This is a genomic window from Bradyrhizobium sp. UFLA05-125, assembly GCF_059803515.1.
On record NZ_JBANBJ010000008.1, the window covers coordinates 115,344 to 169,960 of the forward strand.

Below are 54,617 nucleotides of genomic sequence, written 5' to 3' on the forward strand. Positions count from 1 at the left end.
TGGCTGCCGGGATCTCGACGTTGTCGACGCCGATACCGGCGCGGCCGATCACCTTCAGGTTGGTCGCCTTCTCGATGATCTTGGCGGTCGCCTTCGTCGCAGAACGGATCGCAAGGCCGTCATAATTGCCGATGATCTCGGCCAGCTTGTCCTTGTCCTTGCCCAGGTTGGGCTGGAAGTCGACCTCTACGCCGCGGTCTTTGAAGATCTGCACGGCGGCGGGCGAGAGCGCGTCGGAAATGAGAACTTTGGGTTTGGTCATCTGAACGTTTCCTTCACCCTCCCCTGGATGGGGAGGGTCGGCGCTTCAGCGCCGGGGTGGGGTGAAACTGTCGATGCGAATTTTGGTAGCGCGCCGGGTGGAGAGATCACCCCACCCCGACGCACCTAACGGTGCGTCGACCCTCCCCCTCCAGGGGAGGGTCAAAAAACTACGCCGCCTTCGGCAGCGCGGCCTTGGTCTCGGCAAAGGCCCAGTCGATCCACTGGGTCAGGAGCTCGACGTCCTTTGCTTCTACCGTGGCGCCGCACCAGATGCGCAGACCCACGGGCGCGTCGCGATAATACGCGAAATCGAAGCCGGCGCCTTCCTTCTCGACCAGCGCGACGAGCTTCTTGCAGAACTCGGCCTGCGCGTCGGACGAGAGCGAGGTGATCGCCGGATCGGTGAACCTCAGGCACACCGAAGTGTTGGAGCGGATTGCCGCATCCTTCGCCAGGAAGTCGATCCACGGCGTCTTCGCCTTCCAGTCGGCGAGCACCTTGGTGTTGGCATCGGCGCGGGCGATCAGAGCCTTCAGGCCGCCGATCGACTTCGCCCAGTTCAGCGCGTCGAGATAGTCCTCGACGCAGAGCATCGACGGCGTGTTGATGGTCTCGCCGACGAAAATGCCTTCGTTGATCTTGCCGCCCTTGGTCATGCGGAAAATCTTCGGCAACGGCCAGGCCGGCTTGTAGGTCTCGAGGCGTTCCACCGCGCGGGGCGAGAGGATCAGCATGCCGTGCGCGGCCTCGCCGCCGAGCGCCTTCTGCCAGGAGAAGGTGACGACGTCGAGCTTGGGCCAATCGAGAGCTTGCGCGAATGCGGCCGAGGTGGCGTCGCAGATGGTCAGGCCTTCGCGGGTCGCGCTGATCCAGTCGGCGTTCGGCACGCGCACACCAGAGGTGGTGCCGTTCCAGGTGAAGACGACGTCGCTGTTCTGATCGACCTTGGAAAGATCCGGTATTTCACCGTAAGCTGCATTGAGCTTGGTGACGTCTTTGAGCTTCAATTCCTTGACGATGTCGCTGACCCAGCCTTCGCCAAAGGATTCCCAGGCGAGCGTGGTGACGGGGCGTGCACCGAGCAGCGACCACAGCGCCATCTCGACCGCGCCAGTATCGGAGGCCGGAACAATGCCGATGCGATAATCGGCGGGCACTTCGAGCACCTCGCGCGTCAGATCGATCGCAAGTTTGAGCTTGGTCTTGCCGATCTTCGCGCGATGCGAACGGCCGAGAGCTGCGTCCTTGAGATTTTGGGCGGTCCAGCCGGGGCGCTTGGCACAGGGGCCGGAGGAGAAATGCGGCACGAGGGGCCGCGAAGCGGGCTTCGCTGCAGTCATAATCTACCCTTCCAGATAGTAAGCCTCCCGTTGGGGGGAGGTGTCCCGCGGCGGCTAATACGGGAAACGGGCAGAATCGTCAAGGAAGTTTCGGCGTCTCACGGTGGAGTGATGCCGTTTCCGCCGTCTTCTCAGGAGCTTCCACGGCATTCAGCAAGCCCGTCGCCTCGCTGATCAACTGCGCAGCTCGGCGCCGGCTGGCGACCTTCAAAATGCATTTGTCGTCGGCCTGCACAACGTAATCGTTGCCGACCTTGATCAATGAATAGTTTGTCATTGAAATCCCCGAACCGACCGAGCCCGGTGTCCAGACGCAACCTAGCATCGATCGTTCCCCGACGAACATGAACGAACGCCCGGTAGTTTATCAGCCCTTAACCGGAACGGATGCGCAGGCAGATTTTGCAGATGATGCAACGGTCGCGCGGAAGGTGCGTCAAAAGCGGACAGTCATGCCGACATGGCTCGCGGTGAATCCGAGCCGCTTGTAGAAGCGTTGTGCATCGACGCGGCTCTGATGCGTCAGCAACTCGACCAGATTACAGCCCTTCGCGCGAGCTTCCGCGACGGCCCATTGCACGAGCTGCTCGCCGATGCCGCGGCTGCGGCAGTCGGAGGCGACGCGCACGTCCTCCAGGAGACCACGCGAACCGCCTTGCGAGCTCAGGCCCGGCAGGATGGCGAGTTGCAGGCAGCCGACCACCCTGCCCGTGCCGTCCACCGCGACCACGAGCGTCAGAGCGGGATTTTTGTCGACCGCAACGAAAGCCCTGAAATAGGACTCAGGCAGCGACTCCTCCAGGCGCTCGCGTGCGCGGACGAGACGATCGTCGACGAGCATCGCGACAATCGCGGTCACGTCCTCGCGGCGGGCGCGGCGGATCGAGAGGATGTCGGCAGTCATGACGGGCCCCGAGCTCAGCGCGCCGGCGGAAGATCAAGACGGCTCTCGGTCTCCGCGATCCAGCGGCGGATGGCAACGTGGCGGCCGAGATCAAAACCGCCTTCATGGGCCAGACGGGTATAGGCGAGCAGCGAGACGTCTGCGAGCGAGGTGGTCTCGCCGACGAAGCAGCGGCTGGTGGCGAGATGCTGTTCCATACGGTCAAGCGCCGCGTAGCCGCGCTTGACCTTCTCCGGGTCGAGCTCGGAGACGTCCTTGCCGAGATAGACCATCTGGAAACGGCACACCGCGATATAGGGCTCGTGGCTGTACTGCTCCCAGAACAGCCATTCGTCCATCTTGGCCGCGGCAAAGGCATCGCGCGGAATGAGGTCGCTGTCGCGGGCCAGATAGCGGATGATCGCATTGGACTGCGCCAGCGTGCGGCCGTCGTCGAACGCGACGGTCGGCACCTGGCCGGCGCCGTTCATCCCGAGGAATTGCGGCGTGCGCGTTTCGCCCTTGCGCGTGTCGATCTCGACCCACTGATACGGCAGCTTGAGCCTGTCACAGACCCACTTCACCTTCAGGCAATTGCCGGAGTTCGTATCGCCGTAGATCTTCATCGTCGCTGCTCCCATCGCAGCGACAAAAGCATCAGGGCGGCGCGATCCTGTCAACCGGCGTTGAGCGCAGTGCTCAGAACTTGTAGCCGAGACCGGCGCGAACGGTGTTGATGCTGGTGTCGACCTGGCTGGTGAAGCGGATGTATTCCCACTCGGCCCGCATGAAGAGACCGCCCGTGAGGTTCACGTCGACGCCGAGGCCACCCGTGTAGCCGTAGATCAGGTGGTTGTGCACGGCGTCCGTCGCGCTCAGTGGCGTGAGTGCGGTGAACGGCCCCGTCTGTGCCGAGGCGATCGCGTCGTTGACGGTGACCGAGCGCGTGATGTCGGCGTTGCCGAGCGCGAAGCCGCCGAACATGTAGGGCAGGAAACAACCCCAGGCATAGGCGGCGCGGCCGCGGAACGTCGCCATGTCCTTGATCGAGATCGAGGCGGACGACGTCACCGCGACGTCGTGGAAGTTGCCGTCGGAGAGCGCGCTGCCGCTGACGAGCTCCTTGAACGCACTGGACGAGCCACCGAACGAGCCATGAAGGTAGCTGACCTCAAGACCCAGAACGACATCTTCCCACTGTCCGTTGTATCCGAAGAAGGCGCCGTAGCCGCTGGAGCGACTCGAGGTCTTGCCGAGCCCGAGATTCCAGTTGGCGACGTCCATCTCCTGAATGACGTTGTGATCGAGCAGTGCAGCGAGCATGGTGGAGTTCGAGCCGCTGAAATTCTCGTCCGACGAGCCGTAGCCGCCCTGGCCGCCGACGTAGAAGCCCTGCCAGTTGACGCTCGACCGGCTGAGGCCATCGCTCAGGCTGCCGCGCAGGATCGGGAGATCCGGCATATCGGCTGCCTGCGCGGCGGACACCACGCCCCATATCGCCGCCGCCCACAAAAGCCTACGCATTGCAACGCTCCATCGAACTCGAACTTGTCGCTGATGATCATGGCCCGTTAACCTTAACCAATGGTTGCGTTGCGCGATTTCGGCGCAATCAAGCCATGAATTTTGCGCAAAGCAAAACGGCGCGGGATGATCCCGCGCCGTTAAGACGTCTTAACCGATTGGGGCTGCGATCAACCCTTGGTAACCAGCGGCGGCGGCGCGTAGACCGGCGGGCTGTCGAGATTCCAACGCACGCCGAGCGTTAGGTCGTGCGAGGTGAGGTCCTTGACCGTGAACGCGCTGCGGTTCACCACGGTGACGCCGTCGAAGGAGTTGGTCGGACCGGTGACTGCATCGCCCAGGCTGATGTAACGATACGCCAAGTCGAGCGTCACGTTTGACGTAACCTTGTAGGCAAGGCCGGCATGGAGGGCCCAGGCAAGATTCCATTTTCCGGAGTCGGCTGCATAGACGACGCTGCTGCTCTGAAAGCCGCCGGTCGAGGCCAAGCCATCGTCGCGAAAGCCGCTGAGGCGATTGTACGCGCCGCCAATGCCGGCGCCCACATAAGGCGTCACGCACCACCAAGTACCGAGATCGAAATAGGCGTTGGCCATAACGACCCATTCGGATTTGCTTCCCGAGTAGTTGTCGGCAAAGAACTGGTTATTGGCGATCGCGTAGGAAGAAGTCGCCGTGACGTTCTGCGAACCGTGAAGGTTGGCCTTGCCGCGATATTCACCGGTGAGATCCGCGCGGAACCAGTTGTTGAACTGGTAGCCTACGCCGAGCCTGTACAGGGGCGAACTATCGAAGCCAAACCCCTGGTTCTGCAGCGAGCCGGGGAAATTGGTATTGACAGCATCGATGCTCGCGCTGTGCAGGCTCTTCATGCTCTGATTGGTCATGCCGATATCGCCGCGCAGATACCAGCCTCCGAAATCGGCGGGCGGAGCCGGCGGCGCGTACATGGGCGGCGCGGCGATCGGCATGTCGGCGGCGAACGCCATCGACGAGATCAAAGTTGCCGCACCCGCGGCAAGGAGAGACTTAACGCTACGCATTGCTTCGTCCTTTTGGCCGGTGAGGCAAAATACGGAAGCCCCACGTTCTGAAAACTCACGGGCGGACGATGGCACTAAATGCTTAAGCGCCGCTTAACCCTAATTTTTAAGGTTGATTTTTCCCCACCGCACACGCGCACGCAGCGAGAGCGTTGCAAAAGCGCGCCGCCTGCACGGTTCAATTGCTAACGATGTATGAAGGTGCGGCGCAGCCAAACAGAATGCGTTAACGCGCGTGCTGCGGCAGTTTTGGCAGGAACACCGCCAGCAGACCGATCGCCGGCAGATAGGCGCAGATCTGATAGACGAACTCGATCGAGGTGTGGTCGGCAAGCTTGCCGAGCACGGCCGCGCCGAGGCCACCGATGCCGAAGGCCACGCCAAAGAACACGCCCGAGATCATCCCGAAACGATGCGGCACCAGCTCCTGCGCGAACACGATGATCGAGGACGTCGTCGAGGAGATGATCAGCCCGATGAACACCGTGAGTACAGCACTCGCGTGGAGTCCGGCATAGGGCAGCGCCAGGGTGAACGGCAGCGCGCCGACGATCGAGATCCAGATCACGATCTTGCGGCCGAAGCGATCTCCGAGCGGACCGCCGAGGAACGCGCCGACCGCATTCGCTGCGAGGAAGATGAAGAGATAGATTTGCGCTGCCTGCGTCGACACGCCGAAGCGGTCGATCAAATAAAAGATGTAATAGCTCGACAGGCTCGAGACATAGAGCTGCTTGGAGAACAGCAGCGCCACCAGCACCAGAAGCGCGACCGCGACGCGCCGCGAGCTCGGTCCGTCGGGATGAGCATGGATCGGCTGCTCCTTCTTCGTCGTGATCTGCGGCGCGTACCAGCGGCCGATGCGCCAGAGGATGACAATCGCGAGAAACGCGATCGAGGAGAACCAGGCGATGCTGCCCTGCCCGAACGGCACCACGATCAGCGCCGCCAGCACCGGGCCCATCGACGTGCCGAAACTGCCGCCGAGCTGGAACACCGACTGCGCAAAGCCGTAGCGGCCGCCAGAGGCAAGCCGCGCGATGCGTGCCGATTCCGGGTGAAACACCGCCGAGCCGAGCCCAACCAGCGCGGCGGCACCCAGGATGATCAGATACTGATGCGCGGCGCTGAGCAGCAGCAGGCCGAAGAAGGTCGAGGCCATACCGATCGACAGCGAGTAAGGCTGCGCCTTCTTATCCGTGTAGTGCCCGACCACCGGCTGGAGCAGCGAGGCCGTGAACTGGAAGGCCAGCGTGATCATGCCGATCTGCGCGAAATCCAGCGCGTAGGTATCCTTCAGGATCGGATAGACCGACGCGATCAACGACTGCATGGTGTCGTTGAGGAAGTGCGAGAAGCTGATGCCGGCGAGCACGATATAGGCCGGCCCTGCGCCCAGCTTGCGCGACACGGCCGCCATGTCGGCCACGACGACGGGCTCGGTCAGCGTTTCCTCGGGTACGACGACAGGCTTGTTCAAGGGATTGATTCCAGGCAGGCGCGACGAACAGCCGCACTTGCTAGTTACGATGCAAGCAGCGGCCGGACCAGCGCTAATCGCCCATGGCTGGGATGCGCGTCGCGCCCCGTCCAACTTTCCCCAAGTTCGTAGCCCGGATGTAGCGAAGCGAAATCCGGGAGCCCAATTGGCACGGTCCCCGGATTTCGCTGCGCTCCATCCAAGCTACGATGCTTCACGTAACGATGTGCCTCAAGCTGCAGCCTGTCCGAGCGCGGACACGATTGTATCGACGACCTCCTCGACCAGGATGCGGTCCTCGCCCTCGCCCATCACGCGGATCACGGGCTCGGTGCCGGAGGAGCGGATCAGGAGCCGGCCGTGGCCGTTGAGCCGCTTCTCACCGTCGGAGATCGCCAACTTCACGTCGCTGTCGTCGAGCGGCTTGCCGCTCTTGTAGCGAACGTTCTTCAGGATCTGCGGCAGCGGATCGAAGCGATGACAGACTTCGGAGACCGGACGGCGCAGCTTCTGCACCACCGCCAGCACCTGCAATGCGGCAACGAAGCCGTCGCCGGTGGTGGCGTAGTCGGACAGGATGATGTGGCCGGACTGCTCGCCGCCGAGATTGTAGCCGCCGCTCAGCATCTGCTCGAGCACGTAGCGGTCGCCGACAGGCGTGCGCACCAGATCGAGCCCCTGCCCTTTCAGGAAACGCTCGAGCCCGAGATTGGACATCACGGTCGCGACGATGCCGGGCCGCGACAGCCGTCCGTCTTCCTTCCAGCTCTGAGCGATCACCGCGAGCAGCTGGTCACCATCGACGATGTGGCCGCGCTCGTCGACCAGGATGACGCGATCGGCATCACCGTCGAGCGCGATGCCGATGTCGGCGCGCATCTCGCGCACCTTCTTCGACAGCGCCTCCGGCGAGGTCGAGCCGCATTCCTTGTTGATGTTGAAGCCGTCGGGCTCGACGCCGATCGGCACGACGTCGGCGCCCAACTCCCACAGCGCTTCCGGCACCACCTTGTAGGCGGCGCCATTGGCGCAATCGACCACGACGCGCAGCCCGTCGAGCGACAGATCGCGCGGCAGGGTGCGCTTGGCGAATTCGATGTAGCGGTCATGCACGCCGTCGATGCGGCGGGCTCGGCCCAAGCTCGCACTTTGTGCGAGCTTCTTATCGAGGGACTCGTCGAGCAACTGCTCGATCTGCCTCTCGACGTCGTCGGACAACTTGAAGCCCTGCGGGCCGAACAGCTTGATGCCATTGTCCTCGAACAGATTGTGCGAGGCCGAGATCATGACACCGAGATCGGCGCGCATCGACTTGGTCAGCATTGCGACCGCCGGCGTCGGCATCGGGCCGACCAGCAGCACGTCCATGCCGACGGACGTGAAGCCCGCGACCATCGCATATTCGATCATGTAGCCGGACAGGCGCGTGTCCTTGCCGATCACGACCCGATGGCGATGCTCACCGCGCTGAAACGCAAGGCCGGCGGCCTGGCCAACCTTGAGCGCGAGCTCCGGCGTGATCAGTCCGTTGGCACGGCCTCGAATCCCGTCGGTCCCGAAATATTTGCGGCTCATAAGACTCCCCCACGCGGCAACCGGGAATCCCCAATACAACCACCGGATGCCATCGAAGGCACCGCATCCCTGATTGCGCCGGCGTCTTATAATGCCATTGCAGCTAAGTTGGCTTCAAGAAATATGATGAATCATTACGGAACCCGGCACACCAAACGGTCCGGTAACCCTTTGTTAATATTGAAACTCTCGCCAAACGTCCGCGACCCAATGGAACCCTTGCGGCGACTATTCAGAGCGCTTGACATGCCGATCGCCGCGAGTCGGCGCAGGCTGAGTGACGTTGACGGGATCGGAGGCCGGAAAGGTCTCCTCCAGCCCTTCTTCGAGCGCCTGGTCGAGGCGATGCTTCTCGTCGGCATCCGTGGATTTCGGCGCGGGTTGCGGTCTGGTCATGGCGCCCTCCTCGCAAACGATTTGGCTGTGCACCCATCCATGCTAGATGACCCCTAAACCCGTTGACGCAAGGACGGGCCGGGGAACGTCATGAAGCATATCACCTGCATCGAAGATTTACGTGCGCTGCACAAGCAGCGCGTGCCGAAAGCGTTCTTCGACTATTGCGACCGCGGCTCCTATGCCGAGGAAACGCTGCGCGCCAATCGCGACGATCTCCAGCAGATCAAGTTTCGTCAGCGCATCCTGGTCGACGTCTCCAAGCGCGACACCTCGACCACGATCCTCGGCGAGCCATCGACCATGCCGCTGGTTCTCGCGCCGGTCGGGCTGCTCGGCATGCAGCATGGCGACGGCGAGATCCACGCCTGCCGCGCGGCGCAAGCCGCAGGCATCCCGTTCACGCAGTCGACGATGTCGATCTGCTCGATCGAGGACATCGCAGCCAATGTCGAGAAGCCGTTCTGGTTCCAGCTCTACGTGATGAAGGACCGCGGTTTCATCAAGGACCTGATCCAGCGCGCGATTGCCGCCAAGTGCAGCGCGCTGGTGCTCACGGTCGATCTCCAGGTGATCGGGCAGCGCCATGCCGACGTCAAGAACGGCATGACGGTACCGCCCGAGTGGTCGCTATCGAAACTCATCGATTTCGCGACCAAGCCGAGCTGGGTTTCCGGCGTGCTGCGCGGCAAGCGCCGCACCTTCGGCAACATCGCCGGCCACGTGAAGAACACCGAGGATCTCAATCGCCTGGCAGAATGGACCGCCTCGCAGTTTGATACGTCGCTGAACTGGAAGGACGTTGAGTGGGTCCGCAGCATCTGGCCGGGCAAGCTCATCATCAAGGGCATCCTCGACGTCGAGGATGCCGAGGAGGCCGCAAAAACCGGCGCGCAAGCCCTCGTCGTCTCCAACCATGGCGGCCGGCAGCTCGACGGCGCGCCGTCCTCGATCGAGGTACTGCCCGAGATCGCGGATGCGGTCGGCGACAAGATGGAGATCATGTTCGACGGCGGCATCCGCTCCGGCCAGGACGTGATGCGTGCGCTCGCGCTCGGCGCAAAATCCTGCATGATCGGCCGCGCTTATGCGTATGGGCTGGGCGCCGGCGGCCAGGCCGGCGTCGCCAAGGCGATCGACATCATCCAGAAGGAGCTGCTGACGACCATGGGTCTGTGCGGCGTCAACAGGGTGGACGAGATCGACGATCACATCATCGCGGTCTAGAGCGCGACGAAATCAGGCTTTGATGAAGGTGCGCTCCCTCCCCCGCCTGCGGGGGAGGGCTGGGGAGAGGGTGTCTCCTCAGTGAACAATCCCCAAGCGGAGAGAGCCTCACCCGGCGCTACGCCATGGCCGAGGCCTAGCCTCGGCGTTCCTTAGGGAGGACGGCCGCCGAAGGCGGCCTATGCCTCTCCCGCAGGCGGGAGAGGTTGAGCAGGCCCGTACCAATCGATTCAACCAAACCTATCGCGCTCTGGGATCGCGCGCGACGTACCGCGACTTACCACCAGCCTTGTTGCGGCTGCCAGTACTGGTTGCCGCCGCGCCGGCGCGGATTGACGGGTTGCGGGTTCGGGTCACGCGGCTGGAAGAAGAAACCGAAGCCGTTGTTGTCCCAACCGTCGTCGCTCGCAACGGCCATGGGGGCCGTCGGCTTGCGCGTAATAAACCCGCCTTGGGGCTGGTTGTTCAGCACCGCGACGAACTCGGTGCGATAGTTGGTCTCGCTGCTCAGCGGCTCGTCCGAGATGATGATCGAGGATCGCGGCATCGCGGTTGGCGCGATGCGGTCGAGCACATCCTGCGGGATGGTGATGCGGTCGAGCGCGTCCTTGGCGTCATCGCCGCTGTCGATCGTGACCACGCTCCAGCGCAGGCCTGAGTCGCTCTTCGCCATCGCCGTGAAAATATGGGTGCCGAACGGCCTGTCGGGATTGCGGATCGTGACGGGAACCTCGATGCTCGTATCGAACACCTCGCCGCCGCCGTCCGGCGCAGGCTTATGCGTATTGCGCCGCACGTAAAGCTTCTGTGTCGCGCGGCTGACGTAGACCGAGACCGGCTCGAGCGCGAGCCTCGCCTCGGTTGCCGCCTTGACGGCGTCGGCCTTTTTGGTCGCTGCGGCCTTGGCGGCGTCTTTGGCGGCGGCGGCGGCATCGCGCTTGGGCTGCGCGCTGGCCTTTGCGGCGTCGAGTTGGGTCGCCGCGTCGGCGGCCTTGGTGGCGGCTTTTTGCTTCAGCTCCTCGGCCCGGGCCTTGACCTGATCGGTCTTTGCGGCGGCGAGCATCTTGTCCGCGTAAGCGAGCTCGGCATCAGCGCTTTTCTTCTGCTGTTCCAGCTTGCGCAGCGCCGCGGGGAGCGCTGCGGCCTCGCGCGCCGTCGTCGCGGCGGCTTGCTTCGTCTCATCGGCTGCGCGGGTAGCCTCTTCTGCCTCGCGAGAAAGCGCATCGGCCCGCCCCGGGGCCGCAGCAATGGCCTCCTTCTTGGGCACGAACAGCGCCGGATGAGAGAAGTCGACCGGTGCGGCGTCGTTCGGCGAGATGATCACCCGCATCCCGATGTTCGTCTTGTCGAACAGATTCTCCGCAAAGCCGTAGGGCATCCGCACGCAGCCGTGCGAGGCCGCATAGCCGGGCAGCGGACCGCCATGCAGCGCGATGCCGTTCCAGGTGATGCGCTGCATGTTCGGCATCCAGGCATCGTCGTACATGGTCGAGTGGTGGTCCTTGTCCTTCTCGATGACGGCGAAGACGCCGGCCGGCGTCTCGCGTCCTGTGGTGCCGGTCGACACCGGCGCGCGCAGGATCCAGCCGTCGGCGTCGTAGAAGGTGACCTGCTGGCTCTTGATCGACACGATCGCCATGATCGGCTCGCCCGCCGCGCGCGGGGCGACCGCTTCGGCTACGGGGCGCACCTGCTTCGCGGCCGCGTCGGTGGTCAGCGCCACCAGCACGGCCATCGCCGCGATCGTTACAAGGCCGGCAGGCCGCCAACGCCGCATCGCCAGAGTGGATTGCGCCGTCGTCGATCGATTTGCCATGCCGTACCTCGGTTGAAATAGTCGTCTGCGCTCAGCGTCGACTTAAGGCCAGATTGTGATCTTTGGATTAAATAACTGTCGCCATCGCAATTGGCTCCCGAGGATTATCGGCGGGTTCGATGGCAAATTTCTGATATACGACGGCCCGCGCGGGAGGAAGGGCAGCTTTCGGGCAAAAAATGGGCCGGGAGCCCAACAGCGCGCAAGGCTGCTGGCTCGCCCGCAGCCTGGGTTGACCGGGCGTGGATCGGTCCAATGCTTTGACGGCTCCTTGAGGCCCAAACCGGGACGACGAGCCGTGCCGCCCGGAAACGACGCCCGCAGTCACATCGGGGGCGTCACTCCGTCGCGGCCGACATTGACACGGTTGGCTTCGAGCGAACCGTCCTCCTTCTTGGCCGCGCCGAAGATGATAAGCTTCGCGCCCGGCTTCACCTCGGATTTGTCGCTGGCGACGAAGGTGACGATCGGCGTGTCCGGCGGCACCACGATCTTCTTCTCGCCGTCCTTGTATTTGAGCAGGATGTTCTGGCCATCGGTGCCCTTGACCGTCTCGGCCACGGTCGCATTCGTCATGGTCGAGTTGGCGCGCGCATCCCAGGGTCTAAAACCTTCGGCCGCGCCACGCTGGTTCTCCGGGAATATGTGCACGGCAATCGCCCGCTGCGACCCGTCGGGCTCAGGCATGCCCGTGACGCCGATATAGGAGCCCTCCTTGATCTCCGATAGCGCAGTCCTGACGACGGCGAACACCGCCACGTTGTCGGTCATGCGGACCTTCACGTCGCTGCCTTCGCGAGTCTTGATGCCAAGCATGTTGCCATCGACGGTCTCGATGCTCCCGCGGATACGGACCGTCGGTGCCTGCTGCGCCGACGCGATCGAAGACAGAAACGCAGACGACGCAATGGCAATGGTAGCAAGCGAGGCCACGAGCGTGTGTGGCCTCCGGGCGTTCAGTTCCTGCATGGCGTCCCTCCAGGGTGGTTGCGCCGGTCAATCATCGCAACCCCGGACTCGGATGCCTATTCCGCTGTCCTGCGCTTTGTTGCGATCACGAAAATCGACCGGCGCACCGCGAGCGCCTCACATCGGCGGCGTCAGGCCGTCGCGGCCGACGCTGACGCGGCTGGTCTCGAACGATCCGTCCGCCAGCTGCTTGACGAAAGCGATAATCTTGGCGCCCTCTTTCAGGTCCGATTTATCGCCGGGCACGTAGGTGACGACCGGCGTCTCCGAAGAAACGAACACCTTCTTCTCGCCGTCCTTGTATTTGACGAGCAGAGTGTGACCGTCATTGCCGACCACGCTCTCGGCCACCGTCGCATTGGTCATGCTTGAATTCGGCCGCAGATCGTACGGACGCGAACCTTCGCCGGTGCCGCGCATGCTTTCCGGAAAGACATGGACCTCGACGGCGTTCTGGCCGCCGTCCGGTCCCGGCACCGTGGTCGCTCCGATGAAGGAGCCGACCTTGATATCGGAAAGGGCGATCCTGGTGATCCCCGCGACGCGCAGGTCGGGGGCGACATGCAGCCTGACATCCTCGCCGCTGCGTGACTTCACCGACAGCAGATCGCCATCGACTTTTTCGATCGTTCCGCGGACCCGTGTCGGCACAGGCGCCTGCTGCGCGACGGCGTAGAGCGTGGACAGGCCCACCATCGCGACAGCGACGAGCGGACGCGTGAAAGTTGCACGTTGAACAGGCATGAAAAGTCTCCGATTGTCCCACCAGGACAGGACCCCGGAGGCCGCGTCCTATTCTCTCAAGTTTTTGTGAGATCGGCCTCGACCAGCGCGCGCAGCTCTGCCGTCACCTGCGGCCGCCTGCCGAACCACAGCTCGAACCCGCGCACGGCCTGGTGCAGGAGCATGCCGAGCCCGTCGGCGGTCTTGAGCGCGCGTGCCTGCGCGGCCGCGAGCAGTGGCGTGATCAGCGGAACATAGACGAGGTCGGCAACGACCGCCTGCTGCGGCAGGAGCGTGATGTCGAGTTCGAGCGCCGGCTGACCACGCATGCCGAGCGACGTCGTGTTGACGAGCAGTCCTGCGCGCGGCAGCACGTCACCGATCGCGTCCCAGGCCAGGGGTTGCACGCGCGCGCCGAACGCAGTCGCAAGCGTCTCGGCCCGCGCAATGCTGCGGTTAGCGAGACGGACGCGACTGACGCCGCGTTCGAGCAGGCCGAACACGACCGCGCGGGACGAGCCGCCGGCACCCAGCACCAGCGCCTCCTCGGCCGCATCCCAACCCGGTGCGCTGGCGTCGAGATTGTTGATGAAGCCTTCGACGTCGGTGTTGGTCGAATGCAGTTCACTACCCGCAAGCCACAGCGTGTTGGCGGCACCGACCGCCTTGGCGCGCGCATCCGGCGTCGAGAGCGCGAGCACGTCCTCCTTGTGCGGGATCGTGACGTTGCCGCCGACGAAACCGTGCAACGACAGCCGCAGCACGAAGTCGCGCAGATCCTCCGGCGGCACCGCCTCGATCACATAGCCGCCTTCGATACCGAGCGTGCGAAGCCAGTAGCGATGGATCAACGGTGAGCGCGAATGCGCCGCTGGCCATCCGATCAGGCAGGCTACGGGCGTCTTGGACACGGTTTTTCCTCGAAGGCGCAGGTTCGCAACAGTCCCTCCCGGGAGTTTGTCGGCGATCCATTTCGCGTCCGGCCCGCGCTGTCAAGCACGCGAGCGTCGCAGCGCCGTGCAAATCTCGCCCCCGGGAGGCAGGAGGGCGATGCCGCCGACATAGCCAGCGAACGCGCTCAGCACGGCGGCAAGCACGATTTTGCAACGGGAATCGAGCCTGGCTTCACGCACTATCCTCGCGTGCACGGAGGATGGTCACGAAGCTCAATGAATTGAAACGTGAAGCGTCGACGGCCGGCCTAGCGGCCGGCCGTCCAACGAGATGCCACCATCACGCCGCGTCGCGATGCGCGGCGATGATCTGATCGGCGGCGCGCCCCGTCACCTCGGCCATGTGGTCGAACTGGCGGGTGAAGCTGCCGGAGCCTGCGGTTGCGGAGCGCAGCTCGACGATGAGCTCCCCGATCTCGGCCTCCGGCATCATGGCGCGCACGCAGTCCCAGCCGCTCCAGCCGTCGCGGGTGTCGAAGCCGAGGATCTGGCCGCGCCGCGCCGACAGGATCGCGTTGATCTTGGCGGTGGCGTCCGTCGGGCAGACGATCTCGACGACATGGATGGGCTCAAGCAGCACCGGCTGGCATTGCGGCAGGCCTTCGTTGAGCCCGACCCGCGCCGCCGTGCGAAACGCGAGATCGGAGGAGTCGACGCTGTGATAAGAGCCGTCGGTCAGCGTCACCGCGACGTCAGTGACGGGGAAGCCTAGCGGGCCGCGCGTCAAGCCGTCGACGACGCCTTCCTCCACCGCCGGGATGTAGTTGCGAGGCACCGCACCGCCAACCACCTTCTCGGCGAATTTGAACCCTTCTCCACGCGCGAGCGGCTTGATGTCGAGCACGACGTCGCCGAACTGGCCGTGGCCGCCGGACTGCTTCTTGTGCCGGCCGCGCTGGACGATCGGCTTGCGGATGGTCTCCTGGTACCCGATCGCCGGCGGGTGAGACTTGACGTTGACGCCGAAGCGGTCACGCAGCCGCTCGCTGGCGACGCGCAAGTGCATCTCGCCCTGCCCCCACAGCACGGTGTCATGGGTTTGGGCGTTCATCACGATGACGAGCGAGGGATCTTCCTCGTGCAGCCGGGCGAGCGCCTGGCCGAGCTTGACGTCATCCTTGCGATCGGTGGCCGCGACCGAGATCGCAAGCACCGGCGGCGTCGGCTCGACCGCGATCAGCTGAGCCGGCTGGGTCTTGCCGGTCGAGATCGTGTCGCCTGTCTTGATCGGATCGAGCTTGCCGAGCGCGACCGTGTCGCCGACCTCCGCCGACGGGCGCTTGGTATCATAGGCACCGTTCACGGCGAGAATGCCGGAGATGCGCCCTGCGCCACCCGAGGCGGATTGCAGCGTTGCGCCGTCGTCGAGATGGCCGGCAAGCAAGCGCGTCAGCGACAGCTTTCCGCCATGCTGCGAATGCAGCGTCTTGAAGACATAGCCCAGCGCATCCTTGGTATCGGGCGTGCCAAGCCGCTTGGCGGTCTCTGCAATGCCGGGCGCCTCATGGCGCAGCGCTTTCATCAGGCGCAGCACGCCGTTCTCACGTGCCGCCGCTCCCAGCAGCACCGGGCAGATCAAGCCTTCGCGGAGTTCGCGCGAGAGATCGTCGAACACGGCATCGCGCGGCGGCTGGATGTCTTCGAGCAATTGCTCCATCAGCGCGTCGTCGTGATCGGCGAGCTTCTCCAGCATCGAGAAGCGGGCCTCCTTCTCGCGGTCGAGATTGCCGCCTTCGAGCGCGACGACTTCGGAGGCCTTGTGCTCGCGATAGACGAAGGCGCGCTCGAGCGCGAGATCGACGAAGCCCTCGATCAGCTCGCCGCTCCAGATTGGAATCTGACGCAGCACCAGCGGCACGCGGGAGGCCGGTTGCAACGTCTCGAGCGTCTCGCGAATGCGCTTGTTGGCGCGATCGATCTTGTTGAGGAACAGGAAGCGCGGGATCTTCATCTCCTCCAGCTCACGCAGGATGATCTGAAGCTGCGGCAGCTTCTTCTCGTCGGCCTCGCAGACCACGACTGCAGCGTCGACCGCGGGAAGCGCCGCGCGCATGTCGTGAGCGAACTCAACGGAACCCGGACAATCGAGGAAGGTGTAGCTGTCGCCCATGAAACTCGTGGTGGCAGCCGTCAGGCCAACGGTCATCTTGTGATGGCGGGCCTCTGCCGTGGCGTCGCCCACCGAAGTCCCGGCGTCGACGCTGCCGGCACGCGGGATTGCGCCCGTTCGTGCCAAAATCGCTTCGAGAAGAGTGGTTTTACCGCTTTGGAAAGGGCCCACCAGCGCAATGCACCGTGGACCTCGGGGACTTCTGACGTCTTGTCCCATTCGCCGCCTCCTTCATGTGGAGCTCGGCCCGTGATTGGGTCGGCAAAGGTCGATGCTCTGCCCGTCCCTTCGTTTTGGCAAGCGCGAAACGTCGCTGCGGTGCGTCGTCGCCGAAAGCGTGCTTGACGTTATCGACCCGGCCGGAGTTCCAGGCTTTCGAGGCCCGCGGCAACGTTGAGTCCGACCTGGCCCTGCACGCTGAGCGGCTGGAGCGCGATCGAATTGTTGGAGCCGCCGACCAGCACGTTGCCGCCCAAGCCGACGCCGACCGACGCGCTGCCTTGCGCGCCGGCATAGTTGCCCGAGAGGTCGCCAGGCCCGAGGCGGTCGACTGGCGCAAACACGCCCCACGCCAGCGCCGTCTCCTGGGTGATGCCGAGGTCGAGACCAACTTTGCGGATGGTCGCGACGTAACGGTCCTCCGGCAAGCCTTCGGCACGCAGCACGCAGCCGAGATTGGTCACCGATCCAACCACGAAGCCGATGCTGGCGCCGCCGCGGCATTCGAGCACCCCGACCTGCACCATCCGCTGCTGCGCGCTCGCATTTGCGACGGACGCAACGATGCCAGCCGCGGCAAGCCCGGCGAGGAGGAGTGAACGGCGCATGGAAAGTCTCCGGCTATGATGTGATGCGAGCAGAGAGAGAGAGCGCCGCACCCGCGGCGCGCGAAGCGTCTATGCCATAATAATCTTGGTGGTTCCAGATCACCTGCGGTTCAAAAAAAGGCCCGCCTGGAAGCGGGCCTTTTTGTTTCATTGATCCGACGGCCTAGCGCAGGTTGCCGCAGAAGCGCTGGATGCGTTTGCAGGCGTCTTCGAGATCGGAGGTCTTGGTCGCGTATGAGATGCGGAAGGCCGGACCGAGGCCGAAGGCCGAGCCCTGCACGACCGCGACGCCTTCGCTTTCGAGGAGCTCAGTGACGAACGCCTCGTCGTTTCCAATCACCTTGCCCGATGGCGCGGTCTTTCCGATCGTGCCGGCGCAGGACGGATAGACATAGAACGCACCCTCGGGGCGCGGGCACTCGATGCCATTCGCCTGGTTGAGCATGGAGACGACGAGGTCGCGGCGCTCCTTGAACACCTTGTTGTTCGCGGGGATGAAATCCTGCGGACCGTTCAGCGCTTCCACCGAGGCCCACTGCGCGATCGAGCAGGGGTTCGAGGTCGATTGCGACTGGATGGTCGACATCGCCTTGATGAGCTGCGCAGGACCGCCGGCATAGCCGATGCGCCAGCCGGTCATGCAGTAGGCTTTCGAGACGCCGTTCACGGTGAGCGTGCGGTCGTAGAGCTTCGGCTCGACCTGCGCGACGGTGGTGAACTGGAAGTCGTCATAGACGAGGTGCTCGTACATATCGTCCGTCATCACGAAGACATGCGGATGCCTCACCAGGACGTCGGTGAGCGCCTTCAGCTCGGCCTTGGTGTAGGCCGCGCCGGTCGGGTTCGACGGCGAGCAGAGGATGACCCATTTGGTCTTCGGCGTGATGGCACGCTCGAGCGCTTCGGCCTGGAGCTTGAAGCCGGTCGCGGCGGTGCAGACCACCGGAACGGGCTCGCCGCCGGCGAGCGCGACCATCTCAGGATAGCTGACCCAATAGGGCGCCGGGATGATCACCTCGTCGCCCGGATTGATGGTCGCCATCAGCGCGTTGTAGAGCACCTGCTTGCCGCCGGTGCCGACGATCACCTGGTTCGGCTTGTAGCTGAGGCCGTTCTCGCGCTGAAACTTCGCGATGATCGCTTCCTTCAACTCGGGGATGCCGTCGACCGCAGTGTACTTGGTCTTGCCGGCTTCGATGGCATGGATCGCGGCCAGCTTGATGTTGGCGGGCGTATCGAAGTCGGGCTCGCCGGCGCCGAGGCCGATGACGTTGCGGCCTGCCGCTTTCAGCGCGCGTGCTTTATCCGTGACCGCGATGGTCGCGGACGGCTTCACACGGTCGAGCGCAGCGGCAAGGAAGGACATCATCATCTCCTGGCGAGCGTCGTGAGCCCTTGAGCATCACGACTCTGATTGTGGGAATGATGCACCCTAGGACGGGTGGCGCTGCACCGCAAGAAACTTCGGCCTGTTGGGGCAAAAGTTTACGGCTCCGCGCCAACGAGGCCACGGATTTGCGCAATATTCCTAAACTTTGCTGCCGGAATGGTTCATATCCGGCAAGCATTGTCCTCCGAGCAATTTCGCTCCTTGCGGAAGGTGCAAGCCGCGGACCTGCCGTGGCCGTGCAACCTGACGATGCGAAGTGATCGCGCAGATGATACCGCAACCATTCGCCGGCGCGAGATGAGCGCAAGCTGACGCAAGCGTGATGCGAATTGTTCGGTCGTGTTGAAATGATTTTTTGCGGCGTTGCAGTGCAGTAGCGATTTCAAGTTTTTCTAGCGCGCGGCCCTTGCGGCGGATTCGCAACGGCATCATTGTTTAGCCGCGTTGCAGGGCAACAAGCGGCGCCTTCCCATCACCGGATCAGAACCTCTGGAATGTACAAGCTCTATTCGATGCAACGCTCCGGCAACAGCTACAAGGTCCGCCTTGCGCTGGCGCTGTTGAACCTGCCCTACCAGGCAATCGAGATCGACATTCTGCGCGGCGAGAGCCGCACGCCGGATTTTCTTGCGAAGAATCCTTCCGGCCAGGTGCCGTTGCTCGAGGTCGGCGACGACCGCTACCTCGCCGAGTCCAACGCCATCCTCTGGTACGTGGCCGGCGGTACACCGCTCGCGCCCGAGCAACGCATCGACCGCGCCGAGGCGTTGCAATGGATGTTCTTCGAACAGCACGCGCTCGAGCCCAATATCGGTGCCGCCTATTTCTGGTTATCGCTGGTCAAGGGCGGCCGCGACCTTCAGACTCACGCGCTGGAGGACTGGATGGAGCGTGGCTATGGCGCGCTCCAGGTGATGGAAAACCACCTCAAGACCGCCGAATATTTTGCCGCCCGACAGCTCACCGTCGCTGACATCGCGCTCTACGGCTACACCCATCTTGCCGACCGCTGCGACTTCGACCTCTCGACCTTCCCGGCGGTCCAGGCCTGGCTGAAGCGGGTCGAGCAGGCCCCCGGCTTCGTGTCGATGGACTGGCGGCCGGCCGATATCGACGATCCCGCAAGCATCGCCGCGAGCGCCTGAGCGGGGCGAGAATACCGGGCACAACGTTAACCTTTGCCGCGATTTCGCCATGTTCGGCGCAGCCGCCGCCCCAATATTGCCGGTTGAAATTGTGACAGTGGTTTGCGTTGCGAGTGATTCGCTCGCGCGTTGAAGGATTTAGACCATGAATCGGGCGTCCGGCATGGTCGGCTTTCAGGGCCGATCCGCCCCCGTTGTCTCTTCCCGGTTGACAGGTGCCGTTGCGGCATCGCTCGCGATCGCAGCGCTGTCGCTGTGCCTGATCGTCACCCTGACGGTACTGACGACCCGGGCCACGATGGCGATGGGGCTTGCGGGCTGACCCTCGTTCCATCCCGGACCACCACTCGGCACTTTCGGTGCCGGCCTGCGCAGACCGGCATTGCGACAGGACATCGATGAAGTCACCGGTGATCATCGTTGCAGTGACGCTGACCGCGGCGATCCTGGTCGCGGCATCGCTGTTGATTTTCGCCGGCGCACGCAAGAATACGGGCACTTCGACGCTGAACGTTCCGGCCGTGCGCAGCCGTGTGACGGTGTAAGCGCACGCTGGCAGGCGCGCTCGCTCAAACGCGCTGCGATTTGGCGTAAAATCAGCGGAAAGCTCTGCACGCCGCCGCAGCCACGCCTTAAGCATCTGGCGCGAAATCGCACCGCAACGGTGCAACGATCGGCCACTCTCCTCGCGTTAGCTCGTCAGGGAGCAAGATAGGGCCATGCGCCTCGGATGGCGTACGCTATGCGGTCCGGCGCTGACGGCAGCGACCGCGCTGCTGGCGCTTCTGCTCGATCGCTATCTTCCCGTCCCCTCGCCCGCACCACTGTTCGTCTGCATCGTCGCCTTTGCCGGCTCGCTGTCCGGCTTCGCCTCGGCCATGGCCAGTGCAAGTGTTGCGGTGATCGGCACGGCACTGTTCTTTCTCAACCACAAGGCCGTTCCCGGCTACGCCACGACCGACCTCGTACGGCTCGGCCTGCTCGCGATCACGGCAGCCGCCACCGCGGGGATTACCGGGCTGATGCGCGAGCGCCTGCTCGACGCTTTTGCGCTGGAGCGCCGGCATTACGCCACGGCGGAGCGCCTGTCGGCGGCGCTCGACCAGGTCGACATCGGCATTGTTTTGCTCGATGCAGAAACACGCGCCGAGTTCATCAACCGGGCGTTCCGCGATTATTTCTCACTGCCCGACGAGAGGGCCGAGAGCCGGCCGCCCTTCATCGCGCTGATGTATCACGGACGCGACACCGGCGCCTTCGAGCTGCCCGAGGATGAATTGAGCGCCTTCATTGCCGAGCGGATGGAGATGGTGAGGATGGGCGACGCCACACCGATCAATATCAAGCTCAGCAATGGCGAGGTGCTGCGCTTCGTCTGCACTGCGCTTCCCGATGGCGGACGCATGCTGAGCTACACGCCTGTGACCGACCTCGTCCGTCACAGCGACACGCCATCGCGCGCCGATTACTATCGCTCGCTGCGCGATCCCACCGGCCGCAAGCTGATCCGCTCTTTGCGCGTCGCCGAGTAGCGCAAGAGCAGGTTGATCAGCGCGGCAATCATACCGTATGAATGACGGCCCGCTTGGCCAGTCCCTCGCGTCCCCTTCGACCGCGGAATTTCGACATGTCCCTCAGCATGCGCGCCGTCACCCGGCAGGATTACGATCAATGGTTGCCGCTGTGGGACGGCTACAACGCGTTCTACGGCCGCTCGGGGCCGACCGCGCTCGCGCCCGAGATCACGCGAATGACGTGGCAGCGCTTCTTCGATGCCTACGAGCCGGTGCATGCGCTCGTCGCCGACAAGGACGGCCAACTGCTCGGCCTGACGCACTATCTGTTTCACCGCTCGACGACTGCGATCGAGCCGTCCTGTTACTTGCAGGACTTGTTCACGGCGCAAGCCGCGCGCGGCCAGGGCGTCGCCTCGGCGCTGATCTACGCCGTGTATGAACGGGCGAAGGCCGCGGGCTCGCCCCGAGTCTACTGGCAGACGCATGAGACCAACCTCACCGCGCAGCGCCTCTACGACAAGGTGGCGGAGCGCTCCGGCTTCATCGTCTACCGCAAGATCTTCTGAGCCGCGGTTGCAACCTGTGGATAAGCACGGCTGTCACCTGCACGTAACATTGCAGGACTAGGCTCCCGCTCGCGCCTGATCAGGCCCCCCGTCACCGATCACGCGCCCAAGCGGTCCCCGTCAGTCGCCGCGTCTGACCGGGGCCGCATTTTTTTGTGCGCATGGCAGCACCGCGGCCGTCGCCTTGCTGGCCGACCACACGGCCGTCAGAATGGGAGCTCGTCCGCACGCTCCTCTGACAGGACCTCCCATGGAAATCCGTAATCTCGGCGCCTCCGGCCTGCGTGTCTCCGCCGTCGGCATCGGCTGCAACAATTTCGGCCAGCGAACTGATCTGGAGACCTCGCGCAAGGTGATCCACCGCGCGCTCGATCTCGGCATCACGCTGTTCGACACCGCGGACATCTATGCGGGCATGGGCGGTTCGGAGACGGTGTTGGGCACCGTGCTCGGCGACCGCCGCAAGGACATCGTGCTCGCGACCAAGTTCTCGAAGCCCATGTCGAGCGACGGTACCAAGCAGGGCGCCTCGCGCCGCTACATCATGAGCGCGGTCGAGGCGAGCCTGAAGCGGCTGAAGACCGATTACATCGACCTCTACCAGCAGCACGATTACGATCCGCTGACGCCGCTGGAGGAGACGCTGCGCGCGCTCGACGATCTCGTGCGCCAAGGCAAGGTCCGCTACATTGGCAATTCGAACTTCCCGGCCTGGCGTATCGCAGAGGCTGAGTTTACCGCGCGTGCGATGAACGTCAGCCGCTTCGTCTCGTGCCAGGACGAATACAGCCTGGTGGTGCGCGACATCGAGGACGACCTGCTGCCCGCCGCGCAGGAGTACAAGCTCGGGCTGTTGCCATTCTTCCCGCTGGCGAGCGGCCTTCTGACTGGAAAGTACCAGCGCGGCGCGGCGGCGCCTGCCGACACGCGCTTTGCCAAGGCGCCGGCGCTGCGCGACCGCTACGTCACGCCGCGTAACGAGGATATCGTCGAGAAACTCCAAGCCTTTGCCAAGGCCCGCGGCCACACCATGGTCGAGCTCGCCTTCTCCTGGCTCGCCGCGCGCCCGCAGGTGGCGAGCGTGATTGCAGGCGCCACCCGCGTCGAACAGGTCGAGGAAAACGTCAAGGCGATCGCCTGGAAGCTCGGCGCGGACGAGCTTGCGGAGATCGACGGGATCACCAACAGCTGAAGCCTGCAGCGCGGCGCTACTTCCCGCCGCGCCCCACGGTCTGCATCACCTCAAAGCCTTCGAACTGGGGATGGCCGAGATAGAGCGGCTTGTTGTCGCCGGCTTTGTGATGCGCCGCGCGAAACGCCTCCGACTTGGTCCAGGCCTCGAAGGCCGCATAATTCGCCCACACGGTATGCGAAGCATAGAGCGTGTGGTCCTCGGCTTCCGGCCCTCTCAGCAGATGAAACTCGATGAAGCCCGGCACCTTGTCCAGATGCGTGTCGCGCGACAGCCACACCTGCTCGAAGGCAGCTTCGGACCCCTTGGCGACGCGGAAGCGATTCATGGCGATGTACATCTGGCGGATTCTCCTAACGCTCGACAACGTAGTTCGTCATTCCGGGCTCGCGCTTCGCGCGCCCCGGAATGACACCGAGTGTATCTCAACCAATCAGCCCTTTCATCGGCCGTGTCGCGCCGCTCTCAGGAAACACCGTCTCGGCGAGCACGCGATCGCTAAGGCCGAACTGATCCTGCAGCACGCCCTTGATCACGGAGCGCAGGTCGGTCGTCGGCTTGAGGTCGCGGCCTTCGTAGAGATTGCCGAGTTTCAAGCCCGGCCAGTCGGAGATCACGCGGCCGCCTCTCACGGCGCCGCCGGCGAGCAGCGCGATCGTGCCGGTGCCATGGTCGGTGCCGTCGGTGCCATTGATGCGGGCGGTGCGGCCGAATTCGGTTGCGACGACCACGACGGTGTCGCGCCAGCGATCCCCTAAACCGCTTTCGAACTCGGCAAGCGCGGCGTCGAGGCCGCCGAGCAGGAACGCGAGCCGCCCGACCGGACCGCCCTCATTGGCATGCGTATCCCAGCCGTCGAAGGCGAGTGCGGCGATGCGCGGGCCGTCGTCGGCCGCCATCAGTTTTGCAGCCCCCTTCGCGACCAGTCGCATTTGCGCGACCGCATTGCCTCCCTTCGGCTTCATGTCGTCGCCGCTTGCCGCCTTCTCGAGCTGCAAGCCTTGCGACAATGCGGACGCAAGCGCAGGGTCACGGTGACGATAGAGATCGACGAGCCGCATCGCGGTGTCGTCATCGGCCTGTGGCAACGCGACCGGCGCCCAGCCGACGGTCGGCGCGGCACCGCGGAGCACCAAGGGCGTTGTCGGACCGACCGCAAGCCCGCTCGAGACGCGCTCGCCGCGCGGCAGCGCCTCCAGCGCGCGATTGAGCCAGCCCGATTGCACGCGGCCGGGACCGGCATAGCCGCTTTCGAGCACGTCCTGGCCGTCGAAATGCGAGCGGTCGCGATAGGGCGTCGACACCGCATGGATCACCGCGGCGTGCTTGTCGCGATACATGCGCGCGAATTCCGGCATCGAGGGATGCAGCGCAAAGAACGAGTCCAGCATGAGCGCAGGGTGCTCGCCATCGCGCCTCAGCGCGATCGAGCCGTGCAGGCCGGCATAGTCGGGGTCGCCGACCGGCGCGACGGTCGCAAGGCCGTCGAGCGCGCCGCGCAGGATCACCACGATCAGGCGGGGATCGCGACCGTCGGCCGCGCGCGCGAATTTCGGCAAGTACGCCCAGGCGGCGAAGGAGGCGCCGCCAAGCAGTAGCGCACGTCGCGAAGCGAGGAGCCGGTTCTCGGCGCAATCCATCGTCACCTCCTCTGCAGTTCCGGCGACATCAGGAGCAGCGCCAGGGCCTGCTGGCGCGATTCCGCGCGCTCGATGGTCCGCCGCGTCTCGGTCGAGGCCGCATCCGCCGCTGCGAATTCCAGCAGATCGAGCGGGTCGATATTGTTGCCGAGCCGCGCGCCGATCTGGACTGCGATGTCGAGCCTGAGCTTCATGCCCTCGGGCGCGGCCCAGGCGGCGTTGGTGTCGGGGAATCCGTTTGGTCCGGCAGGCGACCACAGCGGCTGTCCGAGCAGATTGAGGCTGCCCAGATATTGTCCGGGATCTTCCGGCACGCGCGCGATCAGCCTGCCGCTCGCGACCAGGAATTCGTAAGGCGAGCGCATCTTCGTCAGCGGCGCAGCCCAGGCCTCGTTGGAATCGACGAGCGCAGTCGCAAGCGCCTTGAGGTCCCCATCGGTCTTCGCGAAGACGTCGCGCAGGCGCGCCACGAGCGCGGACGGTGGATCATCCGCAACGAAGTGACGGGCGAATTTGGTGGCGATGAAGTTCGCGGTCGAGGGATGGCGCGCGATGTCGGCGAGCGCCGCTTCGCCCTGCGCGAGCCCCGCCGCGTCATAGGTCTTGCCGAGCAGCACCTGCGGCCCCGGCTGGTGGGCATTGGCGTTGAAGACGAAATTGCCGGGCTCGCCCAACCGGCCCTGCCGGCCGGCGAAGGTCCATCCCGTGATGATGCGCGCGAGCGAGGTGACGTCCTCCTGCGTGTAGCCGCCATTCACGCCGAGCGTATGCAGCTCCATGATCTCGCGCGCGAGATTTTCGTTGAGCCCGCGCTTGCGGTTCTGGCCAGCGCGCGAATCCGGACCCAGCGATTGCTGGTTGTCGAGGAAGAACAGCATCGCCGGATGCTGTTCGACTGCCTTGAGCATGTCGGCGAAACGGCCGAGCACATGCGGGCGGATCGCCTCGCGCTCGAACGAGCCGGCCCAGATCCGCGCCAGCTCGCCCTTGGCGGCCGAGATGCAGAAATGGTTGGACCAGAACGCAACGAGGCGCTCGGTGAAGCCGCAATCGGCGAGCGTGGCGCGTTGCAGCCGCGCCAAAGCCTCGGCGCGAAACGTCTTCTGGATCACGTTGAGCGGCTGCGGCGCGGGCTTTGCTGCGGGCGCCGCCGCATTGGGCTGCATCGCATCAGCGGACTTTGCCGCGACATCGGGCGGCTTCATCTCCGGCGACTGGCCAGCGATGTCCATCGCGACTGCATTGAGCGACAGGTTGCGGCGCGCTGCGGGCTTCTGATCGGCTGGCGTCGGCGCGCTCTGGGTTTGCGGCGGCTGGCCTTCGCCTGGTTTCACATCACCTGATTTCGATTCACCGGCCTTGGCGGCCGCCTCGCGCGCCGCTTTCACCTGCGCCTGATATTCGAAGACGGCCTGGCCGAGCTGCGGCGTCGATTGCAGGCCCGGCGCTTCCAGCAGCACGCCGTTCGGCCGGCCGAGTTCCGCCTTCACGAAGCCACGCGGGTCGGAGGCCGCATTGACGAAGTCGCCGGATGCGCCGCCGCGCGCGCCAAAGCCGAACCGGTTGAGGGCAACGAGCGCAGCTTGCGGATCGCGGGCCATTGTTCTGTCCTTGCACTTCCTTGCGGCATGCGCACCGACTACTATACCGCCCTCAATGATGAACCCGGCATGAAAATGTCGGCGAAGCTTCGGCGCAAATGATGACAAATCGGAAAGAAATCCTCACCGCGCCCGCCGCCCCTTTGCGTCAGATCGTCTGTTCTCGCTGCGGCACGGCGTTTTCATGCGGACTATCCGACACCTGCTGGTGCGCCGAGGAGACCGCGCGGCTGCCGATGCCGGTCGAGGGCGAGGATTGCCTGTGCCGCGATTGCCTGCGCAAGACCGCGGCGTCGCGGAGCCCGGATGGAGCGCAAGCGTAATCCGGGCTACGAAACCTACACCTGGTGCCCCGGCGACTTCCGCGCCATGCCGTCGAACGCGTCGAGCAGCTTTTCGCGCCAGGCGTAGACGGAGTCGTCCGCCTCCAGCAGCTTGAACGGGCTCACCACGCGTGCCCATTGAAAGCCGCCGAACACGATGTAGTCGGCGTAGTTCGGCGCGTTGCCGCCGAGGAAGGCTTGCTTCTTCAGAGTGAGACGCATGATGTCGAGTGATTTGCGGAAGGCGACGACGACAGCGTCGCGGCTCGCCATGATCTCCTCCAGCGGCTTGCCGAAACGCGCTTCACGCGTCCTGCGGAAATAATCCGCATCGACTTGCGCGAGGTTCTTCGGGATGTCGGCGATGATCAGCGGAAAGATGCCGCCGACGATCGCGATGTCACCCCACCCGTTCAGCATCCGCGCCATGGCGCGGCCGCCCTCGCCCCCGAACAACGACGGACGATCCGGAAAGGTGTCTTCGAGATAGTTGGCGATGGTCCAGGAATCGACGACTGGCCTGTCGTCGTGCAGCAGCACCGGGACCCTTTCCGAACCGTGCGGCGCGATCGCGGCTTTCTCGGTGAAGCGCCAGGGCAGCGTTTTGGCGGCAAGGCCCTTATGCGCAAGCGCCATGCGCGTGCGCCAGCAATATGGGCTGAAGGGGCGCGCAGCGTCAGTGCCGACGAGTTCGAAGAGTTTGAGATTCATGAGTGGCTCTTCCCAGTCCCCCTTCATCCTGATGAGCGCGGAACGCGCATCTCGAAGGATGAGGGCCCAGCTATCGGCCGCCCTTCGAGACGCACGCAGGATGCGCGCTCCTCAGGGCGAGGGTCTCCCATTCTGGATTGCTTCGCCAACGCTCGCAATGACGATCTGGAGGGGCGTCACCGTCCGTTGGCGCGCAACAGCCTCTCGCCCTGTTCCGTCACCGCGATGATCAAGCCCATGCCAGGCAGCGTCTCCCGCGCGACGTAGCCGCGGTCGGCGGCGTCCTCCCAGATGGTCAGGCGCGGGCACGACGTCTTCCAGGTCGAAATCACCTCGGCATAGGCGCGCGGCTCGCGCGCGATCCATTCGACGAAATCCAGCACCAGCGGATCTGCGCTGTCAGTCATTGCACACCTCCGTTGTCAAAGGCCGCCATCACGGGCGTTCGGACCAGGAGCCAGCTTCCATAAGCGAGATAGTAGCACGCGATCGTAGTGATCAGCCGCATCGACCAGGCGATGAATTGCTGATCGCTCATCGCCTCCAGGATGCGCCGCGCCAGCGTGGTTCCGAGCATCGAGGCGACGATCGCGACGCCGGCCAGAACGGGATCGAGCGAGGCCGCCTGGTCGATGACGCCGCCGAAATAGATCAGCTTGGTGAAATGGCTCACCACCTGGCACACCGCCTTGGTCGCCACCTTCTCGCGCCGGCCGAATTCGCCGCCTAGAAAAAACGTGTCGAGCAGCGGCCCCGACACGCCGGTCATCAGCATCAATCCCATGCAGATCGTACCGTAGACGGTGCCCTGCCAGACACTGTCGGGATTCGGCTTGATGCCGGACGGCAGCAGCCGGGCCATGAACGGCGTGACGCCGAGCAGGAGCAGCGCGGTCGGCTTGTCCGGCACGTAGCGGGAGATCGACCACGCCGCAAGCGCGACTGCGCAGCCGATCAGATAGACCCCGACCGGCCGCCAGCGGATATGCGAGCGCCAGAGCACGGCGCGCCAGCCATTCGACGCGATCTGCGTGATCGCATGCAGCACCATCGCGGTCGGCAGCGGCATCAGCGCCAGCAGCACGCCGATCAGGATCAGCCCGCCCGCCATGCCGAACAACCCCGACAGGAACGCGGTGGCGACCATCAGCAATCCGAGGGCAGCGATCATGATCGGCGTCACGAGAAGTTTCTCCTGTCTCGGCTCGGCAGAGTGAGGGACGCAAGCGGCTTCACTCCCTCGCCCCGCTTGCGGGGAGAGGCGAAGAAGAGGCGGCCTCACCCCAAGAAAAAGCGCAAATTGACGCTGCAAGTTGTGCCTCGCTTGTGGAACTCACGCAAACTGAGTTATCTTGGCCTGGCATCAGCTTTCCTGAGGGTATGGTTTTGCGGCGGCTGCTCTTTCTCAACGGCATCAAGGCATTCGAGGCGGCGGCGCGGACCGGCAGCTTTGCCGCCGCAGGCGTCGAGCTGAGCGTCTCGGCCGCCGCGGTCAGCCGCATGGTGCATCTGCTCGAAGAGCGGCTCGGCGTCGCGCTGTTCGAGCGCAAGGCCAACAAGCTCGTGCTCACGCAAGCCGGCCGCGCCTATCAGAGCGGCCTGACACCGATCTTCGACGCGCTGGCCAGCCTCACCGCGCAGGTGACGGCGCCCTCCAGCGTACGCGTGCTGACCATCGGCGTCGGCCACACCTTTGCGATGCGCTGGCTGATCCCGCGTCTCTCCGAGTTCCGCAGCGAGGAGCCGGATATCGAGGTGCGTTTCACCACCGGCGGCGCTGCGGTGCCGTTCGGCGAGGACTGGAGCTGCGGCATCAAGCTCGGCACCGGCGACTGGCCGGGACTGGTCGCCGAGCCGCTGTTTGCCGGCGACCTCACGCCGGTCTGTGTGCCCCGCCTCGCCACATCGCTGAAGCGGCCGGCCGACCTCAGGGGCCCAAGCCTGATCCGCGTCGCGCATTCGCCGGAGGACTGGCCGCTCTGGCTGAAGGCGGCAAATGTCAGCCGCGTCACCGCGCGCGGGCCCGAGTTCCAGTTCTACGGACAGGCGCTCCAGGCGGCGGTCGATGGGCTCGGCATCGCCATGGGCATCCGCCCCTATATCGACGACGATCTCGCCGCCGGCCGGCTGATGGCGCCGTTCGATCTCTCGGTGCCCAAGGGCATGCGCTGGTATCTGGTGTATCGCAGCTTCCAGACCGAGCAGCGCGACTTTACCGCGTTCCGCCGCTGGATCATGCGCGCGGCTGCGGAACCCGCGGCACGCAAGCGCAAGAGCGGGCGCCTCGCTGCGCGCGCCCGAAACGAAAAAGCCGTCCCCATGTGAACCGCTTCACACGCGCTGTCGCGCGGGCGTGGTCTCCTAACCCTCCAACGAGAAATTGGGGACTACCTATGACGACACTTTACGACGGCTTTGACATCGAATCGTTCGAGGCTGGCAAGGGCCTGTGGCACGCCCGCATCCGGCGCGCGGATTTGAGCCTGCTCGCCATCGACGGCGTGCTGTTTCCGGCGATGGAGGTCGGCTTCGCCTGGCCCGATCCGGAAGCCGCGATTGCCGATGCCAAGCACCACATCGACCGCTTCCGGCGGCGCACGGAGGACGAATAAGAGTTTCTCACCAGGACCTTTCGACACAGCACGGCGGAAATTGGGGACTGAAGTCATGTCGCAGATCGAGTTCGAAGAGACGCAACCTCTGGCCCAATCCTGCGAACGCTCCGTGCTGTCGCGCTGCCCGGAATGCAACGGCGAGCTCGCCGTGCTCCGCGTGATCGGTGGCCGTGCCGGCTGCGAGTACTGGACCATGCGGTGCACCCGTTGCGGCGGGATCCATCTCGACATCGTCCAGCCGCAAGCGGCCGTCGGAGACGACGGTTCGCTACCGGCAGCGTGAGCCTGCTGCCAACCTGCTGTCAGCAGACAGACGCGCGCAGGGGCATTCGCCCTTTCCTGAGCGGCGGACTCGTCCCATATTCGGGGCATGGCGAAGAAACCTGCTCCCCCCGAAAAATCCGGCAAATCCCCTAAATCCAAAGCACATCGGCCCGATGTGCAGCCGATCGCGCCGGCGCTGGCCGAGCTGCTCAATCCCGCGATCAATCGCGGCGAGAGCGGCATCGGCTCGTCCACGGGGCTCCAGCCGCCGCCGGATAATTCACGCGACCGCCGCGCCGGCGGCGAGGCAGCCGCGCATCGCGCGCGGGCCTCGACGCCGAAGGATTTTCCGCAGGATTCGACTCGTGGCTCACCCCCCTCCCCGAAGGGGGGAGGAAGCGGAGAGGCTGGTGCATTGGAGGAAGCGCCGCAGGCCAATTACGGGACCGCCGCAACTGTGCCGTTCCTCGATCCGGAACTGGCGCGGCAGCTCGGGCTGCCCACCGAGGAGGACGATGCCGAGGCGCTTGCGCGTCCCCCGCGCAGCAAAATGGAGGCGCTTGGCGTCAAGGCCACCGCGGACGCGCTGGAGACGCTGATCCGCGAGGGACGACCGGAGTTCCGCAAGGACGATGGCTCGATGCGGGTGTGGACTCCGCACCGGCCGCCGCGTCCGGAGAAGTCCGAAGGCGGTGTGCGCTTCGAGATCAAGTCGGAATACCAGCCCAGGGGCGATCAGCCGACGGCGATCGCCGAGCTCGTCGAAGGTGTCGAGCGCAACGACCGCTCGCAGGTTCTGCTCGGCGTCACCGGCTCGGGCAAGACCTACACCATGGCCAAGGTGATCGAGGCGACACAGCGCCCTGCCCTGATCCTCGCGCCAAACAAGACGCTCGCCGCCCAGCTCTATGGCGAGTTCAGGAATTTCTTCCCCGACAACGCGGTCGAATACTTCGTCTCGTACTACGACTATTACCAGCCCGAAGCCTACGTCCCGCGCACCGACACCTATATCGAGAAGGATTCGTCCATCAACGAGCAGATCGACCGCATGCGCCATTCGGCGACGCGTGCGCTGCTCGAACGCGACGACGTTATCATCGTCGCCTCGGTCTCCTGCATCTACGGTATCGGCTCGGTCGAGACCTATACCGCGATGACCTTCGCGCTGAAGAAAGGTGAGCGCATCGACCAGCGCCAGCTCATCGCCGACCTCGTCGCGCTGCAATACAAGCGCACGCAGGCCGATTTCACCCGTGGCACCTTCCGCGTGCGCGGCGACGTGATCGACATCTTCCCGGCGCACTATGAGGACCGCGCCTGGCGCGTGAATCTCTTTGGCGATACCGTCGAGAATATCGAGGAGTTCGATCCGCTCACCGGCCACAAGCAGGACGAGCTCGAATTCATCAAGATCTACGCCAACTCGCACTATGTGACGCCGCGCCCGACGCTGGTGCAGGCGATCAAGTCGATCAAGTTCGAGCTCAAGCAACGTCTCGACCAGCTCCACGACCAGGGACGCCTCCTGGAAGCGCAGCGGCTGGAGCAGCGCACCACCTTCGACCTCGAGATGATGGAGGCGACGGGAAGCTGCGCCGGCATCGAGAACTATTCGCGCTACCTGACCGGACGCCGCCCCGGCGAGCCGCCGCCGACGCTGTTCGAATACGTGCCCGACAACGCGCTGATCTTCGCCGACGAGAGCCACGTCACCATTCCGCAGATCGGTGCCATGTTCCGCGGCGACTTCCGTCGCAAGGCGACGCTCGCCGAATACGGCTTCCGCCTGCCCTCCTGCATGGACAACCGCCCCTTGCGCTTCGAGGAGTGGGACATGATGCGGCCGCAGACGGTCGCGGTTTCGGCGACGCCGTCAGGCTGGGAGCTCAACGAGAGCGGCGGCGTGTTCGTCGAGCAGGTGATCCGTCCCACCGGATTGATCGACCCGCCCGTCGATATCCGCCCCGCACGCACGCAGGTCGACGATCTCGTCGGCGAAGTGCGCGCCACCGCGCAGGCCGGCTATCGCTCGCTGGTCACGGTGCTGACCAAGCGCATGGCCGAGGACCTCACCGAATATCTGCACGAGCAGGGCATTCGCGTGCGCTACATGCACTCGGATATCGACACCATCGAGCGCATCGAGATCATCCGCGATTTGCGCTTGGGGGCCTTCGACGCGCTGGTGGGCATCAACCTCTTGCGCGAGGGCCTCGACATTCCCGAATGCGCGCTGGTCGCGATCCTCGATGCCGACAAGGAAGGTTTTCTGCGCAGCGAGACCTCGCTGATCCAGACCATCGGCCGCGCTGCGCGCAACGTCGACGGCAAGGTGATCCTCTATGCCGACAGCGTGACCGGCTCGATGGAGCGCGCAATCGCCGAGACCAACCGCCGCCGCGAGAAGCAGGTCGAGTACAACAACGCCAACGGCATCACGCCGGAGAGCGTGAAGAAGCAGATCGGCGACATCCTCAACTCCGTCTACGAGCGCGATCACGTGCTGGTGGAGGTCGGCGGCCACGACATGACCGACGACGTCATCTCCATCGGCCACAACTTTGAAGCCGTGCTCGCCGATCTCGAGACCCGCATGCGCGAGGCCGCCGCCGACCTGAACTTCGAGGAAGCCGCGCGCCTGCGCGATGAAGTCAAGCGCCTGCGCGCGACCGAGCTCGCGGTGGTCGACGATCCCACCGCAAAGCAGCGCACCGTGCAGGGCAAGGCCGGCGCCTATGCCGGCACCAGAAAATACGGCGACGCCGCCAACCTCCCCGTCAGCGCGATGAAAAAGAAGACCGTGGGCTCCGCTCTCAAGGCCAGCGGCAGTGGCAGCGGCTCGAAGGTCCACAAGCCCCATCTCGACGAGATGCACGGCCCGGAGTCGCTGCCCTATCGGCCGACACGCGCACTGCCGTCAAAACCGTTCGGGGGCGAGAGCCGGATCATCCAGCCAACCGACTCGCGACAGTCGGGTCCGGAGTTCGGTCCGGCACCGAAGTCGACCGGAGGAGCGCCGGGGCGACGGGGCGGGTGGAAGAAGAGGTAGGGTTGCGCGCTCGCAGTCCACCGACGAAGCTAGAGACACCATGGATTCCGGGCTCGCCCCTTTGCGGCGCCCTGAATGACGATGGAAGAGATTGACGCCTCCCGGCACTCGTTACCGCGACAAGCCGACAACAACACATCTTCTCGCTTTACACGCTCTGCTTGCACACACGCTTGTGAAGCCAGAAGTGTGACCTGGCGGCTTGCCGTTGCGGCGAACTTCTCCTTACGATCTCCGCGTTTCAATCAAGAATTGCTGGGGTGGACATTTTAAAGGAGTGATAGTCATGGCAATGGCAGTGAAACGTGGTGCAATTCCGAGCCCGCGACACGAACTGGCAGCGGCGATGCCGCATGTGGCGCTGGCTCATGTCCCCGCCCATCATTTGTTCTTTCCCAAGAAACTTTCGATCTGGCACAACGACGTCCATGGCGACTGCGTGACCGCCGAAGAGGCCTTCGCCAAGGCCTGCCACAAGCCGGAGATATTCATCAGCGACGCCGAGGTGGAGAAATGGGCCAAGGCCCACGGCGTCTATGAGGGCGCGGTGCTCATCAACGTGCTGAAGGCCATGCAGAAGGAAGGCTTCAGCCAGAGCGACCACTCCTATGACGACGGCAACCCGACCACGGTCGACTGGACCAACCCGGCGGTGCTGAAGAGCGCGCTGTATCACGGGCCGGTCAAGATCGGCGTCGCCGCCGACCAGCTCGAGAACACCTGCCGCGCCCACAACTTCAAGACCGGCTGGTTCGCCACCGGCTACACGGCCGACACCAATGAGGATCACTGCGTGAGCCTGTGCGGCTACGGCACCATGAGCTGGCTGGCGCATCAGATCGACACCTCCGTGCCATCGGGCATCGACGGCACCCAGCCCGGCTACGCCATGTTCACCTGGGGCAGCATCGGCATCATCGACGTGCCGTCGATGGTGGCGATCACCCACGAAGCATGGCTGCGGACACCGACCACCGTCGTGGTCTGATCTGCTATTGGCGAAGATTGGTGGCCTGCCGTTCCGGCGGGCCACCGGTCAGCGCGTAATGACGTTGCCGCTACCCGACGCTCGCCACGATCACGGCAAGAACCGACAGCATCAGCAGAATCATCAACAGTTGCAGCGAGGCGGCCGGCTGCGTGCGCCACTCCGTGATCTTGTCGGACAGCGACAGATCGCCGTCGAAGAACTTTGGCTCGTAGATCATCTTGAACAGGCTCGGGAGCTTCGGCCCCAGCGACACTGCGAGCACCGCGTGGACCAGCGAGGCGCCGATCACGAACATTGCGACGCCGGCGTCGCCGACGAGGTCCTTGTTGCCGGCGAGCTTGAGCATCAGCGCGGCCGTCGCAAAGGTCGGAAAGCTCTGCAGGACCGCGGTCAGCGCAAGGCCTTCGAGCAGGTTCTGCAGACGGGATTTTCGAGCGGCGGCAGTCACGGCCATACGCGTCTCCCTGATGACACGCATATGACACTAGCGCTAGCCAGCACCTCCCGATGTGAGCTGGGTCACGAGTCCCCGCTACAGCTTACCCTGCCCGTTCACCTGGCTCTGTTGCTGTTGCTGCTGCTTCTCCTGCTCCTTCGCATGATGCCGGCCATAGAGGCAGCCGGCCGCGGCGCCGAGCACGCCGTGGTGGCCCGCATAGTGGCCCGCGACGCCGCCGACGACGGCGCCCTTGATGCAGCCCTTGGCATTGGCGGCCGACGGCACGGCGAGCGAGAGCGTGGCGGCGAGGATCAGAAGCGGGAATTTCATGGACTTGTGTCTCCGGAATAGCTGTCGCCTTTCCAACGAGCACAGGGGCGCTGGAGTTCCCGGAGCCATCGGCATGGCATCAGACGCCGCACACTGTCTGTCGCGTCACCACGAAGGCGCATCCCGCGCACAAATCCTTGCAGGAAAGTAGTCACACAATTTGCAATTGCATGCGATGAACCGTGTATTACGCCGCCGCGTCAAAACCTCTGCAATCCTCGGTGTTTTTGCGGATTGTTCGGGTTGGGCAGGCCGCGATAGCGTTTGCTATGTGCGGGCCAATGGGCGGGCGGAGCATGACGGTTGAGAGCTTGAACAGGCAGCGCGTGCTGCATCTCCTCGATACTTTTGCGCGAGGCGATCTCGATGCCGCGCTGGCGTGCTGCACCGACGACGTCGACTTCCTCAGCCACGCGCCGATCGACGTGCTGCCGCACATGGTGCCGCGGCACGGCAAGGCCGAGCTGCGAAAACTCTGGCAGACGGTGTGGTCGCGCTACTCCGAGATCCGCTACGAGGCGGCCCATGTCGTCTCCGAAGGCGAAGAGGTCGCGACATACTTGCGCGCCTTCTTCAAGAAGCGCGCCAACGAGCGCATCGTGCAGTTCGACATGGCCGTGTTCTATCGCTTGCGCGACGGAAAAGTCGCGCAGATCCGCGAGATCATCGATTCCTACGACCTGGTGCAGCAGGTGCTCGAGCGCGAGATCGCCCCGCTGATCGTCGGCGAGCGGGTGGAGGGGTAGCGCTTCTCAGCGGAGACAACGGTGCACTCCCTCTCCCCGTTCTTACGGGGAGAGGGTTGGGGTGAGGGGCCTCTCTCCACACGTTCGACCGCCGCTAGACCTGTCCGCCCTCACCCGGGTCGCAAGAGCGACATAGCCGAAGCTTCGCTTCGGCGTTCTTGGCGAACGGCCGCCGAGGGCGGCCTATGCCTCTCCCCGCAAGCGGGGAGAGATGAAGACGGTGAGCGGTGAAAATTGAACCTCCCTCCTCTCTCCCCCGACCCATCCCGGGGCGTTGTGGACGCCCGCTAACCGAATGCGGGCCGATGAAAATCGCGTTGCTTGCCGTTTTGGGGCTGTTTCTGGGATCGCTGGGCGGGGCTGCGCTCGGCATCGGGGCCGGACTCGCCTGGGTCGAAATCTTCAAGACCACGAATTTCGAGGGCTATAGCGGCATGCTGGTCTTCTTCACCTTCATGCCATTGGGGGCCGGGATCGGCGGGACCACAGGCGCGGTGCTGTTCAGCCTGCTGGCGATGCGCGACGACGCGATCGCCGTCGAACGGGAACCCGTCGCCCGGACCGACCGGTAAATTACGGGGTTCTATTGTAAATTTCACAAAGCGGGTTCAATTGCGCATTGCGAAAACGTGAATTGCATTTTCGCGAGCAGAGTCTATTTGTTTGTGTACGAACGAATTGGGCAACCCCGCGGCGCCTACTGTGCATGGGGTTGTTTTTCGTTTTTTTTGCCAGCCAGTTTCAGGAACGACCCAAATGACGGAGCACAGTCTCTGGCGTTTCTCGCGTGCGTTGCATGGCGCGATCAACGACCGGCAGTTTGAGGATCTCGAGACCCTGATCGACGAGGACGTCGACTGGGCGCTCTATGGCCCGATCGACATGTTTCCGTTTCTCGGCGCGCGCAGGGGCAGGGATGCCGTGCTCGACGTCATCCGCCAGATCGCGGACAATTTCCGCGTCCGCCGCTTCGACCGCGAGACCATCATGCTGGGCGTGGATTCCGCCTCCTCCATGCTGCGCTATTCGCTGACGGCGCTCGATTCCGACAAGCCGATCTCACTGCGGGTGGCGCAGTTCGCGCAGTTCAAGGCCGGCAGACTGCTGAGCATGCGCGTGCTGATCGACAGCTTCGATCTCGTCGAGCAGGCGCTCGGACGTCCCATTCATCTGCCGAAGATAAGCCGGGTGGGGTGAGGGCACCAACGGGTCCCGTCTCTCCCGGGTCCGACGACGTACGCGTGAGCGCCTGGCGGCCCCGCCGGGTCGCTTCCTCTCGCCGGGCGCGCGCTTTGCGCGCGGCCCGTTGGTCTTCGCTATAATGTGACGTTTCGCCCACCCCTTGCCGCCACAATTTTGCGACGATATCTCCGCATCGTGCACGCGGAATGAAGCGCATGACCGTGCCGGAAAACCCCGCACAGTTTTCCCGATCATGCGCTGGGCTTGCGGGCAGGACGATGGAATTCTCGACAGGGTTTGGCCGGACCAGGCTGCCGATTCTGGCGGCCGCGTTCATCTTGGCGTCCATGACGGTGGCGCCGGCGCAGATCATCCCGATGCAGCCCGACCAGGCCGCGCCCGAGGAGGCCGAGGAAACGGCCGACGTCAACGATCCCGACGTGCTCAAGGGCATCGACGTCGACAGGCTCGACTGGAGCCAGCTCAATATCGACGCCGCCACGCTCAATGAGTTGATGGCAGCGAAGAAGCGCGCGCAGGCGTCGGCCAGTGGCGGGCCGAACTGGTCGAGCGACCAGCGCGCCAACGGGACATCGGCGGTGACCGTGAAGCAATCGGTCACCCCGTTCTGGGATACCCAGGTCGGCGCCGACATGACGGTGGCGCGCGAGCCCACCACGATGTCCGAGCTCTTGGCGGAGAAGGCCGCCAATGGCGGCAGCGTGCCGCAATCCTCAGGCAGCGCCTGGGCGACGGCGACCGCGCCGGGCGCGGGCTCGATCTGGGACAAGACCGCGGTGGAAGCCCGCGTCGATCCTGGCGCCGAAAGCAGCAAGCTCGGCGCCTCGCTCAGCAAATCGGTGCCGTTGTCGGACGAGCATTCCCTGACGCTGCAGAACGGCTACAGCGTCAACCAGCAGGGCACGACGCCGATCCCCGGCATCGCCGGCCGCACTACGCGCAACTACGGGACCGACCAGTCCGCCAAGGTCACCTTCGGCGCGACCGGTACGAGCATCATCGCCGGCCAGACCATGTCGACATCAGACGACAAATGGCTGCGCAAGGTCGGCGCCGAACAGAAGCTGTTCGACAACGTCACAGTCTCCGGATCCGTCGGCGAGACCGCGCAGGGCACGACGAACAAGAGCCTGACGGCGGGATTCAAGAAGAGCTGGTGATGGCTTCGCCTCTCTCCACCAGCGAGGAAACGAGGCGCCGCCACGGCAAAGCCGCCGAATGGTCGATCCTTGCCGCATCTCGGCCTATATGCGGTCAAAATCGGACGCACTGATGCTGCTCGCCTTACAGACGTCGTCGTGCGGGGGAGACTCGCGCTGCGCTCAACGCGAACAGGGGAACAACGATGAACGCCATTCGTTCGGAAAAGATTGAATCAACGGAGACCGAGGTCACCGACAGCAACCTCGCTGCGGTCACTGAGGTCGAGGCCGGCATCCGCGACTTCGTGCGCAACGACATCGCCTATCTGCGCCGCCCGGCCGCGGGCGGCGAGCCGGCGCTCGATACGTCGGCGGAAGCCACCGTCACCAACGTCAACTCGCTGATCCAGCGTGTCGCCGGCACTTCGCTCGCCGAGATCGAGAACCTGATCTCCGAGCTCGAGAGCCTGCGCGATCTCCTGCATGCCGAAGGCCAGCGCGTCCAGCGCGAGATCTCCGGCTACGCCCAGCTCAGCCAGGCCGCGATGAAGTCGACCCGCATGATCTCCGACAACGTCGCGCAGTGGAAGCGCGCCGCTGACGGCCTGCGCAATAGCTGATCGCCGCCCACAGCGTCATGACCGCCGCGTTCCCAAAGGAGCGCGGCGGATTTTGATTCCGGTAGCGATTTGAACTTTCCATCGCCTCGCCGCGACTAAAGCGTAGCGCGGGCCTCCTTGGCGGGCCCTGGCAGGGGACAGTTTCAGATGGAAAGCATTCGGCCCGAAAATACGGACCCCATCCCGCTGCGCCCCGCGCCGACGCAATTCGGCACGATCATGATCCGCTTTGTCGGGCTGCTGGTGGTCGCGATCGTGATCCTGGCGCTGGTCTACAGCCGCTAAAGCGACTCGCCTCGCGCCAGCGATGTGATGGGTTAATGAACTGTTAGCGATCGGCCGCGACGGTCGAGGCCTCGAGCGTGTAGCCGCCATCGGCATAGCCCCGCACCACCATGCCGGCAATCAGCATCACCGCCAGCGTCGCGGTGGCGAAGATGAATCCGACCAGCTTGAGTGCGCCGCGGTCTGCCATGGTCCTCGTCCCCTGTCCTCTATCCCGTTGGTTCAAATAGACAGCGACAGGTTCACAATTGGTTAGCAAATCAATGGTTCCGCGAATTGCTTCGCGACGAACCGCATGGCGAGGCTTATGGCAGCGCGCGCTAATCCCGTCCATAGCGCGCGAGCAACACTTGCCGCGCATTTTGGCCGTTCAGAATGGAACTGGTCTAACCGCCCTGCCCGCGCATCGGCACGAAAGCGGTCGCGGTGATCGCGTACACCTGCTCGCCACGCTGGTTGGCGCCGGTCGTGGTGGCCTGCAAGATGCCCCAACCGGGACGCGAGGCGGAGACGCGCTTGTCGGTAATGATGCTGACGAAGCTCACGGTGTCGCCCGCGAGCACCGGCTTGATCCAGCGCAGGTCGCGAAAGCCTGGTGACGGCCCCCACACCGCAATCTTCTCGCCGCGCGCAGCAGCCTCCTTCGCAAGACGCTGACCATCTGCGACGAGCAGGCTCATGCAGGCGGAGCCGACATGCCAGCCGGATGCGGCGAGCCCGCCGAACAGCGAGTTCTTGCCCTCCTCCTCGTCGAGATGAAAGCGCTGCGGATCGAATTTCGCAGCGAACTGTTTGATGGCATCTGCGGTGAACGTGTAGGAGCCGATCTCGCGGCGCAGGCCGATCGATATGTCTTCGAAGAACCGCATCACTTAAGCCCTTCGCGCCGCTGGATCAGGATCGGCGAAGTCATCTCGCAGAGCGCCTCGCCTTTAGCGTTGCGCGCGGTGCATTTGAACTTGACGATGCCGAGCTCGGGCCGGCTTTTCGAGGCCCGCGCCTCCACGACATCGACATCGAGGGTCAGTTCGTCGCCCGGGCGCAACGGAGAGAGCCAGCGCACCTCGTCAACGCCGGGCGAGCCGAGCGAGGCCGCGCGGGTGATGAAGCCGTCGGCCATCATCCGCATCATCAGCGAACACAGATGCCAGCCCGAGCCGGACAGGCCCTTGAGCATGCTTTTGCTGGCAGTCTCCTCGTCGAGGTGCATCGGCTGCGGATCGAACTCGGCGGCAAAGGCCAAGATCTCGTCGCGGCTGACATGGCGCGGGCCGAACGTGCCGAAACGGCCGGGGGGAAAGTCTTCGAAGGTCAGGGTCATCTTGGTAAGATCAGTAAGGAATGACAGATTGTGGCCGCACTTTGCGGCAATCTCAACCCGCCCGCCAGCATGGCTCGTGCTACATTCGATGCGGCGGCGCGTGAGTCGGACTGACGCCGGGTCGGGTCCGATTTGCCGGGGGAGAGAGAATGTTCACGTTCAGCGACCTGTTTCAGTGGGACCGCTTCATCACGCCGACCATCATCAAGACCTTCTACTGGCTGGTGATCGCGCTGATCTGCCTGTTCGGCATCTCCGGCATCTTCTCAGGGCTCGCAGCGATGGCGATCAGCCCGTTCGGCGGATTTCTCGTGGTGCTCTCGTCGATTGCGAGCGTCATCGTCGGCATCGTATTCTCGCGCATCGTCGCGGAATTCATCCTGATCGTGTTCCGCATCAACGAGCATCTCGGCGCCATCCGCGACCAGGGCGGGATGCGGTGACCTCTCGTGTCCCGGACGCGGCGCGGCATAAAATGACGCGACGCAGAGCCGGGACCCATGCATCCACAATAGAGGAATCTGGGCCCCGGCTCTGCAGCGCAGCGCAAAAGCGCTGCGTCCGGGGCACGACAGCTCGTTACGTATTAAACCTGAAATGCATCACGTCGCCGTCGGCAACGGTGTAATCCTTGCCTTCGAGGCGCAGCTTGCCGGCATCGCGAGCGCCGGCTTCGCCGCCCAGCGCAACGTAGTCGTCATAGGCGATGGTCTCGGCGCGGATGAAACCCTTCTCGAAATCGGTGTGAATGACGCCGGCGGCCGCGGGCGCCTTGGTGCCGCGATGGATGGTCCAGGCGCGCGCCTCCTTCGGTCCCACCGTGAAATAGGTGATGAGGTCGAGCAGGGTATAACCGGCGCGGATCAGGCGATCGAGGCCGGCCTCTTCGAGGCCCAGCGTCTCCAGGAAGTCGACACGCTCCTCGCGCGACAGCGTCGCGATCTCGGACTCGATCTTGGCGGAGATGGCGACGGCGACGGCGCCCTCCTTCGCGGCCTGCTCTTCGACTGCCTTGGAGAAGGCGTTGCCGGTGGCGGCCGAGCCTTCCTCGACGTTGCAGACATAGAGCACGGGCTTCGACGACAAGAGACCGAGCATCGAGAAGGCGCGTTCTTCCTCCGCCTTGCGCTCGACGAGGCGCGCGGGCTTGCCGTCGCGCAGCAGCACCAGCGTGCGGTTGACGAGGTCGAGCTGCTCCTTGGCGTCCTTGTCGTTGCCCTTGGCTTTCTTGGTGAGGTTGTCGACGCGCTTCTCGAGGCTGTCGAGGTCGGCGAGCATCAGCTCGGTCTCGATGGTCTCGATGTCGGCAAGCGGCGCGATCTTGCCCTCGACATGGGTAATGTCGGAATCTTCAAAGCAGCGCACGACGTGCGCGATCGCATCGACCTCGCGGATGTTGGCCAAGAACTGGTTGCCGAGGCCTTCGCCCTTGGAAGCGCCGCGCACGAGGCCAGCGATATCGACGAAGGTCAGGCGCGTCGGGATGATTTGCGCGGATTTCGCGATCGCCGACAGCTTGTCGAGCCGCGGATCCGGCACCGCGACCTCGCCGACATTCGGCTCGATGGTGCAGAACGGATAGTTCGCCGCTTGCGCCGCAGCGGTCTCCGTCAGCGCATTGAACAAGGTCGACTTGCCGACATTGGGCAACCCGACAATCCCGCATTTGAATCCCATCGTGCCCTCTATCCGTAGTCGTCATGGCCGGGCTTGACCCGGCCATCCACGCCTTAACGCGCGGAACGAAGATCGTGGATGCCCGGGACATCTAGCGCGAAGACGCGCTTCTGTCCGGGCATGACGGAGGAGGCAGAGCAAGCTAACCCTGCTTCTCTCCGTTGTCGTCCTTGGTCAAAAATCCCTTCGCCTGCATGGCGAGATGCACCTTGTTGGCGAAGGTCGCGTCCGCGCCCTTGGCGAGCAGCGCGGCGTGCTCGGCGACCGCGTCACACAACGTCCTCACCCACTCGTCGTCGGCCTTGGCGAAGTCCGCCAGCACATAGCTGTGGACCATCGCCTTGACGCCGGGATGACCGATGCCGAGCCGCACCCGGCGATACTCGTTGCCGATATGCGCCGAAATCGAACGCAGACCGTTGTGGCCGGCGATGCCGCCTCCGATCTTCACCCGCACCTTGCCCGGCGGCAGCTCAAGCTCGTCCTGAAACACGGTGACGTCGCCAGGTGCAATCTTGAAGAAGCTGGAGGCTTCCTGAACGCTGCGGCCCGACTCGTTCATGTAGGTCGTGGGCTTGAGCAGGATGACGCGCTCGGTCCCTAGCGTACCTTCGGAGGTCTCGCCCTGAAATCTACGGCGCCACGGTGCGAAACCATGACGCCGCGCAATCTCGTCGACGACCATGAAGCCGATATTGTGCCGGTTGCGTGCATATCTCGCGCCGGGATTGCCGAGCCCAACAAAGAGTCGCATGACGCGGCGCGCCCCTCGCCTGGCGCGCGGTCAGAAGCCGCGCGCCAGCGCCTTGAGAGATTACTTCTTCTTGTCGCCGCCGGCGGGAGCCTTGGCAGCCGCTGCCGGAGCAGCACCCGCTGCCGGAGCTGCCGCGCCAGCCGCTGGCGCCGCCGCAGCCGCAGCACCCGGAGCCGCAGCACCGGCCGCAGCCGCAGCCGCCGCCTTCTGCTCTTCGGCGTAGCCGGAGGGCGGCACGATAGTGACGAGGGTTGCGTCCTCACGCGTCAGCGCCTTCACGCCGGTCGGCAGCTTGACATCGGACAGATGCAGGGAGTGACCGATCTCGAGCGAGCCGACGTCGGCCTCGATGTACTGCGGGATGTTCTCGACACCGCACTCAAGCTCGATCGCGTGAGCGACGATGTTGACGGTGCCGCCGCGCTTCACGCCGGGCGAGCCTTCCGCCTTCACGACATGCAGCGGGACGCTGATGCGGATGGTGGCGCCTTCGCCGAGACGCATGAAGTCGACATGGATCGGGAAATCCTTGACCGGGTCGAGGTGGAAGTCGCGCGGAATCACGCGGTGCTTCTTGCCTTCGAGGTCGATGTCCACAAGCGTGGTCAGGAACCGGCCGGCGAGGATGCGCTGGCGCAGTTCGCGATCGTCAACCGAGATCGGGAGCGGGGGCTGGTTGTTACCATAGATCACTCCGGGCACTCTCCCGGCGCGACGCTCAGCCCGGGCGGCCCCCTTGCCGCTCTTCGGACGTGCGGTCGCCTTCAATTCCTTGACGGTCGCCATAACGTTAAGTCCTTGTTTTTGCAAAAGTTAATGGGCCGCAAGGCGGCCCATGGTTTTCGCCGCAGCAAGCCTCCAGGGGTGCGGGGGCCGCGGACGTGGCGGGCTTTTAGCCGGAAGCTGCGGAAATGACAAGGAGAATGGGCGGCCGTCCGGGCTCCGGTAGCCCGGACGGAGCGCAGCGAAATCCGGGGTCGGTGTGGACGGAACTAGTCCCGGATTGCGCTACGCTCCATCCGGGCTACTTGAATGCAGCTTTCAGGGTGTTCCGCCGAGCTTGGCCTCCAGCGCCGCGATCCGGTTTTTCAGGGCCTCGTTCTCCTCGCGGGCGAGGCGCGCCATGTCCTTGACCGCCTCGAACTCTTCGCGCTTCACGAGGTCCATGTCGCGCAGGAATTTCTCGGCCTGGGTGCGCATCACCGTGTCGAACTCGCGCTTGACGCCCTGGGCGGCACCGGCGGCGTCATTCATGAGGCGTCCGATCTCGTCGAAAAACCGGTTGGTGGTCTGTGTCATGGCGATCTCCGGATGCCTTTGCGCGAACTGAAGCCTGGGAAGACAATGGCAATCCGGACCCCGCCGATCAAGGGCCGGATGAGCGCCTGAGCCGTCCTTGTCATGCCCTGGTTTCCTTGCCATCGTACTGATTGGCTGGGCATAACAAGAATCACAAAGCGAAGCGCGAGACCATGATCGACCAGCAGATCGAGATCCCGACCAAGGACGGCTCGACCACCACCTTCATCACCCATCCCGAGCGCGGCGGCCCGTTTCCGGTCATCATCTTCTACATGGATGCGCCGGCGATCCGCGAGGAGCTGCGCGACATGGCGCGCAGGCTGGCGACGTCTGGCTACTACGTGATGCTGCCCAACCTCTACTACCGCTCCGGCGTGATGGAGATCGGGCCGGTGCCGCCAGACCCGAATGCGCCGGAACGCAAGCGCATGTACGAGCTGATGAACTCGATCAACATCCCCCTGATCATGGATGACACGCACGCGCTGCTCGCCTATGCCGAGGGTCAGGCGGCCGCCAACACCACGCTGGTCGGGACCGTCGGCTATTGCATGAGCGGCCGTTACGCCATCAATGCCGCCACGCATTTTGCCGAACGTGTGAAGGCCGCGGCCTCGATCTACGGCACACATCTGGCGACGGACGAATCCAACAGCCCGCATCTCGCGGCGAGCAAGACCAAAGCCGAGCTCTACTTCGCCTGCGCCGAGACCGACGTCTACGCGCCGCAGGAGATCATCGACAAAGTGAAGGAGGGCATGCACGCCGCCAAGGCCGAGGTCGAGATCTATCCGGGCACCCATCACGGCTTCGCCTTCCCCAAGCGCCCGGTCTATCACCGCGACGCCGCCGAGCGGCACTGGGAGCGTCTGCTGGCGCTCTATCGCCGCAATCTTGTCTAGAACCTGGGCACGATGCCGCTTCTTCTGATCAACTTTCCCTCCTTCGACCCGATCGCGATTGCGATCGGGCCGTTCGCCATCCGCTGGTATGCGCTCGCCTATATCGGCGGGATCGTAATCGGCTGGATCTACGCCCGCGCGCTGGTCAAGACCGACAGGCTGTGGAGCGGGCCGGCGCCGATCTCGCTGGTCCAGCTCGACGATTTCATCCTCTGGGTTACGCTCGGCATCATCCTGGGCGGCCGTACCGGCTATGTGCTGTTCTACAACCTGCCCTTCTTCATCGAGCACCCCTCCGCGATCCTCAAATTGTGGGAAGGCGGCATGTCCTTCCATGGCGGCTTCTTAGGCTGCGTCGTCGCGGTGATGTGGTTTGCTCGCCGGAACGAAATCTCGATCCTGTCGCTCGGCGACATCACGACCGCCGTGGGGCCGATCGGCCTGTTCCTGGGGCGCCTCGCCAATTTCATCAATGGCGAGCTATGGGGCCGCGCCGCCGATCCCAGCCTGCCCTGGGCGATGATCTTTCCGACCGGCGGCAACGTGCCGCGCCACCCGAGCCAGCTCTATGAAGCCGGCATGGAAGGCATTTTGCTGTTCACCGTGCTCGCGGTGATGATCCGCCTCGGTGCCTTGAAGCGGCCCGGGATGATCCTCGGCAGCTTCATCCTGATCTACGGCCTCACCCGGATCATCGGCGAGCATTTTCGCGAGCCGGACGCGCAGCTCGGATTTTTGTGGGGCGGGTTAACCATGGGCATGCTGTTGTCGATCCCCATGCTTATCGTCGGCGCCATACTTATTGTATTTGCGGTGCGACGCGGTGCGCCCAGACCGCTTCAAGCCATTCGTTAATTCATTTCGAGAAGACAGGCTGTGACCGACTCGCCGCTGCTGAACGAGATCAAGTCGCTGATCAAATCCTCCGGCCCGATGCCGGTGTGGAGGTACATGGAGCTGTGCCTGATGCATCCGCGTCACGGCTACTACATCTCACGCGATCCGCTCGGGCGCGAAGGCGACTTCACCACCGCGCCGGAAGTCAGCCAGATGTTCGGTGAGCTTCTGGGGCTATGGACGGCATCGGTGTGGAAGCAGATGGGCTCGCCGCAGCTGTTGCGACTGATCGAGCTCGGGCCCGGCCGCGGCACCATGATGGCGGACGCGCTACGCGCGCTGCGGGTGCTTCCGCCGCTCTACCAGGCGCTCCAGGTCCACATGGTCGAGGTCAATCCGGTGCTGCGCGAGCGGCAGAAGGCGACGTTGTCGAGCGTACGCAACATCACCTGGCACGACTCGATCGACGACGTGCCCGAAGGCCCTGCGATCATTCTCGCCAACGAATATTTCGACGTACTGCCGATCCACCAGATGGTGAAGCGCGAAAACGGCTGGCACGAGCGCGTCGTCGATATTGATGCGAACGGCAAGCTTCAGTTCGGCGCCGCCGCTGATCCGACACCGCGCTTCGACGTGCTGCTGCCGCCTTTGGTGCGGGTGGCGCCCGCTGGCGCGGTGTTCGAATGGCGGCCCGATGCCGAGATCATGAAGCTGGCAAGCCGCGTGCGCGACCAGGACGGAGCGGCGCTGATCATCGACTATGGCCACTTGCGCAGCGATGCCGGCGATACCTTTCAGGCGATCGCACGCCACACCTTTGCCGATCCCCTGAAGGCGCCAGGCCAGGCCGACGTCACCGCCCATGTCGACTTCCAGGCGCTGTCGCGCGCCGCCGAGGGCGTAGGCGCTCGCGTCCATGGCCCCGTGACGCAGGGCGAGTTCTTGAAGCGCCTCGGCGTCGACACTCGCGCCGCCGCCTTGATGCAGAAGGCAACGCCGGATGTCGCAACCGACATCGCCGCAGCGCTGAAGCGATTGACCGATACGGGCCGCGGCGGCATGGGCTCGATGTTCAAGGTGCTCGCCATCTCCGAACCGCGACTCACCTCGCTCGCGGCCCTGAGCGACCATGTTGAGGAAGGTGACGACGCATCATGACGCTTGGCACGACCCTTGGCTCCTCGCTGCTCTCGGCCGTGCCCGGCCTGCGCCACGCCTTCTTCACCCGCGAGGGCGGCGTCTCCAGCGGCATCTATGCCGCGCTCAATGGCGGGCTCGGCTCCAATGACGACCCAGCCCTTGTCGCGGAGAACCGCCGCCGCATGGCCGAGCATGTCGGTGTTCGGCCCGAGCATTTCATCAGCCTGCACCAGGTCCACTCGCCCGACGTGCTCGTCACCGACGGCGCCTGGCCGAGCGGTCCGCGGCCGAAAGGCGATGCGATAGTCACGCGCACGCCTGGCCTCGCGCTCGGCGTCTCCACAGCGGATTGCGGGCCGGTGCTGTTCGTCGACCCGAACGCGCGGGTGATCGGCGGCGCGCATGCCGGCTGGAAGGGCGCGCTGACGGGCGTGCTGGAATCGACCATCGATGCGATGGAAAAGCTCGGTGCCGAACGCGGCCGCATCATCGCTGCGGTCGGCCCCCTGATCCGCCAGGAGAGCTATGAAGTCGGCAACGAGTTCGTCGCGCGCTTCATCGAGGCGGACGCGGACAACGCGGTGTTTTTCATTCCCTCCGTGCGCGAGGGCCACGCGATGTTCGATCTCGCAGGCTTCATCCGCATGCGGCTGGAAGCCGCCGGCATCCTGATGATCGACGATCTCGGCCTCGACACCTATGCCGACGAGCGCTTCTTCAGCTATCGCCGCTCGGTGCACCGCAAGGAGCCGGACTACGGCCGGCACATCCATGCGATCGCGCTCGAAGCGTGAACACAACGGCAACACTGTGATTTCCGTCATTCCGGGGCGGCTCGAAGAGCCGAACCCGGAATCTCGCGCCACAACCTCCAGATTCCGGGCTCTCGCTACGCGAGCCCCGGAATGACTGCATTTGGGAGTGTGGCTCCCCCGCCCTAGACGTTAATGCATTTTAACGATATCGCTGCCCTCCATAATGAGGGAAGCGTCATCATTCTTGCGCCGCGCAGGCACGCGCGTGCTGGCGGCTATGTTGCTGGCGGCATCGTGCGCGCTTGGCGGCTGCGCCGGCGGCGGGGCGGCGAGCAACTCCTATGCGATGGCGCCGCCGAGCGGCGGCAGCGGGACCACGGTAGCCTTTGAATCCATCGACGGGCCGCCGCCGCAGGTGTTCGATCGCATGGTCGGCGTGCTCGACAGCGAATCGAAACTTCGCAGCCTGACGGTGGTCTCGCGCGAGGGCACCGCTGCCTACCGCGTACGCAGCTATCTCTCGGCTCAGGTCGTCCGCGGCAAGACCATGATAGCCTGGGTCTGGGACGTCTATGACGCCAACCAGCAGCGTGCGCTGCGCCTGTCCGGTGAGGAACCCGGCAGCAAGGCCGGTCGCGACCCCTGGTCGGCCGCCGACGACCTGGTGCTGCGGAAGATCGCGCAGGCCGGATTCAGCGGACTTTCCAATATGATCAACGGAACGCCGGCGGATTCTCCCGCCTTGCGGGGACCTGCGGTGGCGAGCGTGCTGCCGGGCCCGCCCGCACCGGATATGCCCGCCGCGGCGCTCGGCTACGCCGAGCGATAACCAGCGCTAAACCACGGCCCCAATACCCGGCCAAACCGTTGGCCCGACTCAGGATTTTCGCAGGGAAAACGTAGCACCCCGGGTTGCCAGTGCGGCCTCGGGCCTGATATTTGCTCGCCCGTCGAAACCGTGCTCCATGGGTATCCGAAATGTTGAACGTCGTGTCCAGCAAGGCGCGGGAGGAAGCGACCATGTCGGCCAAAAACGGCTCAATCAAGCTGGTTGCCGGCAATTCCAATCCGGCGCTCGCGCAAGCGATCGCGCAAGGCCTGCATGTGCCGTTGACGAAAGCGGTGGTACGACGCTTCGCCGACATGGAGATCTTTGTCGAGATCCAGGAGAACGTCCGCGGCTCGGACGCCTTCGTCATCCAATCGACCTCGTTCCCCGCGAACGACCATCTGATGGAGCTCCTGATCATTACCGATGCACTGCGCCGCTCGTCGGCGCGTCGCATCACGGCGGTTATCCCCTATTTCGGCTATGCGCGGCAGGATCGCAAATCCGGCTCCCGCACGCCGATCTCGGCCAAGCTGGTCGCGAATCTGCTCACCCAGGCCGGCGTCGACCGCGTCATGACGCTCGATCTGCATGCTACCCAGATCCAGGGCTTCTTCGACATCCCGGCCGATAACCTCTACGCCGCCCCCCTGATGGTGCGCGACATCAAGGAGAAGTTCGACCTCTCCAAGGTCATGGTGATCTCGCCCGACGTCGGCGGCGTGGCGCGTGCGCGCGGGCTCGCCAAGCGCATCAACACCCCGCTCGCTATCGTCGACAAGCGGCGCGAGCGTCCCGGCGAGTCCGAGGTCATGAACGTCATCGGCGATGTTGCCGGCTACACCTGCATTCTCGTGGACGACATCGTCGATTCTGGCGGCACGCTGGTGAACGCAGCCGATGCGCTGATCGCCAAGGGCGCCAAGGACGTCTACGCTTATATCACCCACGGCGTTCTCTCCGGCGGCGCGGCCGCGCGCATCGCCTCCTCGAAGCTGAAAGAACTGGTGATCACCGACTCGATCCTGCCGACTGATGCGGTGATCAAGTCGCCGAACATCCGCACATTGCCGATCGCAAGCCTGATTTCGGATGCGATCGCGCGCACGGCGGCGGAAGAATCGGTGTCGAGCCTGTTCGACTGATTTTCACCTCTGCACCCTTGGGCGGGCTTTGTAGGGTGGGCAAAGGCGCGAAGCGCCGTGCCCACCTTTTTTGTTGCCGCGAAAGCGGTGGGCGCGCTTTCGCTTTGCCCACCCTACGCTAACCCGCCTCCGCAGCCACCACCCCGGCAAAAGACGCGAAGAACTCGCCGGCGAGCTTCGTGGCGGTCGAGTTGATCAGCCGCGCCCCGAGTTGGGCGAGCTTGCCGCCGATCTGGGCGTCGACATCATAATGGAGCACGGTGCTGTCGGCGCCGTCCGATTCCAGCCGCACTACGGCGCCGCCTTTGGCGAAGCCGGCGACGCCGCCGGAGCCTTCACCCGAAATGCGATAGCTGTTTGGCGGCCGAAGATCGGACAGCGTCACCTTGCCGCCGAAGGTTGCCTTCACCGGGCCGACCCTGAAGACGACGGTGGCGGTCATTTCGTTCGGGCCGGTGACCTCGAGCGACTGACAGCCGGGGATGCACTGCTTCAGCACATCGGGATCGTTGAGCGCAGCCCAGACCTTGTCACGGGATGCGGGAATGCGCTGGCTGTCGGTCATCTGCATGGTCGGTCCTCTCCTTGTCTTCAACAGCGGCGGCGCGCTGGCCGCGGCGGCGCACCTGCGTGATCTCGGCGAGGATCGACATCGCGATCTCCTCCGGTGTGATGGCGCCGAGATCGAGCCCGGCCGGCGCCTTGACGCGATCGATCGCAGCGGCGTCGACGCCTTCCGCGATCAGTTTTGAGCGCAGTGCCGCCGTCTTGCGGCGGCTGCCGACGAAGGCGTGATAGGCGGCCTCAACAGCGACCGCCGCCCGCAGCGCGACCTCGTCGCCCTTGCCTTGCGTCGAGACCACGACGAAGCGTTTTGCCTCGGTCAATTCGCTCAACCGGTAGCCGTCGATAAGCGTGTCGGCGTCGGGCTGCGAGGCGAGATCGGCCGACGGCGCTGCCAGCGTCACGTGAAAGCCGAGCGTGCGCGCCTGCGCCGCGAGCGACAGCGCCACCGGGCTCGCGCCGAGCACGACGAGCGAGGGATGCGGCAGCACCGGCTCGACGAAGATGTCCATGGTGCCCTTGCTCGGGCACATGTTGCTGGCAAAGCGGATACCGTCACGGCTCTCGCCCGGACTGACGCCGAGCTCGGCGAGCAGATTCTCCGGCTGCACCGAGACCATCCGCGGCACGCCATCGGCGAGCGCCTCGCGCGCCGCCATCAGCACCGCGCCACGGGCGCAGCCGCCGCCGATCCAGCCAGCGACGATGCGGCCGTCGGCCGCGATGATCGCCTTTGCGCCGGCTTTCGCCGCCGTGACCGACACGGTGCGCACCACGGTCGCGAGCACGAAGGCACGCTCGGCGGCCTTCATCTGCGCGACGAGATCGAGCACCTCGACATTCGCTGTCGCTTTACTGATCATTTGGGTGCCTCCGTCAGAGCTTCGCCAGATAGGGTTCGAGCGCGCACAGGCTTTGCAGCGTGTTGGCGGGCGCGTAGAGATCGACATGGGGCAGCGCGGCCTTGATGCCCCTCGCCTCCGGCGCGTAGCCATCCCACGCCATCATCGGATTGAGCCAGACGATGCGCCGGCAACGCCGCGACAACGCTGCCATTTCGCGTCCGAGCAATACCGCATCGCCGGTCTCGTAGCCGTCGGATACGATCATCACGCAACTGCGCGAATGGATCACGCGCTGCGCGTGCCAGCGGTTGAAGCTTTGCAGGCTCTCGCCGATCTTCGTGCCGCCGCCTGCACCCTGCGCCATGATCGAGAGGCGGTCGAGCGCGCGGCCGGCGTCCTTCTCCTTCAACGCATCGGAGACATAGGCAAGCCGCGTGTGGAACAGAAACGCCTCGGCCTCGTGGAATTCGTCGAGCACACCGTGGATGAAGCGTAGGAATACGGATGTGTAGGCGCTCATCGAGCCCGACGCATCAAGCAGCACGATCAGCCGCAGCGGCTTGTTCTTGCGCTGCCGCTTCACCAGGCTGATTGGCACGCCGCCATGGCTGATGTTGCGGTGGATGGTGCGGCGAAGATCGAGCCTGTGGCCGCGCCGCCGTGCAAGATCACGCCGTGTCAGCCGGGTGCGCATCACTTTTGCGAGCTGCGCCGCGGCCTCATGTGCCTGCGCGATCTGGTCGGGATCGCTGAGCTTGCGGAAGTCGACTTCGGCAAGGTTCTCCGCACGCGAGGCGCCTTCCATCCGTCCCTCGCCGCCGAGCCCATCCGGCGCATCGTCGGATGACGGGATCTGGTCGGTCAGCGGCTGATCGCCGCCCTGTTCCGTCGTCGTATCCTGCAGGGTCTTGAGTGACGGGCTGCTCGCGCCTTGCGCCGCGCCGATTATCCGCGAGCGCGAACGCACGCGCTTGCCAAGCCAGAACGCGTCGAACAAACCGTCGAATTTGTCCCAGTCGGACTTGCGCGCCGAGAACAGATGCTTGAACGCTGAACGCAAGAGGCCCGGACGCGCAGCATACCCCACCGACATCAGCGCCGCCGCGTCCTGCCCCTCTGCGAGCCCGACGCGGAATCCGGCGTCGCGCAGCGTACGCAGGAAGGCGGCAAGCCGCGTGGAGACGAGGCGGGAGACCTCGTTGAGGTCCTCGAATTCAGGGCTCGCGCCGCAGCAGCTCATGCGACTCTCCCGAGCAGGCGTTCCGTCACCTCGCGCGTGAAACGCGCGCGGTCCTCATGCGTCTTCAACAGGCAGATCAGCGTCTCATGCACGGTCTCGGGCGCATCGTGGAGATCGCTTATGTCGAGGCCGACAAGCGCTGCCGCCCAGTCCAGCGTCTCCGCGACACCAGGCACCTTCCGCAATTCCTCCTTGCGGACGCCTTCGACCATGCGTGCGATCTGGAGCGACATGGAGGGGCTTGCGCCCGCGATCCGCGCCAGGATGATGCGGGTCTCGCGATCGACGTCGGGATAATCAACATAGTGATAGAGGCAGCGCCGGCGCAACGCATCGGAGAGCTCGCGCGTGGCGTTCGAGGTCAGCACCACCTGCGGGATGGTGGTCGCCGGGATGGTGCCGAGCTCGGGGATCGAAACCTGGAAGTCGGAGAGCAGCTCGAGCAAGAACGCCTCGAACTCGTCGTCGGCACGGTCGATCTCGTCGATCAGCAGCACCGGCGGTTGCGCGCGGCGGATCGCGGCCAGCAGTGGTCGCTCCAGGAGGTACTTTTCCGAGAAGATCTGGTCCTCGATGCTATCAGTGCCGCGATGCGCCTGGATCGCCAGCAATTGGCGCTGGTAGTTCCACTCATAGAGCGCGGAGGACTGATCGAGACCCTCATAGCATTGCAGGCGGATCAGCTCGGTCGCATGCACTTTGGCAAGCGCCTTCGCCACTTCCGTCTTGCCGACGCCCGCCTCGCCTTCCAGCAGCAGCGGACGCCGCAACAATTGCATCAGCGAGATCGCGGTCGCGAGCTCCGTGTCGGCGATGTAGCCCGACGCAGCCAGCGCCTGCGCGATCTCGTCACGGCCTTTCATCGCTACGCGACCGCTCCAAGCTGTTTCGCCGCCTTCCAGTTGCGCCAGTAGTCGTGCGGCATCTGGATGTGCGTCGCCCCCAGAAACGCGAACGCGTCGTTGACGGCGTTGGAGAAGGCCGGCACACCGCCGACGTTCGGGCTCTCGCCGACGCCCTTGGCACCGATCGGATGATGCGGCGACGGGGTCACGGTGAAGTCGGTCTCCCAATGCGGTGTCTCGACTGCGGTCGGCATGAAGAAGTCCATGAACGAGCCGGTGACGACGTTGCCGGTGTCGTCGTAGCGGATCTCCTGCCCCATCGCGATCGCGAAGGCCTCGGTGAGGCCGCCATGCACCTGGCCCTCGATGATCATCGGGTTGATGCGGGTGCCGCAGTCATCGAGCGCATAGAAGCGCCGGACCTTGTACACGCCGGTATCGACATCGATATCCATTACGCAGAGATAGGCGCCGAACGGATAGGTCATGTTGGGCGGATCGTAGTAGGAGACCGCCTCGAGCCCCGGCTCCATGCCTGGCGGCACCGAGTTGTATGCCGCCCAGCAGATATCCTTCATCGACATGAACCTCTCCGGCAGGCCCTTCACCCGGAAGCCATCGATGTCCCATTCGAGGTCGTCCTCGTGGACCTCGAGCTTGTAGGCCGCGATCATCTGCGCCTTGGCCTTGATTTTTCGGGCAGCCATCGCGATCGCGGCGCCGGCCACGGGCGTCGAGCGCGAGCCGTAGGTGCCGAGCCCGTAAGGCGCGGTGTCGGTATTGCCCTCCTCGACCTGGATGTTGTCGGCGGGAATGCCGATCTCGGTCGCGATGATCTGGGCCCAGGTGGTCTCGTGCCCCTGGCCCTGACTCTTCGTCCCCATGCGCGCGATGCCGGCACCGGTCGGATGCATGCGGATCTCGCAGGAATCGAACATGGCGATGCCTAGGATGTCGCAATTCTTCGACGGGCCGGCACCGACGATCTCGGTGAAGAAGGAGACCCCCAAGCCCATGATCTCGCGGGTCTCGCCGCGCGCAAACGCCGCGCGCTTGTCTGCCTGCTCCTTCCGGAGCGCAGCGTAGCCGGTCGTCTCCATCATCTTGCGCATCGCGGTGTGGTAGTCGCCGGAATCGTACTCCCAACCCAAGGCCGAGTGATACGGAAACTGCTCCGGCTTGATGAAGTTCTTCAGTCGCAACTCGGCTGGATCAATGCCGAGCTTCTGCGCCAGGATGTCCATGGCGCGCTCGATGCAGTACGCAGCCTCCGTGACGCGGAACGAGCAGCGGTAGGCGACGCCGCCCGGCGCCTTGTTGGTGTAGACGCCATCGACGGCGAGATGCGCTGTCGGGAAGTCGTAGGAGCCGGTGACGATGTTGAAGAAGCCGGCCGGCCATTTCGACGGATCGGCGCAGGCGTCGAACGCGCCGTGATCGGCGAGCACGTGGACGCGCAGGCCGGTGACCTTTCCATCCCTGGTCGCGGCAATTTCAGTGGTCATGTGATAGTCACGCGCGAACGAGGTCGCGGTCAGGTTCTCGATGCGGTCCTC

The 54,617-nt window shown here is 64.5% G+C and carries 63 protein-coding genes (2 of these 63 cut by a window edge); 26 read left to right on the top strand and 37 right to left on the bottom strand.

The features are described 5' to 3' along the window. From serA to SO156_RS11280, 10 genes are all read right to left on the bottom strand, one after another. Positions 1–262, bottom strand: the 5' end (the start) of a protein-coding gene (gene serA / locus SO156_RS11235) for a phosphoglycerate dehydrogenase (protein ID WP_458149626.1). The gene continues 1,328 nt to the left of window position 1, outside the view; only the first 262 of its 1,590 coding nucleotides appear in the window; it begins with the start codon at positions 260–262; the stop codon falls past the left edge of the window. Between the two features lie 169 nt (positions 263–431). Beyond that, positions 432–1,604, bottom strand: coding sequence for a phosphoserine transaminase (locus SO156_RS11240; RefSeq protein WP_498534835.1), 1,173 nt, complete (start codon positions 1,602–1,604; stop codon positions 432–434). Between the two features lie 79 nt (positions 1,605–1,683). Continuing rightward, entirely contained in the window at positions 1,684–1,950 is a 267-nt protein-coding gene (locus SO156_RS11245) for a hypothetical protein (RefSeq protein WP_498534836.1), read from the bottom strand. Between the two features lie 90 nt (positions 1,951–2,040). Further along, a complete protein-coding gene (locus SO156_RS11250; protein ID WP_498534837.1) occupies positions 2,041–2,508 on the bottom strand; it encodes a GNAT family N-acetyltransferase in 468 nt (155 codons plus the stop codon). 14 nt (positions 2,509–2,522) lie between these two features. Then, positions 2,523–3,113, bottom strand: a complete 591-nt coding sequence (locus SO156_RS11255) for a glutathione S-transferase family protein (protein ID WP_498534838.1) — start codon at positions 3,111–3,113, stop codon at positions 2,523–2,525. 73 nt (positions 3,114–3,186) lie between these two features. Continuing rightward, positions 3,187–4,011, bottom strand: a complete 825-nt coding sequence (locus SO156_RS11260) for an outer membrane protein (protein ID WP_458149631.1) — start codon at positions 4,009–4,011, stop codon at positions 3,187–3,189. 170 nt (positions 4,012–4,181) lie between these two features. Then, positions 4,182–5,054 (bottom strand): outer membrane protein, encoded by an 873-nt coding sequence (locus tag SO156_RS11265; RefSeq protein ID WP_458149632.1) that lies wholly within the window; start codon positions 5,052–5,054, stop codon positions 4,182–4,184. 226 nt (positions 5,055–5,280) lie between these two features. Continuing rightward, positions 5,281–6,534, bottom strand: a complete 1,254-nt coding sequence (locus SO156_RS11270; RefSeq protein WP_458149633.1) for an MFS transporter — start codon at positions 6,532–6,534, stop codon at positions 5,281–5,283. A gap of 231 nt (positions 6,535–6,765) precedes the next feature. Beyond that, a complete protein-coding gene (gene glmM / locus SO156_RS11275; protein WP_458149634.1) occupies positions 6,766–8,109 on the bottom strand; it encodes a phosphoglucosamine mutase in 1,344 nt (447 codons plus the stop codon). A 228-nt stretch (positions 8,110–8,337) separates the two neighbouring features. Continuing rightward, a complete protein-coding gene (locus tag SO156_RS11280; protein ID WP_458149635.1) occupies positions 8,338–8,505 on the bottom strand; it encodes a hypothetical protein in 168 nt (55 codons plus the stop codon). Positions 8,506–8,595: 90 nt separating this feature from the next. Between SO156_RS11280 and SO156_RS11285 the strand changes: the two genes are divergently transcribed. After that, positions 8,596–9,732: an alpha-hydroxy acid oxidase gene (locus SO156_RS11285; protein WP_458149636.1), complete on the top strand. Its 1,137-nt coding sequence runs from the start codon at positions 8,596–8,598 to the stop codon at positions 9,730–9,732. A gap of 277 nt (positions 9,733–10,009) precedes the next feature. Here SO156_RS11285 and SO156_RS11290 read toward each other — a convergent pair whose 3' ends face one another. The 7 genes from SO156_RS11290 to SO156_RS11320 all read right to left on the bottom strand — a co-directional run bounded on the left by SO156_RS11290 (position 10,010) and on the right by SO156_RS11320 (position 18,496). Then, positions 10,010–11,548, bottom strand: coding sequence for a L,D-transpeptidase (locus SO156_RS11290; RefSeq protein ID WP_498534839.1), 1,539 nt, complete (start codon positions 11,546–11,548; stop codon positions 10,010–10,012). Positions 11,549–11,872: 324 nt separating this feature from the next. Then, positions 11,873–12,517, bottom strand: a complete 645-nt coding sequence (locus tag SO156_RS11295; RefSeq protein ID WP_458149638.1) for a single stranded DNA-binding domain-containing protein — start codon at positions 12,515–12,517, stop codon at positions 11,873–11,875. Between the two features lie 117 nt (positions 12,518–12,634). Continuing rightward, positions 12,635–13,261, bottom strand: a complete 627-nt coding sequence (locus tag SO156_RS11300; RefSeq protein ID WP_498534840.1) for a hypothetical protein — start codon at positions 13,259–13,261, stop codon at positions 12,635–12,637. Between the two features lie 56 nt (positions 13,262–13,317). Beyond that, a complete protein-coding gene (locus tag SO156_RS11305) occupies positions 13,318–14,151 on the bottom strand; it encodes a shikimate dehydrogenase (RefSeq protein ID WP_498534841.1) in 834 nt (277 codons plus the stop codon). 322 nt (positions 14,152–14,473) lie between these two features. Continuing rightward, positions 14,474–16,522, bottom strand: coding sequence for an elongation factor G (locus SO156_RS11310; RefSeq protein WP_458149641.1), 2,049 nt, complete (start codon positions 16,520–16,522; stop codon positions 14,474–14,476). Between the two features lie 128 nt (positions 16,523–16,650). After that, entirely contained in the window at positions 16,651–17,130 is a 480-nt protein-coding gene (locus SO156_RS11315) for a DUF992 domain-containing protein (protein WP_458149642.1), read from the bottom strand. A 163-nt stretch (positions 17,131–17,293) separates the two neighbouring features. Then, the gene (locus SO156_RS11320; protein WP_458149643.1) at positions 17,294–18,496 is read right to left on the bottom strand and encodes a pyridoxal phosphate-dependent aminotransferase; all 1,203 of its coding nucleotides are present in this window, start codon (positions 18,494–18,496) and stop codon (positions 17,294–17,296) included. 518 nt (positions 18,497–19,014) lie between these two features. On the opposite strand from SO156_RS11320, the gene SO156_RS11325 reads away from it, so the two are divergent. The 6 genes from SO156_RS11325 to SO156_RS11350 all read left to right on the top strand — a co-directional run bounded on the left by SO156_RS11325 (position 19,015) and on the right by SO156_RS11350 (position 22,940). After that, entirely contained in the window at positions 19,015–19,665 is a 651-nt protein-coding gene (locus tag SO156_RS11325; RefSeq protein WP_458149644.1) for a glutathione S-transferase family protein, read from the top strand. Positions 19,666–19,810: 145 nt separating this feature from the next. Then, positions 19,811–19,987 (top strand): hypothetical protein, encoded by a 177-nt coding sequence (locus tag SO156_RS11330; RefSeq protein WP_458149645.1) that lies wholly within the window; start codon positions 19,811–19,813, stop codon positions 19,985–19,987. A gap of 76 nt (positions 19,988–20,063) precedes the next feature. Continuing rightward, complete coding sequence (locus SO156_RS11335; protein WP_498534842.1) at positions 20,064–20,210, top strand: hypothetical protein; 147 nt, start codon at positions 20,064–20,066, stop codon at positions 20,208–20,210. A 174-nt stretch (positions 20,211–20,384) separates the two neighbouring features. Further along, positions 20,385–21,197 carry a PAS domain-containing protein gene (locus SO156_RS11340; RefSeq protein ID WP_498534843.1) on the top strand — a complete coding sequence of 271 codons (813 nt, stop codon included), beginning with the start codon at positions 20,385–20,387 and terminating at the stop codon, positions 21,195–21,197. Positions 21,198–21,292: 95 nt separating this feature from the next. Further along, on the top strand, positions 21,293–21,748 hold the full coding sequence (locus SO156_RS11345) for a GNAT family N-acetyltransferase (protein WP_498534844.1): 456 nt from the start codon (positions 21,293–21,295) through the stop codon (positions 21,746–21,748). A 250-nt stretch (positions 21,749–21,998) separates the two neighbouring features. Beyond that, positions 21,999–22,940, top strand: coding sequence for an aldo/keto reductase (locus tag SO156_RS11350; RefSeq protein ID WP_458149649.1), 942 nt, complete (start codon positions 21,999–22,001; stop codon positions 22,938–22,940). A gap of 16 nt (positions 22,941–22,956) precedes the next feature. Here the strand turns inward: SO156_RS11350 and hmuQ are convergent, their stop codons facing one another. The 3 genes from hmuQ to SO156_RS11365 all read right to left on the bottom strand — a co-directional run bounded on the left by hmuQ (position 22,957) and on the right by SO156_RS11365 (position 26,181). Next, positions 22,957–23,280, bottom strand: a complete 324-nt coding sequence (hmuQ, locus tag SO156_RS11355) for a heme-degrading protein HmuQ (protein ID WP_458149650.1) — start codon at positions 23,278–23,280, stop codon at positions 22,957–22,959. 85 nt (positions 23,281–23,365) lie between these two features. Continuing rightward, the gene (locus SO156_RS11360) at positions 23,366–24,580 is read right to left on the bottom strand and encodes a DUF1501 domain-containing protein (RefSeq protein WP_498534845.1); all 1,215 of its coding nucleotides are present in this window, start codon (positions 24,578–24,580) and stop codon (positions 23,366–23,368) included. Between the two features lie 2 nt (positions 24,581–24,582). Then, positions 24,583–26,181 (bottom strand): DUF1800 domain-containing protein, encoded by a 1,599-nt coding sequence (locus tag SO156_RS11365; protein ID WP_498534846.1) that lies wholly within the window; start codon positions 26,179–26,181, stop codon positions 24,583–24,585. Between the two features lie 101 nt (positions 26,182–26,282). Between SO156_RS11365 and SO156_RS11370 the strand changes: the two genes are divergently transcribed. Next, a complete protein-coding gene (locus SO156_RS11370; RefSeq protein WP_498534847.1) occupies positions 26,283–26,504 on the top strand; it encodes a cysteine-rich CWC family protein in 222 nt (73 codons plus the stop codon). Positions 26,505–26,519: 15 nt separating this feature from the next. Here SO156_RS11370 and SO156_RS11375 read toward each other — a convergent pair whose 3' ends face one another. The 3 genes from SO156_RS11375 to SO156_RS11385 form a co-directional block, all read right to left on the bottom strand. Further along, a complete protein-coding gene (locus SO156_RS11375) occupies positions 26,520–27,215 on the bottom strand; it encodes a glutathione S-transferase family protein (RefSeq protein WP_498534848.1) in 696 nt (231 codons plus the stop codon). 176 nt (positions 27,216–27,391) lie between these two features. Beyond that, positions 27,392–27,622 carry a hypothetical protein gene (locus tag SO156_RS11380; protein WP_458148704.1) on the bottom strand — a complete coding sequence of 77 codons (231 nt, stop codon included), beginning with the start codon at positions 27,620–27,622 and terminating at the stop codon, positions 27,392–27,394. Beyond that, the gene (locus SO156_RS11385) at positions 27,619–28,398 is read right to left on the bottom strand and encodes a TSUP family transporter (protein WP_498534849.1); all 780 of its coding nucleotides are present in this window, start codon (positions 28,396–28,398) and stop codon (positions 27,619–27,621) included. Before SO156_RS11385 ends, SO156_RS11380 begins: the two co-directional genes overlap by 4 nt. Before the next feature lie 203 nt (positions 28,399–28,601). On the opposite strand from SO156_RS11385, the gene SO156_RS11390 reads away from it, so the two are divergent. From SO156_RS11390 to SO156_RS11410, 5 genes are all read left to right on the top strand, one after another. Then, positions 28,602–29,540, top strand: coding sequence for a LysR substrate-binding domain-containing protein (locus SO156_RS11390; protein ID WP_458148706.1), 939 nt, complete (start codon positions 28,602–28,604; stop codon positions 29,538–29,540). Between the two features lie 68 nt (positions 29,541–29,608). Then, positions 29,609–29,827 (top strand): hypothetical protein, encoded by a 219-nt coding sequence (locus SO156_RS11395; protein ID WP_458148707.1) that lies wholly within the window; start codon positions 29,609–29,611, stop codon positions 29,825–29,827. A 55-nt stretch (positions 29,828–29,882) separates the two neighbouring features. Next, positions 29,883–30,113 carry a hypothetical protein gene (locus tag SO156_RS11400; RefSeq protein WP_458148708.1) on the top strand — a complete coding sequence of 77 codons (231 nt, stop codon included), beginning with the start codon at positions 29,883–29,885 and terminating at the stop codon, positions 30,111–30,113. An 87-nt stretch (positions 30,114–30,200) separates the two neighbouring features. Next, on the top strand, positions 30,201–33,146 hold the full coding sequence (gene uvrB, locus SO156_RS11405) for an excinuclease ABC subunit UvrB (RefSeq protein WP_498534850.1): 2,946 nt from the start codon (positions 30,201–30,203) through the stop codon (positions 33,144–33,146). 286 nt (positions 33,147–33,432) lie between these two features. Beyond that, a complete protein-coding gene (locus SO156_RS11410; RefSeq protein ID WP_498534851.1) occupies positions 33,433–34,134 on the top strand; it encodes a hypothetical protein in 702 nt (233 codons plus the stop codon). 70 nt (positions 34,135–34,204) lie between these two features. On the opposite strand, the gene SO156_RS11415 is transcribed toward SO156_RS11410, so the two are convergent. After that, a complete protein-coding gene (locus SO156_RS11415; protein ID WP_498534852.1) occupies positions 34,205–34,591 on the bottom strand; it encodes a hypothetical protein in 387 nt (128 codons plus the stop codon). Positions 34,592–34,669: 78 nt separating this feature from the next. Continuing rightward, the gene (locus SO156_RS11420) at positions 34,670–34,906 is read right to left on the bottom strand and encodes a hypothetical protein (protein ID WP_498534853.1); all 237 of its coding nucleotides are present in this window, start codon (positions 34,904–34,906) and stop codon (positions 34,670–34,672) included. A 296-nt stretch (positions 34,907–35,202) separates the two neighbouring features. On the opposite strand from SO156_RS11420, the gene SO156_RS11425 reads away from it, so the two are divergent. The 6 genes from SO156_RS11425 (at position 35,203) to SO156_RS11450 (ending at position 38,902) form a co-directional block, all read left to right on the top strand. Next, positions 35,203–35,652 (top strand): nuclear transport factor 2 family protein, encoded by a 450-nt coding sequence (locus SO156_RS11425; protein WP_458148713.1) that lies wholly within the window; start codon positions 35,203–35,205, stop codon positions 35,650–35,652. A 305-nt stretch (positions 35,653–35,957) separates the two neighbouring features. Continuing rightward, complete coding sequence (locus SO156_RS11430) at positions 35,958–36,224, top strand: hypothetical protein (RefSeq protein WP_498534854.1); 267 nt, start codon at positions 35,958–35,960, stop codon at positions 36,222–36,224. Between the two features lie 184 nt (positions 36,225–36,408). After that, positions 36,409–36,849 (top strand): nuclear transport factor 2 family protein, encoded by a 441-nt coding sequence (locus SO156_RS11435; protein WP_458148715.1) that lies wholly within the window; start codon positions 36,409–36,411, stop codon positions 36,847–36,849. Positions 36,850–37,112: 263 nt separating this feature from the next. Continuing rightward, entirely contained in the window at positions 37,113–38,015 is a 903-nt protein-coding gene (locus SO156_RS11440) for a hypothetical protein (protein ID WP_498534855.1), read from the top strand. 185 nt (positions 38,016–38,200) lie between these two features. Beyond that, positions 38,201–38,617, top strand: coding sequence for a hypothetical protein (locus tag SO156_RS11445; protein ID WP_458148717.1), 417 nt, complete (start codon positions 38,201–38,203; stop codon positions 38,615–38,617). A gap of 147 nt (positions 38,618–38,764) precedes the next feature. Then, positions 38,765–38,902 carry a hypothetical protein gene (locus SO156_RS11450; RefSeq protein ID WP_458148718.1) on the top strand — a complete coding sequence of 46 codons (138 nt, stop codon included), beginning with the start codon at positions 38,765–38,767 and terminating at the stop codon, positions 38,900–38,902. Positions 38,903–38,945: 43 nt separating this feature from the next. Here the strand turns inward: SO156_RS11450 and SO156_RS11455 are convergent, their stop codons facing one another. The 3 genes from SO156_RS11455 to SO156_RS11465 form a co-directional block, all read right to left on the bottom strand. Next, a complete protein-coding gene (locus tag SO156_RS11455; RefSeq protein WP_027523110.1) occupies positions 38,946–39,092 on the bottom strand; it encodes a hypothetical protein in 147 nt (48 codons plus the stop codon). 196 nt (positions 39,093–39,288) lie between these two features. Next, positions 39,289–39,771, bottom strand: coding sequence for a MaoC family dehydratase (locus tag SO156_RS11460; RefSeq protein WP_458148719.1), 483 nt, complete (start codon positions 39,769–39,771; stop codon positions 39,289–39,291). Continuing rightward, positions 39,771–40,223 carry a MaoC family dehydratase gene (locus tag SO156_RS11465; protein WP_498534856.1) on the bottom strand — a complete coding sequence of 151 codons (453 nt, stop codon included), beginning with the start codon at positions 40,221–40,223 and terminating at the stop codon, positions 39,771–39,773. The genes SO156_RS11460 and SO156_RS11465 overlap by 1 nt, the downstream gene beginning before the upstream one ends. A 149-nt stretch (positions 40,224–40,372) precedes the next feature. On the opposite strand from SO156_RS11465, the gene SO156_RS11470 reads away from it, so the two are divergent. After that, positions 40,373–40,666, top strand: coding sequence for a DUF4282 domain-containing protein (locus tag SO156_RS11470; RefSeq protein ID WP_458148721.1), 294 nt, complete (start codon positions 40,373–40,375; stop codon positions 40,664–40,666). Positions 40,667–40,802: 136 nt separating this feature from the next. Here the strand turns inward: SO156_RS11470 and ychF are convergent, their stop codons facing one another. The 4 genes from ychF to SO156_RS11490 all read right to left on the bottom strand — a co-directional run bounded on the left by ychF (position 40,803) and on the right by SO156_RS11490 (position 43,953). Further along, positions 40,803–41,900 (bottom strand): redox-regulated ATPase YchF, encoded by a 1,098-nt coding sequence (ychF, locus tag SO156_RS11475; protein ID WP_498534857.1) that lies wholly within the window; start codon positions 41,898–41,900, stop codon positions 40,803–40,805. 142 nt (positions 41,901–42,042) lie between these two features. Beyond that, positions 42,043–42,654 (bottom strand): aminoacyl-tRNA hydrolase, encoded by a 612-nt coding sequence (gene pth, locus SO156_RS11480; RefSeq protein ID WP_458148723.1) that lies wholly within the window; start codon positions 42,652–42,654, stop codon positions 42,043–42,045. Between the two features lie 60 nt (positions 42,655–42,714). Beyond that, entirely contained in the window at positions 42,715–43,440 is a 726-nt protein-coding gene (locus tag SO156_RS11485; RefSeq protein ID WP_458148724.1) for a 50S ribosomal protein L25/general stress protein Ctc, read from the bottom strand. Positions 43,441–43,695: 255 nt separating this feature from the next. Continuing rightward, on the bottom strand, positions 43,696–43,953 hold the full coding sequence (locus SO156_RS11490; RefSeq protein ID WP_458148725.1) for an accessory factor UbiK family protein: 258 nt from the start codon (positions 43,951–43,953) through the stop codon (positions 43,696–43,698). A gap of 173 nt (positions 43,954–44,126) precedes the next feature. Between SO156_RS11490 and SO156_RS11495 the strand changes: the two genes are divergently transcribed. The 6 genes from SO156_RS11495 (at position 44,127) to SO156_RS11520 (ending at position 49,567) form a co-directional block, all read left to right on the top strand. Then, entirely contained in the window at positions 44,127–44,858 is a 732-nt protein-coding gene (locus SO156_RS11495; protein ID WP_498534858.1) for a dienelactone hydrolase family protein, read from the top strand. A gap of 12 nt (positions 44,859–44,870) precedes the next feature. Continuing rightward, on the top strand, positions 44,871–45,713 hold the full coding sequence (lgt, locus tag SO156_RS11500) for a prolipoprotein diacylglyceryl transferase (protein ID WP_498534859.1): 843 nt from the start codon (positions 44,871–44,873) through the stop codon (positions 45,711–45,713). Positions 45,714–45,734: 21 nt separating this feature from the next. After that, the gene (locus SO156_RS11505) at positions 45,735–46,856 is read left to right on the top strand and encodes a class I SAM-dependent methyltransferase (RefSeq protein WP_498534860.1); all 1,122 of its coding nucleotides are present in this window, start codon (positions 45,735–45,737) and stop codon (positions 46,854–46,856) included. Continuing rightward, complete coding sequence (gene pgeF / locus SO156_RS11510) at positions 46,853–47,632, top strand: peptidoglycan editing factor PgeF (protein ID WP_498534861.1); 780 nt, start codon at positions 46,853–46,855, stop codon at positions 47,630–47,632. The genes SO156_RS11505 and pgeF overlap by 4 nt, the downstream gene beginning before the upstream one ends. A 184-nt stretch (positions 47,633–47,816) precedes the next feature. After that, positions 47,817–48,422: a hypothetical protein gene (locus tag SO156_RS11515; protein WP_498534862.1), complete on the top strand. Its 606-nt coding sequence runs from the start codon at positions 47,817–47,819 to the stop codon at positions 48,420–48,422. Positions 48,423–48,613: 191 nt separating this feature from the next. Further along, positions 48,614–49,567: a ribose-phosphate pyrophosphokinase gene (locus SO156_RS11520; RefSeq protein WP_498534863.1), complete on the top strand. Its 954-nt coding sequence runs from the start codon at positions 48,614–48,616 to the stop codon at positions 49,565–49,567. A 118-nt stretch (positions 49,568–49,685) separates the two neighbouring features. On the opposite strand, the gene SO156_RS11525 is transcribed toward SO156_RS11520, so the two are convergent. The 5 genes in view from SO156_RS11525 to SO156_RS11545 are tightly spaced (at most 13 nt apart) and all read right to left on the bottom strand, a layout consistent with a single transcriptional unit that may run on beyond the window. Continuing rightward, positions 49,686–50,138 carry an SRPBCC family protein gene (locus tag SO156_RS11525; protein ID WP_458148732.1) on the bottom strand — a complete coding sequence of 151 codons (453 nt, stop codon included), beginning with the start codon at positions 50,136–50,138 and terminating at the stop codon, positions 49,686–49,688. Further along, positions 50,098–50,994 (bottom strand): XdhC family protein, encoded by an 897-nt coding sequence (locus SO156_RS11530; RefSeq protein ID WP_498534864.1) that lies wholly within the window; start codon positions 50,992–50,994, stop codon positions 50,098–50,100. The genes SO156_RS11525 and SO156_RS11530 overlap by 41 nt, the downstream gene beginning before the upstream one ends. A 13-nt stretch (positions 50,995–51,007) precedes the next feature. Next, positions 51,008–52,216: a vWA domain-containing protein gene (locus SO156_RS11535; protein ID WP_498534865.1), complete on the bottom strand. Its 1,209-nt coding sequence runs from the start codon at positions 52,214–52,216 to the stop codon at positions 51,008–51,010. After that, complete coding sequence (locus tag SO156_RS11540) at positions 52,213–53,079, bottom strand: AAA family ATPase (protein WP_458148735.1); 867 nt, start codon at positions 53,077–53,079, stop codon at positions 52,213–52,215. The genes SO156_RS11535 and SO156_RS11540 overlap by 4 nt, the downstream gene beginning before the upstream one ends. Before the next feature lie 2 nt (positions 53,080–53,081). Continuing rightward, on the bottom strand, positions 53,082–54,617 hold the 3' portion of the coding sequence (locus SO156_RS11545) for an aerobic carbon-monoxide dehydrogenase large subunit (protein ID WP_498534866.1). It continues 885 nt past the right edge of the window; the window shows 1,536 of its 2,421 coding nt (coding positions 886–2,421); the start codon falls outside the window, past its right edge — the gene reads right to left on this strand; the stop codon is at positions 53,082–53,084.

Excerpts from the sequence above, each read along its gene's own strand:
- SO156_RS11240 (WP_498534835.1), bottom strand. The coding sequence starts at position 1,604 with ATGACTGCAGCGAAGCCCGCTTCGCGGCCCCTCGTGCCGCATTTCTCC.
- SO156_RS11245 (WP_498534836.1), bottom strand. The coding sequence starts at position 1,950 with ATGTTCGTCGGGGAACGATCGATGCTAGGTTGCGTCTGGACACCGGGC.
- SO156_RS11250 (WP_498534837.1), bottom strand. The coding sequence starts at position 2,508 with ATGACTGCCGACATCCTCTCGATCCGCCGCGCCCGCCGCGAGGACGTG.
- SO156_RS11255 (WP_498534838.1), bottom strand. The coding sequence starts at position 3,113 with ATGAAGATCTACGGCGATACGAACTCCGGCAATTGCCTGAAGGTGAAG.
- SO156_RS11260 (WP_458149631.1), bottom strand. The coding sequence starts at position 4,011 with ATGCGTAGGCTTTTGTGGGCGGCGGCGATATGGGGCGTGGTGTCCGCC.
- SO156_RS11265 (WP_458149632.1), bottom strand. The coding sequence starts at position 5,054 with ATGCGTAGCGTTAAGTCTCTCCTTGCCGCGGGTGCGGCAACTTTGATC.
- glmM (WP_458149634.1), bottom strand. The coding sequence starts at position 8,109 with ATGAGCCGCAAATATTTCGGGACCGACGGGATTCGAGGCCGTGCCAAC.
- SO156_RS11280 (WP_458149635.1), bottom strand. The coding sequence starts at position 8,505 with ATGACCAGACCGCAACCCGCGCCGAAATCCACGGATGCCGACGAGAAG.
- SO156_RS11285 (WP_458149636.1), top strand. The coding sequence starts at position 8,596 with ATGAAGCATATCACCTGCATCGAAGATTTACGTGCGCTGCACAAGCAG.
- SO156_RS11290 (WP_498534839.1), bottom strand. The coding sequence starts at position 11,548 with ATGGCAAATCGATCGACGACGGCGCAATCCACTCTGGCGATGCGGCGT.
- SO156_RS11295 (WP_458149638.1), bottom strand. The coding sequence starts at position 12,517 with ATGCAGGAACTGAACGCCCGGAGGCCACACACGCTCGTGGCCTCGCTT.
- SO156_RS11300 (WP_498534840.1), bottom strand. The coding sequence starts at position 13,261 with ATGCCTGTTCAACGTGCAACTTTCACGCGTCCGCTCGTCGCTGTCGCG.
- SO156_RS11310 (WP_458149641.1), bottom strand. The coding sequence starts at position 16,522 with ATGGGACAAGACGTCAGAAGTCCCCGAGGTCCACGGTGCATTGCGCTG.
- SO156_RS11315 (WP_458149642.1), bottom strand. The coding sequence starts at position 17,130 with ATGCGCCGTTCACTCCTCCTCGCCGGGCTTGCCGCGGCTGGCATCGTT.
- SO156_RS11320 (WP_458149643.1), bottom strand. The coding sequence starts at position 18,496 with ATGTCCTTCCTTGCCGCTGCGCTCGACCGTGTGAAGCCGTCCGCGACC.
- SO156_RS11325 (WP_458149644.1), top strand. The coding sequence starts at position 19,015 with ATGTACAAGCTCTATTCGATGCAACGCTCCGGCAACAGCTACAAGGTC.
- SO156_RS11330 (WP_458149645.1), top strand. The coding sequence starts at position 19,811 with ATGAATCGGGCGTCCGGCATGGTCGGCTTTCAGGGCCGATCCGCCCCC.
- SO156_RS11335 (WP_498534842.1), top strand. The coding sequence starts at position 20,064 with ATGAAGTCACCGGTGATCATCGTTGCAGTGACGCTGACCGCGGCGATC.
- SO156_RS11340 (WP_498534843.1), top strand. The coding sequence starts at position 20,385 with ATGCGCCTCGGATGGCGTACGCTATGCGGTCCGGCGCTGACGGCAGCG.
- SO156_RS11345 (WP_498534844.1), top strand. The coding sequence starts at position 21,293 with ATGTCCCTCAGCATGCGCGCCGTCACCCGGCAGGATTACGATCAATGG.
- SO156_RS11350 (WP_458149649.1), top strand. The coding sequence starts at position 21,999 with ATGGAAATCCGTAATCTCGGCGCCTCCGGCCTGCGTGTCTCCGCCGTC.
- hmuQ (WP_458149650.1), bottom strand. The coding sequence starts at position 23,280 with ATGTACATCGCCATGAATCGCTTCCGCGTCGCCAAGGGGTCCGAAGCT.
- SO156_RS11360 (WP_498534845.1), bottom strand. The coding sequence starts at position 24,580 with ATGGATTGCGCCGAGAACCGGCTCCTCGCTTCGCGACGTGCGCTACTG.
- SO156_RS11365 (WP_498534846.1), bottom strand. The coding sequence starts at position 26,181 with ATGGCCCGCGATCCGCAAGCTGCGCTCGTTGCCCTCAACCGGTTCGGC.
- SO156_RS11370 (WP_498534847.1), top strand. The coding sequence starts at position 26,283 with ATGACAAATCGGAAAGAAATCCTCACCGCGCCCGCCGCCCCTTTGCGT.
- SO156_RS11375 (WP_498534848.1), bottom strand. The coding sequence starts at position 27,215 with ATGAATCTCAAACTCTTCGAACTCGTCGGCACTGACGCTGCGCGCCCC.
- SO156_RS11380 (WP_458148704.1), bottom strand. The coding sequence starts at position 27,622 with ATGACTGACAGCGCAGATCCGCTGGTGCTGGATTTCGTCGAATGGATC.
- SO156_RS11395 (WP_458148707.1), top strand. The coding sequence starts at position 29,609 with ATGACGACACTTTACGACGGCTTTGACATCGAATCGTTCGAGGCTGGC.
- SO156_RS11400 (WP_458148708.1), top strand. The coding sequence starts at position 29,883 with ATGTCGCAGATCGAGTTCGAAGAGACGCAACCTCTGGCCCAATCCTGC.
- uvrB (WP_498534850.1), top strand. The coding sequence starts at position 30,201 with ATGGCGAAGAAACCTGCTCCCCCCGAAAAATCCGGCAAATCCCCTAAA.
- SO156_RS11410 (WP_498534851.1), top strand. The coding sequence starts at position 33,433 with ATGGCAATGGCAGTGAAACGTGGTGCAATTCCGAGCCCGCGACACGAA.
- SO156_RS11415 (WP_498534852.1), bottom strand. The coding sequence starts at position 34,591 with ATGGCCGTGACTGCCGCCGCTCGAAAATCCCGTCTGCAGAACCTGCTC.
- SO156_RS11420 (WP_498534853.1), bottom strand. The coding sequence starts at position 34,906 with ATGAAATTCCCGCTTCTGATCCTCGCCGCCACGCTCTCGCTCGCCGTG.
- SO156_RS11425 (WP_458148713.1), top strand. The coding sequence starts at position 35,203 with ATGACGGTTGAGAGCTTGAACAGGCAGCGCGTGCTGCATCTCCTCGAT.
- SO156_RS11430 (WP_498534854.1), top strand. The coding sequence starts at position 35,958 with ATGAAAATCGCGTTGCTTGCCGTTTTGGGGCTGTTTCTGGGATCGCTG.
- SO156_RS11435 (WP_458148715.1), top strand. The coding sequence starts at position 36,409 with ATGACGGAGCACAGTCTCTGGCGTTTCTCGCGTGCGTTGCATGGCGCG.
- SO156_RS11440 (WP_498534855.1), top strand. The coding sequence starts at position 37,113 with ATGGAATTCTCGACAGGGTTTGGCCGGACCAGGCTGCCGATTCTGGCG.
- SO156_RS11445 (WP_458148717.1), top strand. The coding sequence starts at position 38,201 with ATGAACGCCATTCGTTCGGAAAAGATTGAATCAACGGAGACCGAGGTC.
- SO156_RS11450 (WP_458148718.1), top strand. The coding sequence starts at position 38,765 with ATGGAAAGCATTCGGCCCGAAAATACGGACCCCATCCCGCTGCGCCCC.
- SO156_RS11455 (WP_027523110.1), bottom strand. The coding sequence starts at position 39,092 with ATGGCAGACCGCGGCGCACTCAAGCTGGTCGGATTCATCTTCGCCACC.
- SO156_RS11460 (WP_458148719.1), bottom strand. The coding sequence starts at position 39,771 with ATGCGGTTCTTCGAAGACATATCGATCGGCCTGCGCCGCGAGATCGGC.
- SO156_RS11465 (WP_498534856.1), bottom strand. The coding sequence starts at position 40,223 with ATGACCCTGACCTTCGAAGACTTTCCCCCCGGCCGTTTCGGCACGTTC.
- SO156_RS11470 (WP_458148721.1), top strand. The coding sequence starts at position 40,373 with ATGTTCACGTTCAGCGACCTGTTTCAGTGGGACCGCTTCATCACGCCG.
- ychF (WP_498534857.1), bottom strand. The coding sequence starts at position 41,900 with ATGGGATTCAAATGCGGGATTGTCGGGTTGCCCAATGTCGGCAAGTCG.
- pth (WP_458148723.1), bottom strand. The coding sequence starts at position 42,654 with ATGCGACTCTTTGTTGGGCTCGGCAATCCCGGCGCGAGATATGCACGC.
- SO156_RS11485 (WP_458148724.1), bottom strand. The coding sequence starts at position 43,440 with ATGGCGACCGTCAAGGAATTGAAGGCGACCGCACGTCCGAAGAGCGGC.
- SO156_RS11490 (WP_458148725.1), bottom strand. The coding sequence starts at position 43,953 with ATGACACAGACCACCAACCGGTTTTTCGACGAGATCGGACGCCTCATG.
- SO156_RS11495 (WP_498534858.1), top strand. The coding sequence starts at position 44,127 with ATGATCGACCAGCAGATCGAGATCCCGACCAAGGACGGCTCGACCACC.
- lgt (WP_498534859.1), top strand. The coding sequence starts at position 44,871 with ATGCCGCTTCTTCTGATCAACTTTCCCTCCTTCGACCCGATCGCGATT.
- pgeF (WP_498534861.1), top strand. The coding sequence starts at position 46,853 with ATGACGCTTGGCACGACCCTTGGCTCCTCGCTGCTCTCGGCCGTGCCC.
- SO156_RS11515 (WP_498534862.1), top strand. The coding sequence starts at position 47,817 with ATGAGGGAAGCGTCATCATTCTTGCGCCGCGCAGGCACGCGCGTGCTG.
- SO156_RS11520 (WP_498534863.1), top strand. The coding sequence starts at position 48,614 with ATGTCGGCCAAAAACGGCTCAATCAAGCTGGTTGCCGGCAATTCCAAT.
- SO156_RS11525 (WP_458148732.1), bottom strand. The coding sequence starts at position 50,138 with ATGCAGATGACCGACAGCCAGCGCATTCCCGCATCCCGTGACAAGGTC.
- SO156_RS11530 (WP_498534864.1), bottom strand. The coding sequence starts at position 50,994 with ATGATCAGTAAAGCGACAGCGAATGTCGAGGTGCTCGATCTCGTCGCG.
- SO156_RS11535 (WP_498534865.1), bottom strand. The coding sequence starts at position 52,216 with ATGAGCTGCTGCGGCGCGAGCCCTGAATTCGAGGACCTCAACGAGGTC.
- SO156_RS11540 (WP_458148735.1), bottom strand. The coding sequence starts at position 53,079 with ATGAAAGGCCGTGACGAGATCGCGCAGGCGCTGGCTGCGTCGGGCTAC.